Below are 57,671 nucleotides of genomic sequence, written 5' to 3'. Positions count from 1 at the left end.
TGCTTCCCAGCGCCGGTCGCCGAGGCCATGGAAGATCGCTCCGGCCTGTTCGAAGTAGGAGCGGGCGTCATCGAGTCGCCGGCGGCGCAGGCCGATCAGGCCCAGCGTGTTGAGGGAGACTGCTTCGCCGAACCGGTCGCCGAGGCTTTGCCGGATGTCCAACGCGGCGCGGTGGCTGGTCTCGGCGTCGTCGAGGCGGCGGGACTGGAAGTACGCGCGGCCGAGGCTTTCCAGCGCTTCGGCCTGCCCTGTCCGATCGCCGTCGTGGCCGGCGGATTCGACGCCGATCGTGCTGGTGGCGAGCCAGTCGTCGAAGGCGTTCTGGTGGATGTAGATGCCGCGCAGGACAGCGGCGAGCCGCCAGGCAATCGAGTGCAGGCCACCTTCGGCCGCAGCCCGGACCGCGGCGACGAGGTTGCGGCTTTCGGTCTGGTACCAGCGCAGCGCGGTCTCGTGGCTGTCGAAGGCGAGCGGTACCACGTCACCGGTGATCGGCGAGGTGAGCTCATATCGGTCGTAGGCGGTGATGCGGGCAGCGGCGGCGTCGGTGCTGTACAGGTACCAGGTGAGGATGCGCCGGCGAACGTCGTTCTGGGCTTCAGGGGTTTCCAGGTGGTGGGCCTGGTCGACGGCGTACGCGCGGAGCAGGTCGTGGAATTCATACCGGCCGGGCGCCGGCTGCTCCAGCAGGTGCGCGCCGACGAGGACATCGAGTTGCTGTCGTGCGTGCGGGACGCTGAGCCCGGCGAGCGCAGCGGCGGCGGGCAGGCCGAACTCGTTGCCGGGGTGCAGGCCGAGCAGCCGGAACAGCCGGGCCGCGGGCTCCGGCAGGGCCCGGTAGGACCAGGCGAACACCGTCCGGACGGCGTCGGCGTCGTCGTCCTCGGCGGTCAGGGCGTCCCACAGCCCTGACTCGTCGCGCAGGTCGGCGATCAGTTCTTCGAGCCGCATCATCGGTCGGCTGGCGGCCCGCTCGGCGGCGATCCGCAGCGCGAGGGGTAGGCGTGCGCAGAGCCGGGCCAGCTCGACCAGTTCCCGATGTTGATCGTGTCCGCGGTAGCGGGCCGTAACGTTCCCCAGCAGGGCGACGGCGTCGTCTTCCAGCAGGATGTCGAGGCCGAGCCGGTACGCGCCGTCGCGGGCGACCAGCCCGGACAGTCGGCTGCGGCTGGTCACCACGACCAGGCAGTTGGCGGTTCCGGGCAGCAGCGGCCGGATCTGACCGGTGGTAGCGGCGTTGTCCAGGACGACCAGCATGCGCCGGGTGGCCAGCAGCGAGCGGTACAGCGCGGCCCGGTCGTCCAGGCGAACTGGTATTGCCGTGGCCGGGACGCCGAGGTCGCGCAGGAACCGGTCGAGGACTTCGTCGGTGTTGGCGGGTGGACCGGGGTCGTAGCCGCGCAGGTTGACGTAGAGCTGGCCGTCGGGAAAGCGGTCACGGACCTGGTGCGCCCAGTGCAGCGCCAGCGAGGTCTTGCCTACTCCGGCGGTGCCGGTGATGACGGTGACGGCGGCGGCGTGGGGGTCGTCGTGCTGGTCGGCGGCCACGCTGGTGAGGGTGGCGAGTTCGGCGTGGCGGTTGACGAAGCCGCGCACGTCGCCCGGCAGCTGCGACGGCGTCACCGCGAAGGCGGCCTCATCGCGGTGGAAGTGCACTCCGCCGTGGACATCGCGGGCTTGGACGATATTGCCGGTTCCGGTCGCGGTCAGGCGATTGACCTGGCGCGACACGTCGCCGCCGTCTCCGGGGTCGCCGATGGGCATCGCCGTGTCCGGTCGCGTTATGGCTGGCGGGGTGGCGGCAGCATCGCGACGTGGCTCACGAAGAACGGTTCCAGTGGCTGGCCGGCCTCGTACAGGTCTTGGATGAACCGTTGGCAGCGCAAGATGAGGTCACGGTCGGTGAAGCGGAGCGCGGACTCCAGCACCCCGGTGTCGTCGTAGATCGCCTGATACATCACTGCGGTCCCGAGGGTGTAGATCTCCGGCAGCGCCGTGTGGTGTTCAAACTCGGCGACCTGCTGCGGGCCGACGATATGGACGCTGCCGCCGCACTGGTCGCGGATCCGCAGCGCGTGCAACTCCCATTGCAGGTACGCGGTGATCGGCTCCTCGACGACCCGCACCCGCCGCGCGACGAAGCCGTGCTCCTCGACGCGACGGTGGTAGGCGGCCATGTCGGCCCGGCCGGCCTCGAGCAGGCTCAGCGAAGCGTCCCAGTCGCCCTTCGCGAACGCCTCCCAGCTGTCGTACCCGGGCTCTTTGAAGAACTGCTGGCGTTCAAGCTTCCAGAAACCCAGCTCGTTGATCGTCCAGAAGTTCTTCTCGAAGTCGGCGTAGTAAGCGTCCAGTTCCATCCGCTCGCCCTCGGCGCCGTCAAGAAGGTTAGGCATCCGGAATGTCCGCCTTCGCTGCGAGGATGGTCTTCCGTGGAATGATCACCAGCCGCTCGCCGGGATCGACGCTGACGCCCTCGGGTAGCCGGCCTTCGTACGAGGTGGTCAGGTCTGATCCGATGACCGCGACGTCGCCGTTGTCGAGTTCCCAGATGTCCGGGCAACTCGAATTCCCGGACGTCTGCCCGAGTTCGTGAGATGACTTTCCTATACGCCGGGCAAATGACGCGGACGGATCGGCTTCCCACTTTTTCCCCATGAAAGCGCTCCCGAATTCGAGATCAAAATTACCCAAAGTGACATTATCATGACGGAAATGCGACAGGCAACCGCGCTGGCTATAGGCGTGCATCTATCATCTCGGGAGTAGGCCGGCGCGCAACGCCTACGCAACTGGGAGGCACGGTGGCCGATCCGGAACTGTTGACGACGATCGCGGTTACCTTGGCGACCAAGACTGCCGAGGGGATCGCCGAGACCGGCCGCGCCGCGTTCGAGGCCCTCGCGGGGCTGGTCCGGCGCCGATTCGCCAACCGGGCATCCGCGCAAGCCGCGCTCACCGATGCCGATGCCGGGGTCGAGTCGACGAAAGACACGCGGATCGAGATCCTCCGCGAGGCGCTGGCGCAAGCGGTCGCGGAGGATCCGTCGCTCGAGGCGGAACTGAGAGACCGATGGCGGGAGCTGTCACCCCATCTGATGACCACAGGAGAAGCCGGAACGATTAACAGCGTCGCCGGAACCGTAAGCGGCAACATGGTGCAGGCGCGTGACGTCCACGGCGGCATCTCCTTCGGCAGCTCTGCCCGGATCGAACGCTGAGCCGGTCCAGCCGCAGGTCACCATTGTTCACAACACGGCGAGCGAGTTCCGCCGCTCGATCACGGGGTTCGTTCAGGACGGCCGTCGTGTGCGAGCAGGCGGATGACCGCTCCGCGGAGATCTCCGAAAGAGGGCCGGGCGCGTTGACCGCGGACAGAGCAGACCTTTTGGTGTCGCTGGATGTCGCGCCGGTTGCCCAATCGGAGTCTGACGTAGGAACGAAGGAAGGCATCATCTTCCGTACCCGCATCGGGAAGCAACGCGCCGTAGGCGTTCAACACCGATTCGGCCTGCCTGACGCGACCGCAGTGATCAAGGGCAGCGAGCGTCTCGATGAGGTAGGCGTAGGTGACGTCCGGCGCGTCGGCGTGATGCGGTGCCCACTGGCACAGCGCGGCCAGCGCCTCGCTCTCTGCCGGCTCGCAAAGCCCGCACCCGTGAAGAAGAGCCACCATCGCGAACCGGTCGGCGATAGCTCTGCCGGCACGGGTGCCGCCGTCAACGTTACCGACCTTGACCGAGAGGAGATCCGCTGTCGGCGAAGGCATGCCGCGGCGTCGCGCAAGCTCTACGACCAGCCGTCCCTTGTCGTGCGCTCGTATGGCGATCGCACCGCGAAGACAGTGTGCGGCGCGGTATAGGTAGACGGCCCAACCGATCGCGGCGGCCTCGGAAGGGTCATCCATGGTGAGCGCCACGTAGTGCTCGGCGACGGCCTGAGTTGCGGCATCGACACGAGCCGTGTACGGGTTTTGGCTGGCCAAACACCTTCGAAGGACTGCGACGGCCGCGTTCGGCGCGCCGTGGGCGATCAGGTCTTCGACACGTTCCAGATGTGTCCCGGTTCGGCTCGTCCCCGCTCCGCGCCGGGGACGGTCGCGGGGCTGCTCCCGCACGGAGAGCAGGATTCGAGAATCGGAGTCGGAATCAGCACGATGATCACAGTCGTCTTCGCGAGTGGCGCGCCGACGCGGGGCGTTGGGATGTGGCGTCATCGCCTCTTCATCCGTTCGGTGCTGCCAGCCAGCGGAAGTCGCCGCGTCTCGCGCCCACCAGTTCCGGCCGCGTTGACCCGGCCGTCGCCGAGGCAGTCGCGCGGAGGAGCTGAACACTTTGGCCGCAGCTTCGCGTTCGGCGCATGGGCCGGGCACGTTGCACGTCATGCACATCCCGTCGGCACTGGACACCGCGTGCTGGTCCAGCACCGTCTGCGCGTGGTCGATCTGTGTTCCGCCGTGGTAGGTCGTGGCCATCTGACGTCCCCCTGTTCGGAAGTTGGGCGGGCGTGCCACGGGGCCAGTGGGGGCGCCGCTCCTAAAGGAGCGCGGCCGGCGTGGCACGCCCTGCCCGATCCCATCCGCCACGGAGTACAACGGCACGCGGCGAAGGGAGCCATGAAGTTGTCTGGGTACACCGGTCCGGGGCGGGATCGGTGGGCCGCTGGGCCGGTCAAAGCGTTCATTGCCGTGTCTGCGGTCCCCGTCGAATGCGGAGCGCGTTCACCCGGACCACGGCGTGGCGCGGTTGAGCTCCGAGTTGCGTACCGTCTGCGCGCAGGTCGAGCCCGTCGAGATCAACCCAGTCGCCGTCGGCGGTGCACTGTCGGTTCCCGATCGTGGTGACGCGCATGATCAGCCTGCCCATGCCGTACCTGTAGTCACCGTCGTCGACCTCGATCACGTCACCGACGTTGAGCTCGGCCATCACGCGCGCCCGGCAGCTTGGCGGGCCAGGTCGCTCGTCGTGGCGCCACACCGAGGGCACCACCGTGCCTTGACCTTGAAGGAGAGCAGGCCGGCCAAGTAGCCCACGACCAGCGCGGAAGTCACGGCGCCGATCAACATGATGATCACCTCATTCGGTCCGGTTGTCGCTGGCAGGAGGCTCGCGCCTGATGCCGCCCAGCCGTCCGGATCCGTCCGGACGGGCGCCGAGGCCACAAGGGATGGCCGCCTTCCGTGACCCGGTGTCGCGGTCCCGGCACTATGCGGCACAGTGTCGCAGCATCGTACGATGCTGCGCAAGTCACAGAATCATCATTACGCAGAGCTAGGAAGGCAGGCCGTGTATGAGGAAAGATCAGAGGGTGGCCCGGTTTACTCCCCCGACGCCTCGGTCCCGCCGCCTGGGCCGAGAGCTGCGCAGACTGCGCGAGGGGCGCGGCCTCACCCAGGGAGACGCCGCCAAACTGCTGAAATGCTCCCAGCAGCGCATTGCCCGGATCGAGTCCGGCGACATCAAGCCCCGCTCCCGTGACGTCCTGGAGATCCTGGTCGCCTACGAGGTCCCGCACGACGAGGAACAGGGACTGGCGTTGCGAGCCATGGCCGACGAGTTACGCGAGGCCGGCTGGTGGCAGCGTCTCAACACGCTGCCCGCCCGGTACGTCACGTTCATCGCCTACGAGGCGGAGGCGGCCGAACTGCGCGAATTCCAGCCGACCCTGATACCAGGACTCATCCAGACTCGCGCGTACGCCCGGGAAGTGATCCGCATCGGCCGCGAGACCGAAGAGGAGATGATCGACCAGCGGGTGGAGGCGCGTCTGAAGCGCCAACAAGTGCTCACCGTGCGTCAGCCACCGCTCCGGCTGCATGCCATCATCACCGAGCAGGCATTGATGCTGGAAGTCGGCAGCGCCGAACTAATGGCCGAGCAACTGAACCACATCGTGAAGGTCGCGGCGTTGCCCAACGTCACGGTGCAGGTGCTGACCCTCGCGGCAGGCGCCCACCTCGCTGTACACGGCGGCTTCCACGTGCTGACATTCAGCCAAGGCGACCCACCACTCGGCTACATCGAGACGCTGGCCGGCGAGCTGTTCCTGGAGACGCCCGAGGAGATCCGCCGCCTCACCGACGTTCACGCGCACCTGCTGTCCCTGGCGCTGTCACCGAGGGAGTCGATCAAATTGATACAGGAGAAGGCCGATGGAATCCGTCAAATGGTTCAAGTCCACTAGGTCCGGCAACAACGGCGCGTGCGTGGAGGTCGCCCTCCTCGCCGACGACGCGATCGGCGTCAGAGACACCAAGGCCGAAGGGAAGGGGCCGATCCTGACCTTCACCCGCGCCGAGTGGGACGCCTTCATCGGCGGAGCGAAAGACGGAGAGTTCGATCTGACCTGATGACGTCGGGCGCCCTGCGTGTGGCGCCCGACCCAGCAGCGTATCGGGGCGCATCGAACGCCGGTCGAGGTCGCCGCGCAACTGACTGCCCCCGGCAAGCGGACGGACCGCCGGTCTCCTCGTTCATGGCCCTTACACGCTCGCACTACCCGGCTGGGTCGAGCCCGGGCCTGCCTGGACCAGCGGCATGGTCATCGTCCGGTCGCCAGAGGGCACACGATCGCGGGGCATCGTGATCCGCTCTCGACGAACGGGACCTGGCCAAGCGCAGCTGTTTGATGAACGTCGCGATCTCCGACGGCCGCGAGCGCCGGGCTGTAGCTCATGGTGATGGCGTCCGGCGTACGCGGTCACGAGTTCGGCATGAGGCCGCCCGCCGCCCTCCAGCCGCCGGGGCTGATGCATAGGTGCGGCGCGAACCCTTGAATCTCGCATTGTGAGACAGTTGCGAGTTCGTCCGAAGGAATTTTCGGAGCCATTTCCGTCTCGTCTGGAACTGGCGAGTCTCCACGAGTGTCGGCGAGTCCAGATAGCTGATCCCGAGTCCACGCAAGTAATGATCTTGGCGTGAGAACCGGCGTTGACGCCGAATAGTTGATCTTGCTTACTGGGGTGGCAATCCCGTGTGGCTGATCTACCTGTCCGCCATCGGTTCGTACCGCAGGCGGCGCTCCCGATGGGCGCAGGCTCGCGGGTGACGGGCTGCGGACGCAGTGGATCGGTTGACGAGCCGGGCGCCCCGGCCGGCCATTGGGCGGTCCTTCGATGTTGTCGAGGGTACCGACGCCGGCTGGGTCGCGTCCCGGTTTGTCCAGCACACCGCTGCCACGAGAACGCGTCCGGCGAAGGCTCACACGGCCGATCCGCGTTGCCTCGCCGGGCGCGTCCTTCATCGACTCTGGGCGGCTGACGCCCTACCCGCTGTATCAAGCCGTGCGGTCCTGCCGCGCCCAGGTCTGGATCTCGAGCCAGTCCGGTCGCGGCGAGCCGAGGCGCGGCTGCCCCGATCGTTCTCTCCGGTGCGCCGGGTGAGCGTGTCCCTTGACAACACCACAGTGGTCCCATCGCACACGCTTTCGTGTGCCGCCCGGTCGGGCGTAACCCGACAGGCTCCCGCCTGCCCCGCCGAGACCGGCCTCCGCAAGACACGAGCGGCCCACCACCGGATCGCTCGACGCCCCCACCAACCTGATCTCATCAAGGAGTCTCGTGTCCTACCCCTCTACATCGACGCATTCCTTCCACCACCACGGCGGCGTTCCTGATGCTGCCGCTCACCTCGGCGATGGCGGTGACAGATTCCTGCTTGCCGTCCGTTCGCCGGTCCCGCTTGGCGTCCGCGTTCAGAAGGACCCCCGAACGGACCCCGACGTGGGCCTCACAGCCCAGGTCAACCCATCTGTCAGCGTTTCCGGCTCGGATGCGACTGACTGTCGTCAATTCTCTCCCCCAGGCGGATTCATACCGGTCAACCCGCCCACGCTCGCCGTTTTCGGGGGTGCCGGTGGCTAGTTCCCTGCTGCGGGTGCAATCCCAGCTGACCACCCGAGACCTGGTCCTGCTCGGCTGGCTGGCCGACCACCGGCTCCTGACCAGCTTCCAGATCGCGACCGCCCTGTTCCCGTCTCTGGACTACGCGCAGGAACGACTCCGCACCCTGTACCGGCTGGCGGTGATCGACCGGTTCCGGCCGCAACGCCCCGACGGCGGTTCATACCCCTACCACTACGTCCTCGCCCAGCTCGGCGACGACGTGGTCGCCGCGCAACGCGGCGACGACCTACCGCGCCGGGACCGGGCCCGGCGCAGGCGGGAACACCTGACCAGCCGGGCGAACCTGCCGCACCTGCTCGGCGTCAACGCCTTCTTCACCGACCTGGCCGGCTACGCCCGGACCCACCCCGACGCGGGCCTGCTGCGGTGGTGGTCAGCCGCGAGGTGTCAGCAGATGGGGGCGTTCGCCGACGACGGCGACGACGTCCATGTCCGGACCTACACCCCGACCTCACGGCCGGACGGACACGGCATCTACACCGAGCACGGCCACCGCGTGGCGTTCTTCCTGGAGTACGACACCGGCACCGAACGGCCCCTGTCCCGGCTGGTCGACAAACTCGACGGCTACCTTCCCCTGGCCCGCGTCACGGGCCAGGTGTGGCCGGTGTTGTTCTGGTTGCACTCCGCGGAACGCGAAGCCCATCTACACCAAGTCTTAGCCCGCGACGGCGCCCGCTACCCGGTCGCGACGGCCGCCCGCGACCAACCGGGCCACGACAACCCCGCCGGAGCCATCTGGTGGCTCCACGGCCTGCCCGGACGACGGATGCGCCTCGCTGAACTCAGCCCGGACACGCCATGACCAGCCGATCCGGACGAACGGACAGCCATACCCTTCACCGTCGGCCGCGCTGTCACCGGCGCACGCACCGACGCCGCCCCGCACCAAGCCCAGACCGCTGTCCCGCCGAACGGTCTGTCACGAAAGACCTCCGGTCACCGGTAGCCGGTGAAGACCCGCTGACAGAACGCGATATCTGTCAGCGCGCCGGAACCGCCCGCCTTGACAGACCCGGACGCTATCCTGCCCGCCCTCTCGACCACCCACCCACCCGGCTCGTCCCGCAGCCCATGCAGCCGCTACTGGATGTCGCGGCTGCGGTCCGCGTCCCCGTCGACGCGGCCGTTCCCCATTCCCCATCAGCCCGGAGAGGCACAGCACCGCATGACCATCCCTCAGCACCTGCGTCCCGAACATCGCCGGTCCCCGACGACCGGCGGTCCTGCCCGCCACTACCGTCCGCGCCGGTCCCGCCACGTGGCGTCCCGGTCCCGACCGTGGGAGGTGATCCCGTAACAGCCGGACACCCCGAGGACCGCACGGTCCGCGGCAACCGCGCCGAAGGCATCGTCCAAGTCCTCATCATGCTCGCCATCGGCGCCGCCGCCGGCGCGGCCAGCTTCACCCACGTCCACAACGTCGCCGCCAGCCACGGCCAGCCGGGCTGGCTCGCCTGGGCCGACGCGATCATCCTGGAACTCATGTCGATCGCCTCCGGCCTGGAACTACGCCGCCGCCGACGGGCCGCGGCACCAACCACCTTCCCCGCCATCGTCCTCGGCTGCGCCGTCACGCTGTCGCTGACCGCCCAAGTCGTCGAGGCCGAACCCTCACCGATCGGCTGGACCGCCGCAGCCGTACCGGCACTGGGTTTCCTAGTCATGGTCAAGGTGGCCCTCGGCCACACGACCGCCCAACCGTCCGGGACACCCAGCCAGGCGCCGTCCCCGCCGGAAACTCCCGCGGTCCCGGTGGCCTCCCGAGACGGTCCCGCCGCGGTTGCCACGACGGCCCCGGCGAACGCCGGCACGACGGACGGGGGCCGGCACTCCTCGCCGGTCCGGCACCGGTCCGGGGGACGGCCTCGCGGACCGACCGCCGATCCCGACCACGACGACGTGCGGACACTGCTGCCCGCCGCACGGTCCGTCCGCGATCAGCTCGCCGCCGACGGGCAGCCCCTGACCCGAGCCTCGTTGGCCCACCACCTGCGAGGCGCGGGAACCAGCGTCTCCAACTCCAAGATCTCCACGCTCCTGCGGATCCTCAAATCCGAACAGGAACCGCCACCTATGCGGCAACACCAGGACCGTGAGCCGCATCAGGTGGTCTCAGACCCGCGTCGGCCACCTGACCACGCCGACGCGAATCCTCAGGAAAGGAGGTGAAATTATATGGACAAGACAATAACGGCATACACCTCGACCGACCTTGCCGGGGATCCGGAGTCGTACTGGTTCTCCAGTCAATGGCTACGGGGTTCCCGGCACCTCGCCGTGCGCAGCGCTCCAGTGATCGCGGTGGTTCAGGAACTGGCCACCATCCTGCGCGATGAGCAGACCCCGGCGCCGCACGCGCTTCTCGCCCTGCGGCGCGCAGTCCGACTGCTCGCGGTACTCGCCGGCGGTACTCGCGACGAGAACCGACGACGTGAGGACTACCGGCACGACCTCGACATCGACCTCGACGTCGAACGCGGCCGGATCCTCGACCTCGAGGACGCCGCACGGTCGGTGAATTCGACACGGTTCGCAGCGACCTGGCTACGCGGTAGCCCGGCCGAGGCCATCCGTACCGCACCGGTCATCGCCATCGTCGACACCCTGCTCGGCGATCTGACCGGCGTAGCCCCGGCCGCCGAGGTCTACCGCCGCCTGCGGCACGCCGTACAGGTGCTCAGCGTCTTCGCTCGCGAAGACCGGCACGAACCCGACCACCGCCCGGAACGGTAACCCGCCACCCGAACAGAAAAGGGTCCCGAAAAGTCACGTCATCCAGCCGTGTAAACCTCAACACGACAGCGCCGATATGCGCAAGAAAGGAAATCCTATGAACCGAGGACACCGACCCCCGCAACCATTCACGTGTTTCGGAGGAACGTGGCCAAAAAGCCCGACCACGAAAGCGACGTCCGGAGCTATCCTGACGATCCGCGACCCGGTACCACCGGATCAATAACCGATGGTGCGCACCAATCCCGAACCAACACCAAGGCGATACCGAGAATACCGATGCGGATCGCACGCATCGACACGATCACGATGACCGCCGAGGAACGCGAGAACGCCGCCGAAGCCCTCGCCGTGCTCTACCAGCACTACCAACGCGGCATCGCCGCCTGACCAACCGTCCTGGTGGCGGCCCCTGCCGGTGGCAGGGGCCGCCACCAGGACACCCGACCATGAAGGACACGCCATGACAGGCCCCGACGAGCCCGCACCGCCCGTTCGGCCCACCGCACCAAAACGACGCGGACGCCGCGCCCCCACGCCCACCATCCCACCAGCCGGGGCCGGCGGGCCGGTCCGGGTCGCGATCTACGTGCGGCGCTCCACCGACGACGAACACCAGCCGTTCTCCCTCGACGCCCAACGCGCCGCCCTCACCAAATACATCCACGCCCAACCCGGCTGGACCGCCTGATCACCTGCCCCGACTGCGGACAGCGCTACCTCGGCACCTCCGCCAATGGCCGAACCCGCCGCTACCGCTACTACACCTGCTATACCCAAACCCGGTACGGCAAAGGCAGCACCTGTCACGCCCCACGGCTACGCGCCGACGAAATCGACGACCTCGTCCTGCACGCCCTCAACGACTTTTACGCCAACGCCGACGCCGTGCTCACCGACATGATCAACCGTGCCCACGCGAACCACCACGCCTCGACCGGCGACGGCGCAACAGAACTCGCCGCCCTCGCAACCCAAGTCACCAGTTGCCAGGCCGCGATCAACCGATACCACGCCGCGTTCGAGAACGGCACCATGGACGACGCCGTCGCCGGACCCCGCATCCGCGAACTCCGGCACCGGCTCACCCAGCTACAAGCCCGCCACGCCCAACTCACCGACGAACTGAGTTGCCAGCCGGCTCCGCCGCCGCCGAGCACGATCGCCCGTATCCGCCCGTATCCGTGAACATCTGACCGAGATCATGAGCAGCGGAACCACCACCGAACGCAAAGCCGCGATCGAAACCCTCACCCACGAGGTCCGGCTCACCGCCCAAGGAGCCGTGCCCGTCTTCAGGATCCCCACCGAGACGACGATGCCCCCACCCGAACCGGATGAGGGCACACGCAACGAACAGCCGACGGTTCGCACAATGGTGCGGTCGGTGGGGCGGGCGGGACTCGAACCCGCGACCGAGGATGATGAGTTCCTGCGCGCGCTGAACCACAGATCTCCAAGATCACGCCCGCGCAAGTTGAGCGCGGGGCGGCTCCAGGGTGACCGGCAGCGCGTCCAGGCCGAAGACGATCGACGCCCGGCGTGTCGGCAGGCTCGCCGGGTCCACCGCCGGGCGCATCGCCGGGAAGCGCCGCACCAGCGCCGGGTACGCGATGCGCAACTCCATCCGGGCCAGCTCGGCGCCGACGCACCGGTGCAGGCCGTGCCCGAACGCCAAGTGCGACCGGCTGGTGGGCCGGCCGGCGTCGATCCGGTCCATCCCCGGGCCGAGCACGCCGTCCCGGTCGGCCGCGCTCAGCGAGCACATGACGATGTCGCCCGCCTTGATCGGCACGCCGGCCACCTCGAGGTCGCGGACCGCGAACCGGGGAAAGCCGACCTGCACCACGGTCAGGTAGCGCAGCAGCTCCTCGACCAGCGCGTCGGCCGGCTCGCCCGCGCGCAGCGGATCGGCGAGCCCGGGCTGGGTCATCAGCACCAGGGCGCCGAGCGCGAGCATGCTGGCGCTGGTCTCCAGCCCGCCGGTGAGCACGCCGTCGGCCAGCCCGGCCAGCTCCTCGTCGCCGAGCTCGTCGCCGTGGTCGCGGACCAGCGATCCGATCAGGCCGTCGCCCGGGTCGAGGCGCTGGCGGGCGACCAGGTCGCGCAGGTACGCCCGGGACTCGTTGATCGCGTCGAGCGGCGCGTAGGCGCCGCCGCCGAGGTCGAACCGGGCGGCGCTGAACTCCTGGACCGCCGCCCGATCGGCGTACGGGACGCCGAGCAGCTCGCAGATGGTCAGCGCGGGCACCGGCAGCGCGAATTCCTGCAGCAGGTCGACCGGCCCGTCGGCGCGGGCCATCGCGTCGAGCCGGTCGTCGACGATCTTCTCGATCCGGGGCTGCAGCCGGGCCAGGCGGCGCATGGTGAACTCGGGGGTGACCAGCCGCCGCAGCCGGGTGTGCATCGGCGGGTCGGTCATGCCGAGGCCGCCGGGCTGCGCCGCCGCGGTCAGCCCGATCTGCGCGGCGAACCGGCCGAAGTCGTTGCTGAAGCCGTCCGTGCTGCCCAGCACCGCCCGCACCGGCTCGTAGCCGGTGACCAGCCAGACCCGGATGCCCAGCGGCACCGGCAGCCGGCTGACCGGTGACCGCTCGCGCAGCCGGCCCACCTCGGCGACCGGGTCGAGGCCGTCGCGGAACAGCGGAAAGAGCGAGCTGTCCGGCAGCATCGACAATGAGCCGTCGAACGAGACCGGGCCGGCCCGCCCGCCGAATCGGCGGGCGACCCACCCGAGCAGGCGCAGCCGGGTCGATGAATACGTCCGCAAGTCGCCCCCAGACCGCCGTGGTTCTTCCCCGTGAGATACAGCGCATCTGATGGTCGCTCCAAGATCCCGATTTGCGCAGTGAGGTCGGTCACGACCCGGCAACGATGCGGTCAGCGGCGGCGGACCACGATCCGGCCGCCGCGCGCCGGTGCCACGGCTATTCCCCGGCTGTGCGGGCGCTCGTTCCGGTCGGTGGTGGGCTCGATCACGAAGTCCCGCAGGATGGTCCGCAGCACCACCCGCATCTCGAGCGAGGCGAACGCGGCCCCGATGCACCGGCGCACCCCGCCGCCGAAGGGGATCCAGCCGTACTTGTCCGCACGCGCTCCCATGAACCTCTCCGGATCGAAGCGCGCCGGATCGGGGAACAGCGTCTCGTTCTCGTGCAGCAGCGTGATGCAGGCCGTGGCGACGGTGCGGCGGGGAAGCGTCCACCGGCCGATCCGCAGCGCGTCGGCGCGTACCTGTCTCGCGGTGATCTCGACGACCGGCCGGACCCGCTGCACCTCCATGATCGTCGCATCGAGCAGGTCGTCGCCCCCGGCGGCGAGCCGGCCGAGCGCGGCCGGGTGCCGGCTCAGCTGCTCGAACGCCCAGGCCAGCGTCGTCGCCGTGGTCTCGTGCCCGGCGGTGAGCAGGGTCAGCAGCTGGTCGGCGATCTGCCCGCGGCTCATCGGCGAGCCGTCGTCGTAGCGGGCCTGCACGAGCAGGGCGAGCACGTCCTCCCGCTCGTCGAGACGCGGATCGGCGGCGGCCCGGTCGATCAGCCGGCCCACGATCTCGTCGTAGCGCCGCCGGTAACGGTCGAACCGCGCGCCCGGCCCGTACCCGCCGAGGTCGCGGCGCACGACCGGCAGCACGGCCAGGATCGAGCCCAGCTTGACCGCCTTGGGCAGCAGCTCGCGCAACTCGTCCAGTTCGGTCCCCGCGGCGCCGAAGACGGCTCGCAGCACCACGTTCAGCGTGATCCGCATGGTCGACGGCATGACCGGGAACGGCCGGCCTTGCGGCCAGGACTTCGTCTCGCGCGCCGTCTCGCTTTCGATGATCGACTCGTACGCCCGCAGGCGCCGCCCGTGGAACGGCGGGGTGAGCAGTTTGCGCTGCCGGCGGTGCTCGTCGCCGGTGATGGCGAAGAACGAACCCGGGCCGAGGACCGAGCCGAGGTTCTGATCGGGGGTGTCGGCCAGCTCGGGGCTGGTCTGGAACAGCTCGCGCACCTCGGCGGGATCGGCCAGCATCACCATGCGGCCGAGGTTGAGCGTCTGGATGGTGAAGGCCGACCCGTACCGGCGTTGCAGCCGGCGCATCGTGTGGCTGCGGGAGAACGCGAAGGTGAGCGCCTGGATCGCGCGGGGAGTGCGCGGACCGTCGGGCAGGACCGCGTGCGCCGTGGTTGTCGCCGTCATCGCCGGCCTCCCCTTGGTACGTTTGCGTACCGACTCACGGTACGTTCGCGTACCAACGGCGCACAAGGCCGCCGTCAGGTATTAGCGTGTGCATCGTGACGACCACTGAGGTGGGCACCTCACATCGCCGGCGGCTGATGGAGGGCCTGGCGGCCTGCATTCGCACCCGGGGGTATGCGGAGACGACGGTGGCCGACATCGTCCGGGCGGCGCGCACGTCCCGGCGTACGTTCTACGCGCATTTCGCCGACCGCCAGGAGTGCCTGGTCGCCTTGCTGGAGGAGAGCAACCAGCGCACCATCGCCCGGATCGCCGCCGCGGTCGACCCGGTCGCGGCCTGGGAGGTGCAGGCCCGCCAGGCGATCGAGGGCTGGATCGCCGCCGTGCAGGCCGACCCGCCGATCACGCTCAGCTGGATCCGCGACGTGCCGGCGCTGGGGCCGGGCCGGGCCCGGCACTTCCAGCGCTCGGCGATGCGCGCCTACGTCCGGCTGATCCAGGACCTCACCGACACCCCGCATCTGCGCGCCGCCGGCGTGCGGCCGCCGTCCGAGCAGCTCGCCACGATCCTGCTGGGCGGCCTGCGCGAGCTGATCGCCACCGCCGTCGAGGACGGCCACGATGTCGCCACGATCGTCGCCCCGGCCGTGGCGGCGACCCGGCTGCTGCTGGGACCACGCACCTGATCCGCGACCCGAGGGAGCTCACCACGATGGCCGACTACCCCCGCGGCTTGTCCGCATTCTCGCTCGAAGGCAAGAGAGCCCTGGTCACCGGAGGGAACCGCGGGCTCGGGTACGCGTTCGCCCGGGCCCTGGCCGACAGCGGCGCGACCGTCGCGTTCGTGGGGCGCGGCGCCGAGGCCAACGAGGCGGCGGTGCGGCGCCTCAAGGCCGAGGGCATCGACGCGTACGGGATCGGCGCCGACCTGACCGCGGACGACGAGGCCGATCGGGCCGTCGACCAGGCCGCCGAGCGCCTCGGCGGCCTGGACATCGTGGTCAACAACGCCGGGGTCTGCTTCCACAACCCGGCCTGGGACGCCACCGACGACGAGTGGCAGCAGGTCTTCGACCTCAACGTCCGGGCGGTCTGGAAGGTCAGCCTGGCGGCCGGCCGCCACCTGCGCGACAACGGCGGCGGCGCGATCGTCAACATCGGCTCGATCTCGGGCCTGATCGTCAACCGTCCGCAGGCCCAGGCGCCCTACAACGCGTCCAAGGCGGCCGTGCACCAGCTGACCAAGTCGCTGGCCGCCGAGTGGGCCCCGCACCACATCCGGGTCAACGCCGTGGCCCCCGGCTACGTCAAGACCGAGATGGCCCCGGTGGACCGCCCCGAGTACCGGCGGATGTGGATCGAGGACGCCCCGCAGCAGCGCTACGCGACGCCGGAGGAGATCGCCCCGAGCATCGTCTACCTCTGCTCGCCCGCGGCCGCCTTCGTCACCGGTTCCGTCCTGGTCATCGACGGCGGCTACACCGTCTACTGACCGGAGGTATGGCGAACCTCCTCCTTTCGGACATGTCCGGAATTACCCGGGCTTGTTAGCTTTGGTGCCGACGCAGCCAGCGTCGGCACCAGCGGAAGAAGGACGCCACATGACGACCCAGGACCGCCGAAGGACCCTCCGTTCGACGCCCGACCGCCGCCGCAGCGAGCCCGGCGGCCCGCGCCGCGCGCCCCTGGTCAGCGTGGTCGTCCCGACCCTGAACGAGGAGCTCAACCTGCCGCACGTGTTCGGCGCGCTGCCGGCCGGGCTGCACGAGGTGGTCCTGGTCGACGGCGGTTCGGTCGACAACACCGTCGCGGTCGCCCGGCGGCTGCGACCGGACGTGGTGGTGGTGCGGCAGACCCGTACCGGTAAGGGCAACGCGCTGGCCAGCGGATTCGCCGCGTGCACCGGCGACGCCATCGTCATGATCGACGCGGACGGCTCCACCGACCCGGCCGAGATCCACCGCTTCGTCGAGACGCTGATCAACGGCGCCGAGTTCGCCAAGGGCTCCCGGTTCGGCGAGGGCGGCCACAGCCACGACATCACCCCGCTGCGGCGGGCCGGCAACATGGGCCTCAACATGTTCGTCAACCGGCTTTTCGGCACCAAGTTCACCGACCTCTGCTACGGCTACAACGCGTTCTGGCGCCGTGCCGTACCCGTGATGGATCTTCCTTCGACCGACCTGCCGGCGCCGGCCGACGGCCGTAAGCTGTGGGGCGACGGCTTCGAGATCGAGACGCTGATCAACATCCGGGTCGCGGCCAGCGGCCTGCGGGTGCGGGAGGTCGCCAGCGTCGAGCAGGTGCGCATGCACGGCATGAGCAACCTCAACACCTTCCGCGACGGCGCCCGGGTGCTGCGCACCATCGTCAGCGAGTTCCGACGCCGCGGCGCCCAGCGCCGGGCGGAGGCGAAGACCGAGGCGTTCCTCCAGGCCGCCAACTCCGACCGGGTCGTGCCGGTCCTCGCCGTCCCCGGCGGCAAGTGGTACGGCACCGTGGACGCCCTGCTGACCGCCGAGACGCAGCTGCCCCGCGCGTCCTGACCCCGCGCCCTCAATCGGCGGCCGCGCCGATCGGGTACTTCCGATCGGCATCCAGTGGTAGCTTTCGTTACGCGAATCTTGGCTGCTGCTATACGGTCATGCCGCGAGTTGAGGGCCACGGGAAACCGTGGTCCATGTTCGGTTGGTTCTCCTAAGCACTAGCGGTTGGGAGTCGATGGCCTACCTGTGGACGACGACTTTCGCACCTACGCAGCACAGCGCACTCGCTGGTTCGATGTCGGGGTCAGCTCGGATGACGACCCCCACCGTGCCGGGGCGGCGGCGGCCTCCCGCGCGCTCACCGGCCCGGATCCGAGGCTGCTGGTCGTGTTCTGCTCGATCCGGATGGACCCGCACGCGGTGCTCGCCGGCATCAAGGAGGTGGCCGCCGGGGTCCCCCTGATCGGCTGTTCGTCCGGCGCCGAGCTCAGCGTCGAGGGCCCGGGCGCGGGTGGCGTGACCGTTGCCGCGTTCGGCGGTTCGGGCTTCTCCGTGCGCACCAGCGCCGCCACCGGCACCCGGACGGCGCCGCGCGAGGGCGGCCTCGAGGTGGCCCGCTCGGCCTTCGCCGGGATGGACGGAGCCAATCAGCTGATGCTGCTGCTGACCGACGGCCTGGTCGACGACCAGGACAAAATCATCGGCGGCGTCTACGAGATGCTGGGCGCCGGCGTGGCGCTGGCGGGTGGCGCCGCGGGCACGGCGCTGAAGCCCGACGGCTCCAACGCCAACACTTTCCACATGCACGACGGCGAGGTGCTCACCGACGCCGTCGTGGCCGCGGCGATCACCTCCGACGGGCCGTTCGGGGTGGCGATGCGGCACGGTTTCCGCGAGGTCGGCGAGCCCATGATGGTGACCCGCAGCCGCAAGGGGCGCATCTACACCCTGGACAACCGGCCGGCGCTGCACGCGTACCTGGACCGATTGGGCGCGCCGGCCGAGGCTTACCACGACAAGGAGGCGTTCGTCGCGTTCTCTCGGCTGCGGCCGCTGTGCGTGCTGCGGCGCGCGACCGAGGAGGTTCGCTTCGTCACCGAGCACGCCGACCTCGGCGAGGGTTCGCTGATGTGCGTCGGCGACGTCCCGGAGGGCGGCATGGTCTGGCCGCTGGAATCGGACGCGGACAGCACCATCGAAGCCGTCGACCGGGTCTGGCCGGCCGCGGTCGAGGCGCTCGGCGGCCGGCCGGCGCGCGGATTCCTGGTCTTCGACTGCGGCATCCGGCAGGACATCCTGAGTCAGGCCCCGGCCGGCGATCAGGGTGGCGAGGAGGTCGGCCGGATGGTTCGCCAGGCGGGCGGCCTGCCCTTCGTCGGCTTCTACACCTGGGGCGAGATCGCCCGGGTGCGCGGGGTCAACGGGCTGCACCACCAGTCCCTCGTCGTGCTGGCCGTCGGCTGATCGCACATGTACGACATCGCCGCGGCCCTGGTCGTACAGCAACTCGCCGAGTTCCTCGGCGCCCTGTCCGAGGTTTCGGACGTTCCGAACGCCTACCGCATCGCCACCACCAGCGCGGCGCGCGCCCTGGACGCCGAAATGGTCGCCGTGTTGCGTGGCGGCGCCGTGGCGGCCGCCGTCGGGTTCCCGGCGGGTCAAGCGCCGGTGCGGGAGCTGTCCGCGGTCGTCTCCGGCGAGCGAGCCACGGTGGACGTGCCCGGCTGTGGCCCGTGCCAGGCGATCTTCGCGCCCAGCGCCATCGAGCCGCCGGAATACCTGGTGGTGGCCCGGGGCGGCCCGGAGGGCTTCACGGTCGAGGAGGCGAGCCTCGTCCGCGGCATGGCCCGGGTGCTGGAGCTGCATGTCCACATGGTGCAGAGCCTGGCGGCCGAGCGCCGGCAGGCGGCGCTCAACAGCGAGCTCGTCGATTCGCTGAGCGAGCGCCAGCGCCTGCTCGAGCACCTGTCCGGGATCCAGCGCGCCATCGCCCGCCGCGCACCGCTGCCGCGCGTCCTCGACATGATCACCGTCGGTGCCCACGAGATGCTCGGCGGCGACGGCGTGGTGCTCTGGCTGCTCGACAGCGACGAGCCGGGCATGCTGGTGATGACCTCGGAGATGGGACTGCCGAAGCGGGCCGGGCGGCGGTTGTCCCGGCTCACGGTGGCGGAGGCCGGGACGGTGGGCCGGAGCATCGCCGAGGACCGGCTGGTGACGATCGCCGAACCGGGCGAGTCCGGCCTGGCGGTGCCCGTGCACGACAGCGGCACGGTCGTCGGCGCCCTCGCGGCGACGGCGCAGGGCGGCGACCGCAAGTACGAGAAGCGGGACCGGGACATCCTGCACGCCTTCGCCGAGCACGCCAGCCTCGCCGTCACCGACGCGAAGACGTTCCAGGCGCTCAACAAGGCGCACCACGACCAGGTCACCGGGCTGGTGAGCCGCAGCCCGTTCATGGAGCAGCTGCAACGTGGCCTGTCGGTCGCCGGCCGCGCGGGCGATCGGCTCGGCCTGCTCTTCGTCGACCTCGACGGATTCAAGCTGGTCAACGACTCGCTCGGCCACGCCGCCGGCGACACGGTGCTGGCCGAGGTCGGCGCCCGGTTGCGGGCCTGTGTCCGCGGCATGGACACCGTGGCCCGGCTCGGCGGCGACGAGTTCGCGGTCCTGCTGGCCGGCTTCGAGACCGACGACGAGGTCGTCTCCGTCGCCGAACGGGTCCTCGACCAGCTCAAGCGCCCGTTCGATCTGACCGGTCAGGACGTCTTCATCGGGGCGAGCGTGGGCATCTCGCTGAGCGACCCCACCTCGCCGGACGCCGACGCGCTCATCCGGGACGCCGACCTCGCGATGTATCACGCGAAGCGCACCGGCAAAGGGCGGTACGAGGTCTTCCGGCCGGAGATGCAGGAGGCGTTCGAGAAGACCGTCAACCTCGCGACGGACCTTCGCCTGGCCCTCGAGCGTGACGAGTTCGTCGTGTACTACCAGCCGATCTGCACGCTGGCCGACGGTGCGCCGGTCGGGCTGGAGGCGTTGGTGCGCTGGCAGCACCCGGCGCGCGGGATGGTCGCTCCGATGGAGTTCATCCCGACCGCCGAGGAGACCGAGCTCATCGTGCCGATCGGTCATCGGGTGCTGCGCGAGGCCTGCCGTTCCACCGCCGCGTGGAACCGGCGGCGGGCACTCGCCGGACTGCCGGAGCTGACCGTGCACGTCAACCTCTCGACCCGGCAGCTGCGCGGCGACACGCCGCAGATGGTGGCCGAGGTGCTCGGCGAGACCGGCCTGGCGCCGTCCAGCCTGGTCCTGGAGATAACGGAGTCACACCAGGCGTTCGACCTCGCCCAGGTCTGCGACCAGTTGCAGTGCCTCAAGGGCCTGGGCGTGGGGCTCGCCATCGACGACTTCGGCACCGGGTACTCGTCGCTGCTCGCTCTGCGCGAGTTCCCGATCGACACCATCAAGATCGACAAGGCGTTCGTCGACAACCTGGACGGGTGTTCCGATCGCTCGGATCTCACCCGGGCCATCGTTCAGCTCGGGCGGACGGTGCGGCGGGACGTCGTGGCCGAGGGCGTCGAGTCCGAAAGCCAGCGACAGGCGTTGCTGGACTGCGGCTGCCGCCTCGGCCAGGGCTACCTCTTCGCCAAGCCGCTGGACCACGCGGCGGCGACCGCCCTGGTGCTGCCGGCGCCGGCGCAGGTCGATGCGACTCCGGCGCGGGCCGACCGATAACGGATTTTCGCCCGGCAATTTGATTTCGGTGCGAACGGCGGTACGGCCGCGGCTGTCGGTCGACGAACGGTAAGGCGTGCGTTATCGTTCGACGGACGTCAATGTCGTAAAGCGAAGAGGGCTTGCATGAATCCGCGGGGTGCACTGTTCGCGGCGGCGTCGGCCGGCCTCTTGCTGGTGGCGACCGCGACCGTCGCCCGGGCCGCCGACCTGACGCCGGGCGCGCCGCCGGGCGTCTGCCCGGACGGCGCCGCCTATGGTCCGCCGCTGACCTCGGCGACGACCGTGGCGACCCGGCTGGTCGGCGGTCAGGCCTTCCTGGAAGGGCCGGTATGGGTCGCTGACCAGGGATATCTGCTGATGTCGGACATGGCGGCGGCGACCGGGCCGGAGCGGGTGCAGCCGTCGGCGATCCGGCGTTACGTCCCCGGCTCGGCCACGGTCGAGACGGCGATCGCCGACGCCGGCAGCAACGGCCTGGCCCTGTCGCCGGACGGCGGGTCGATCGTCGCGGCCACCCACGACAACCGCGGCATCTCGCGATACCAGCTCGCCGACCTTTCCCGGGATACCGTCGCCACCGATTATCAGGGTGCGGCCTTCAATTCGCCGAACGACGTGGCGATCCGCTCCGACGGCGTCATCTATTTCACCGACCCCGATTTCCAGCGCGGAAATCGGGCGGACGCGATGAACGGCCGGACCGGCGTGTTCCGGATTTCCGGGGGAACGGTGTCGCTGGTCGACGACGGCCTGCGGGAGCCGAACGGCATCGCCCTGTCCCCGGACGGCGGCACGCTCTACGTGGGCGCGTACGGCGAGAACAAGATCTACAGCTATCCCGTGGCGGCCGACGGCAGCACCGGGGACCGGACGCCGTTCGCATCCGTCGGCGGGCCGGACGGGGTGACGATCGACTGCGCCGGCGATGTCTACTGGGCGTCCGGCAGGGACGGCCGGGTGCACGTCTTCACCCCGGACGGCGTGCCGCTCGGAACGATCGTTTCCAGCGCCGGGACGACGAACGTCGCGTTCGGCGGCGCCGACCGGCAGACCCTCTTCGTCACGTCCGGGCGTACCGGCAACTCCGGGCTGTACAGCGTGCATCTGGGCGTGCCCGGTTACCCGTACTGAGATCCGTCATCGGAGGTCCCTCATGCTGCCCCGACGCGCGCTGCTCGCGGTGTTCGCCGTCGGCGTCCTGCTGACCGGCACCACCGCGGCCGGGAGCTCTCCGGCCTCGGCCGTGGCCGACACCCAGCCGCCGACCGCGCCCACCGATCTGACCGCCACCGATCTCAGCTGCTCCTCGGTCACGCTGAGCTGGTCGGCCGCCACCGACGACACCGGCGTGGCGTTCTACGACCTGTACCACGACGGCCAGGCGATCGGCTCCACCACCGGCGACGTCCGCACGGTCACGCTGGGCGTGGTCCCGGGCGCGCGGTGGGGCTTCTACGTCAACGCCCGGGACGCCGCCGGCAACGTCTCGCAGGCCAGCCGGACGGTGTCGGTCTCGGTGCCGTTCTGCTCGCCGGACACCACCGCCCCCAGCGTCCCGGCGGGGCTCACCGGCGAGGCCGTCGGCACCGCGGTGACCCTGCGCTGGGTGCCGTCCACCGACGACGTGGCCGTGACCGGCTACGAGGTGTGGCGCGACGGCACCCGGGCCGGCCTGCTCACCGGCTCGGCCGCCGACCCGCCGGCCACCACCTTCACCGACGCCGGGCTGGCGGCCGAGACCACGTACGCGTACACCCTGGTCGCCCGCGACGCGCAGGGCAACACCTCGCCGCCGAGCGACGCGGTGCAGGTGCGCACCGGCGGGTCGTGCGCGGCCGTCTGCGGCATCACCCAGGTGACCACCGAGCGCGACCTGCCGTGGGGCCTGGTGCAGTTGCCGGACGGGACAGTGCTCTACGCCCAGCGCGACCTGTTCACCATCCAGGCGATGGCGCCGGACGGCAGCGGCAAGCACAGCATCGGCCGGGTGCCGGACGCGGCCGGCACCAACGGCGAAGGCGGGGTGCTGGGCCTGGCGGTCTCGCCCGAGTTCGCCACCGACCACTGGCTGTACGTCTACCACACCACGGCGGCGGACAACCGCATCGTTCGGTTCCAGTACGACGGGACGCTGCGCACGGCGTCCCGGGAGATCCTGGTGACCGGGATCCCGCGCAACAAGTACCACAACGGCGGCCGGCTGCGGTTCGGCCCGGACGGCAAGCTCTACGCGGCGGCCGGCGACGGCCAGGATCCCGACCAGGCGCAGGACCTGAGCAACCTCGGTGGAAAGGTGCTGCGGCTCAACCCGGACGGCACCGTCCCGGACGACAACCCGTTCCCGGGCAGCTTCGTCTGGAGCTACGGGCACCGCAACCCGCAGGGCCTGGCGTTCGACTCGCAGGGCCGGCTGTGGGAGCAGGAGTTCGGCAACAACGTGATGGACGAGACCAACCTGGTGGTCAAGGGCGGCAACTACGGCTGGCCCGCCTGCGAGGGCACGGTCGGCGACGCCTGCGCCACCCCGGGATACGTCGCTCCGGTCCAGACCTATCCGGTCGCGGCGGCGTCGTGCAGCGGCCTCGCGATCGTCCGGGACGTGCTGTACCTCGCCTGCCTGCGCGGCGCCCGGCTCTACCGCGCGGTGATCGACGGTGACCGGCTGACCGGGATCCAGCAGTATTACGTGGGCACCTACGGCCGGCTGCGCACGGTCGAGCCGGCCGTCGACGGCAATCTCTGGCTGACCACCAGCACCGGGGGCGACAAGGACAGCATCCCGCGCAACAGCAACGAGCGGATCTTCAAGATCGCTTTGGGGGACGGCTGAGCCGGCGCGCAGAGGGCAGGTCGCCCGCCCCTTCCCGACTTCCCCGTGCGCCGTGGCGCAGCCGGGCGAGGGGCGACCTGCCTTCCCTGCAACGGGATCAATAGTCGGTGCCGGACCTTGTACGAAGCATGCGAGACTGGGCGCGCTCCTTGCGGATTTCTTGAATCCGCTGTTCGGGGCCGCGTGGGCGAGGGTGTGCGGAGGTCAGTTGGCGGCGCAGTTCGGGGTGCTCGGCGCGGTGGAGGCCCAGATCGCCGGCCGGCCCGTCGCCCTGGGGCACGCCCGGCAGCGCAGCGTCCTCGCCGTGCTCCTCGTCGAGGCCGGGCGGCCGGTCACGGTCGACCAGCTGATCGACCGGGTCTGGGGCGCGGAGGCGCCGCAGCGGGCCGCCGGCGCGCTTTACAGCTACCTGTCGCGGCTGCGTGCGGCCCTCGGCGACGCCGGCATCGGGATCGAGCGCCGGCCCGGCGGGTACGCGCTGACCGCCGACCCGCAGACGGTGGATCTGCACCGGTTCCGCCGGCTCGTCACGCAGGCCCGGGGCGCGGAATCCGACCGCTCCGCCGCCGAGCTGATCGCGCAGGCCCTCGGCCTGTGGCGGGGCGAGCCGTTCGCCGGCCTGGACACCCCGTGGCTGGACGCGATGCGGCAGTCGCTGCTGGGCGAGCGGCTCGCCGCCGAGCTGCACCACAACGACGTGCTCCTGCGGCTCGGCCGGCACGGCGAGCTGCTGCCGTCGCTCGCCGCCGCGGTGGCCCAGCACCCGCTCGACGAACGGCTGGCCGAGCAGATGGTGCTCGCCCTGTACCGGTCGGGCCGCCAGGCCGACGCCGACGAGCAGTACCGGCGGATCCGCCGCTGCCTGGCCGACGAGCTCGGCAGCGACCCCGGGGCCGGCCTGCGCCGGCTGCACGAGCGCATCCTCGCCGCCGACCCCACCCTGATCGCGGCGCCGGCGGTCCGGGCCGCCTCGCCCGCGACGGTGCCCGCGCAACTGCCCGCGGACGTGCGCGCCTTCACCGGGCGCACCGAAGAGCTCGCCGTCCTGGACAAGTCGCTGGCGCCGCCCGAGGGCGACGAGCCGCCGCTGACCGTCGTGCTGCTCTCCGGCACCGCCGGGGTGGGCAAGTCCGCCCTGGCCGTACGGTGGGCGCACCGGGTGCGGGACGCCTTCCCGGACGGCCAGCTGTACGTGAACCTGCGCGGCTACGACGCCGAGCAGCCGGTGGCGGTCGGCGACGCGCTGGCCGGCTTCCTGACCGCGCTCGGCGTGCGCGGAGCGGAGATCCCGCCGGGCGTCGAGGAGCGCGCCGGCCGGTACCGATCCGAGCTGACCGGCCGCACGATGCTCGTGCTGCTCGACAACGCGTCCTCGGTGGAGCAGGTGCGGCCGCTGCTGCCCGGCACCGGGTCGTGCCTGGTGCTGATCACCAGCCGCGACGCGCTGCCGGGCATGGTGGCCCTGTACGGCGCCGAGCGGGTCAACCTGGACCTGCTGCCTCTGCCGGACGCGGTGGTGCTGCTGCGCCGGCTGATCGGCGCCCGGGTGGACCGCGAGCCGGCCGTCGCCGAGCAGCTGGCCGCGGCGTGCGCCCGGCTGCCCCTGGCGCTGCGGATCGCCGCCGAGCTGGCGGCGGCGCGCGCCGATGTCGCGCTGGCCGAGCTGGTCGGCGAGCTGGGCGACCACCGGGTACGGCTCGACCTGCTCGACGCGGGCGATCCGCGCGCCGAGGTCCGCGCCGTGTTCTCGTGGTCGTACCAGAACCTGCCCGCGGACGCGGCCCGCGTGTTCCGGCTGCTCGGGCTGCACCCGGGCGAGTCGGTGCGGGCCGACGACGTGGCGGCGCTCGCGGACGCCGGCGCCGGCGAGGCCCGGCGGCTGCTCGGCGTGCTGGTCCGGGCCAGCCTGGTGCACGCCGGCCGGGGCGGCCGGTACGGCATGCACGACCTGCTGCGGGCGTACGCCGCGGAGCTGGCGGCCGCGCACGACCCCGCGCCGGAGCGCCGGGCCGCGCTGACCCGGCTCTTCGACCACTACCTGGCCGGCGCCGTCGCGGCGACGACCACGCTGTACCCGGACGCGGCCCGGCCCGGCACCGCCGACCTCGCGGCGGCCAGGCCCAGCACCGAGCCCGAGGCGGCCGGGGCCGGTGGCGACGCCGAGGTGGCCTGGCCCGGCGGCGGCCCGGAAGTGGCGGGGGCCGGCGCCGGCCCGGGCGCGGCGGAGGCGGCTCGAAGCTGGCTCGAGGCGGAACGCCCCAACCTCGCCGCCGCCTGCACCTATGCTGCCGCGCACGGCTGGCACCGCTTCGCGATCTCGCTCGCCGCGACGATGTTCCGCTACCTCGACGCCGGCGGCCCGGCCGCCGAGGCGGTCGCGGTCACCGCCTCGGCCGTGTCGGCGGCCCTCGCCCTCGGCGACCGGGAGGCGCGGGCCCGGGCCCTGTCCGACCTCGGCCGGCTGCACCGGCGGCAGGGCCGGCTCGAGGAGGCGGCCGCCACCTACCGGCAGGCCCTGGCCCTCTACGCCGACCTCGGCGAGCGCGCCGCGGAGGCGGTGGCGCTGCGCAACCTCGGCACCGTGCACTGGCGGCTGGGCGACTACCGGCAGGCGGCCGAGCATTACCAGCGGGCCGGGGCGCACTACCGGGAGCTGGGCGACGACGCCGGGCAGGCCGACGCGTCGGTCCGGCTCGCCCTGGTGGAGGCCCGGCTCGGCGACGCGGACCGGGCGGCCGAGCGGCTCCGGCCGGCGCTCGAGCTCTACACCCGGCTCGGCGACCGGTTCAGCGAGGCGTACGTGCTCTCGCTGCTCGCCCGGTTGTCCTGCCGGCCGGACGACCTCGAGCGGGCCGCCGCCCACTTGGAGCAGAGCCTCGCCGCGGTCCGGCAGGCGGGCGACCGCACGGCGGAGGCGTACGCGCTGACCGACCTCGCCGCGGTGCACGCCCGCGGCGGCCGGCTCACCGAGGCGGCGGACCATCTGCGCGGCGCGCTGGTGCTGCATCGCCGGATCGGGGACCGGGCCAGCGAGGCCGAGGCGCTCAACGACCTCGGCCAGGTGCTGCGGGCCGCGGGCGACGCGGCCGGGGCCCGCGCCCAGCACGAGCAGGCGCTGGTCCTGGCCCGGGAGATCGGCGACCGGTACGAGCAGGCCCGCGCCCACGACGGCCTCGCCGCGGCCGCCGGCGACGACGGCGCGACGCACCGGGATCGGGCCCGGCGCCTCTTCGCCGACCTCGCGGTGCCGGGCGCCCCCGGCTGGTAGTCACGCCCGGACGACGCCCTCGACCCACAGGACGGTGACCGGGCAGCCGCGGTCGCGGGCGTACGTGACGATGTCCGCCGTTCCGCCGAGGCCCCGGGACGGGCGGCCGTCCCACACCGCGAACAGGTGGTCGCACCGGTCCACCAGGGCCTGCCCGGCGGCCAGGAACGCCTGATCGCTGGGCTCCGGGAAGGGCATCGTGATCACCCGGGCCGCCGCCCGCCGGAGGTCCTCGAACCGGCTGCGGCTCTCGTCGGCCATCAGCGATCCGGCGTAGCCCTCGCACGGCAGCACTACCTCGAGGGTGCCGCCGGCCGCCAGCACGTGCGCCGCGAACAGCTGGTCGGCGCCGTCGGCGAGATTCGACACCCCGTGCGGATGCGAGCCGGCGGGCAGCACCCGGCCCCAATGGCGTACCGCGCGATCTGCCACGCTGGGCGGAAGGACCCGATGACCGGTGACACCGAACCGCACATCGACCTCCGCATCGGGCCTCGTCACGCTGCTACGCAGCATGACGATACGATCCCTTGCCTTTTCTCGTGGGGCGCTGGCATGCAGAATCTGTCGTCGCAGCACGTGCCGACCGCCAGAGGACCTCGCATGACCTTCGATGGGTTTATCTCGTACAGCCACGCGGCGGACGGGCGCCTCGCGCCCGCCGTCCAGCGCGGGCTGCACCGTCTGGCCAAGCCCTGGCACCGCCGGCGCGCCTTGTGGATCTTCCGGGACCAGACCGGCCTGGCGGTGACTCCCGGCCTGTGGTCGTCCATCCAGACCGCGCTGGACGGCTCGGAGCACTTCGTGCTGCTCGCCTCGCCGGAGGCCGCGCGGTCGCCGTGGGTGAACCGGGAGATCGAGCACTGGATCGCCACGAAGTCGGCGAACCGGATCCTCCCGGTGGTGACCGACGGCGAGTGGGCCTGGGACGAGGACCGCGGCGACTTCAGCGCGGAGTCCACGGCGGTGCCGCCCGCGCTGCGGGGCGTGTTCGCCGAGGAGCCGTTCTTCCTCGACCTGCGGTGGGCGCGGGGAAGCGAGCACCTGAGCCTGCATCACTCCCGGTTCCGCGACGCGATCGCGCAGCTGGCGGCCCCGATGCACGGGGTGAGCAAGGACGAGCTGGAGGGTGAGGACGTCCGGCAGCACCGCCGGGCCAAGCGCCTGCGCTCGGGCGCCCTGGTGACCCTCGTGATCCTGGCGCTGGTGACGTCGCTGACCGGGATGTCGGCGGTGCGCAACGCCGAGCGGGCCAAGGCCGCGGCGGCCGAGGCGCTGCGCCAGCAGCAGGTCGCCGACAGCCAGCGGGACAGCGCCGAGCGGTCCGCCGCGGAGGCGCGCCGGCAGCAGGAGCTGGCGCGCGAGCAGCAGGATCTGGCGCAGCAGCAGCGGACCCGGGCGGCGCAGGCGGCGGCCGTGGCCGAGGAGTCCGAACGGCTGGCCCAGCAGCAGCGGAGAGTGGCCGATCAGGCCGCGGCCGACGCGCGGCGCCAGCGGCGGCTCGCCGACGCGGCGACGGTTCGGACGCGGGAACAGCAGCGGCTGGCGGCGGAGGCGACCGAGCGGGCCCGGAACGCGCGGCGCGAGGCCGACCGGCTGGCCCGCGTCGCGGCCGAGCAGCGCCGGCTGGCCGACCAGGCGGCCGCCGAGGCCGCGCGCCAGCAGGCGAAGGCCGACCAGCAGCAGCGCGTCGCGGTCAGCCGGCGACTGATGAACCAGGCGTCGGCGATGCTCGCCGAGGATCCGCGGACCGCCCTGATGCTGGGCGCGGCGGCCGAGAACATCACCCCCGACACGACGACCCGCCGCCAGCTGAGCGGCGTCGTCACCGCGACGCGCTACGCCGGCACGATCGGCGGCCTGACCGCGGCCACGTACGGGCCGGACGGCGTCCTGACCGCGCTCGGCACCGACGGCCGGGTCTCGATGTGGAACGTGCGGGACCCGCGCAAACCCGCCCGGATCGCCACCCTCCCCGGCGCGGTCCCGGCCGGCGGCCTGCTGGAGCTCAGCTCGGACGGGCGGACGCTGGCCGTCGCGGGCGGGCGCGAGGTCGTCCTGTGGGACGTCGCCGACCGGTCCCGCCCGCTCCGGCTCGGCACCGTGCCGAGCCCGCGCACGGTCTCCGCCGTCGCGTTCCGTGGCGACGCCGCCGTCCTCGTCATGGGCGACATCCGCGGTGGCGCGTCGGTCTGGGACACCAGCGACCGGGCGCATCCGAGCGAGCTGGCCGAGCTGTCCGGGGACGACAGTCACGGGGTGGAGCACCTGGCCTTCAGCCCGGACGGACGCCGGCTCGTCGTGGACAAGGGGCGGTTCATCCCGGTCTTCGACCTGACCGAGCCGTCCCTGCCGATGACACCGGAGGGCGCCGCCTTCCTCGCCTTCGGAACCACCCCAATGGCGTTCACCCCGGACAGCTCGGTGCTGGCGGTCGGCGACACCGACGGAACGGTGGCTCTCTACGACATGCGGGGCGACGGGCCGCCCCCGGTGATCCCGCCGGACGACCCCTTCGAGCCCGCGCTGCCCACGGAGAGCCCCGCGCGCATCGCGGCCGCTCCGGATGACCCGGCCGCTCCGGATGACCCGGATGACCCTGGCGTCGTCGTCGTCCCGCCCCCGCCGCTGCCGGACGACGGTCCCGAGGTCGGCCCGTTCGCCCGGCTGACCGGCCTCGGCGCCGTGGTCACCGCGATGGCGTTCAGCGCGGACGGGAGCCTGCTCGCGGTCGGCGACCAGAACGGCAACACCAATCTCTGGGACCTGAAAAGCGCGGTGAGCTCGGGCGACTTCGCCACCGTCCGGGCCGGCGGCGCGATCCGCACGCTGTCCTTCGACCAGCGGAGCGGAATGCTGACCACCACCGACGCCTCCGCGACGGCGACCCTGTGGACCGTGCCGGCCCCCGGCGCCCCGGTGCCGCTCGGCATGGTCACCGTCCCCGTCGAGTTCCGGACCACCGCCTTCGGCGCGGGCGGGCGTTCGCTGGTCGTCGCCGGCTCGGACGCCAAGGCGCGCACCTGGGACATCGCCGACCCCGGCCATCCCGCGCGCGGCGCCGACGTGGCCCTGCGCGGCGAGGAGGTCGCCGTGGTGACGTACAGCCCGGACCACCGTACGGTGGCGACCATCGCCGACGAGGATCAGACGCTGACCCTGTCCGACGCGACCCGGCCGGCCCGGGCGACGACGCTCGCCGTCGCCGGCGCCCCGGTGGCGGGAACGAACGCGCTGGCCTTCAGCCCCGACGGGCGCACCCTGGCGGTCATCCTCGGCGACGCCACGCTGATGCTGTGGAACGTGGCCGATCTCGCCCGTCCCGTCCTGCTGTCCAGGGTGGGCGGCGACTTCGGCGGGGTGGTGCGGTTCGGCCCGGACGGACGCCTCCTGGCCACCTCGGGCCGGAGCACCCCGGCGATCACGCTGTGGAACGTGGCGGACCGCTCCGCGCCCGGCCGGCTCGCCACGATGCTCGGACACAGCGACTACGTCGTGACGATGGCCATCAGCCCGGACGGCCGCACCCTGGCCAGCGGCGGCCGGGACCACATCACCGTGCTCTGGGACATCACCAACCGCTCCGCCCCGCTCCGGCTCGCCACGCTGACCGGCCACACCAGGTGGGTCAGCACGCTGGCGTTCAGCCCCGACGGGCGCACCCTGGCCACCGGCGGCGGCGACTACGCGGTGATGATGTGGGACACCGCCGTCCCGGCCGCGCCGGTCCTCGTCGGCCGGATGCGAACGCCGACCGGCGGCGAGGCGATCGGGCTGGTCTTCGGGCCGGACGGGCGCACCCTGGCGGTCCCCGCCGAGCCATGGCCGCGCTTCACGATCGTCACGCTGTGGAGCTATCAGAACCTGAACGCCGTGCGCGCCGACCCCGCCGGATACGCCTGCGCGGTCACCGGCCGCGGCCTCACCGCCGCCGAGTGGGCCCGCTATATCCCGGAGATCAAGTACCGGCACACGTGCGCCCGCTGATCGAACTCCTCCGGGCGCGCGCCGACTGATCCGCCGGCGGCGTGCGCCCGCTGATCGGGCTCTACGGCCGCGCCCCGGCCGGCTGCTGCTCCTGGCCGAGGTCGACGAGGTGGATCCGGGGGTCGCCGTCGAGCCGCACCTCGTACGCCGACGGGGGACCGCTGCGCGGCCAGCGCGCGCCCACCACCGTCGCCGTGCGGCCGCCGACGCGCAGCGGGGCGCCGGGCGCGCTGAGCCGGTGCGCCGCGAGCAGCACTGCGTCGAGGGTCTGCCGGGCGCCCGGCAGCGAGCCGCGCAGGCTCACCGACCGCAGCTCGGGAGCCAGCGTCAGCGCCACGTCGCCGCGCGGGTCGCTCGCGTCCAGGGCCGCCTCGACCCTGGTCCACAGCCGCCACTGGTCGTCGTCGAGCAGCAGCCGGGCGGCCCGGTCGAGGGCGGCGCAGGTGATGTCGACCGCCGTCTCCTCGCCCAGCTCGGCCACCCAGGCCAGCTCCTCGGGCGCGGGCATCAGGGCCGGCGAGTCGTGAGCCACCACGGCGTAGAGCATCGCGAGCACGGTCTGCCGGTCGCGGCCGTCGTAGAGCCGGCCGGCGGCGGTATGCAAGCGCGGGAAGCGGGCCACCAGGTGGGCGGCCCGGCCCAGCGGGGGAGCGGCCGCGTCGCGGGTGTCGCGCACCCGGGCGTGGAACGGGCGTTGTTCGCGGTGGGCGAACATCAGCGCGCGGTGCGGGTCGGCGATGAGCCGGGCCGCGACCGAATAGGGCACTCCCATCTGGGCGGCGAGCGCCCGGATGGCGCGCCTGCGGGCGCGGTCGTTGGCCTGGCGACGGCGTTCGGCTCCGGTCATGGCGGCCCTCCCTTGCGGCAATCGTAGGGTCGGCGAGGTACGTTGTGGGGGCAGCCGCGCCTGCACGAGCGTGCGAGCCCCCCACGCGGGCCCGCGTCGACGCCAAGAGGCTCTGACTCAGCGCACACCACCCTTACGCGCCCGCGCGCGCCGACCGGGTGGGGTGCGTGGGGCCTCGCCGCGAGGACGTGAGTCACGTGTTCGAACGATTCACCGATCAGGCCCGCCGGGTGGTCGTGCTGGCTCAGGAAGAGGCCCGGCGCCTCGATCACCACTTCATCGGCACCGAGCACCTGCTGCTCGGCCTGCTGCACCGGCCCGGCGAGGGCGAGGGCGTGGCGGCCCAGGCGCTGGCCGAGCTGGGCGTGACGCTCGAGGCCGCCCGCATCGAGGTCGAGGAGGCGGTCGGCCGCGGCGCCGAGGTGCCCGGGGTGCACGTCCCGTTCACCGCGGCCGCCAAGGGCGTCCTCGAGCTGGCCCTGCGGGAGGCTCTCAAGCTGGGCCACAACCACATCGGCCCCGAGCACATCCTGCTCGGCCTGGTCCGGGAGGGCGCGGACGTCGCGGTCCGGGTCCTGGTCACCCTGGGTGCCGATGCCCGGCGCGTACGGGAAAAAGTGCTCCTGCTGTTGTCCGGCCACCCGGCGCTGGCCGCGCCGCCGCCGGCCACCTCGGCCCTGCTCGACCAGTACGGCGAGAACCTCACCCAGCGTGCCCGCGACGGCGGCCTCGACCCGGTGGTCGGCCGCGACCGCGAGATCGACCGCATCATGGTCGTGCTCTCCTGCCGCACCAAGAACAACCCGGTCCTGGTCGGCGAGCCCGGCGTCGGCAAAACCGCGGTGGTGGAGGGCCTGTGCCGCCGGATCGTGGCCGGCGACGTGCCCGGGACGCTCAAGGACAAGCATGTGCACACGCTCGACCTGGGCTCGCTGGTGGCCGGCTCGCGGTACCGCGGCGACTTCGAGGAGCGCCTCAAGAAGGTGGTCAAGGAGTGCCGCACCCGCGGCGACGTCATCCTGTTCATCGACGAGATTCACATGCTGGTGGGCGCGGGCGCGGCCGAGGGGGCGATCGACGCGGCCAGCATCCTCAAGCCGATGCTGGCCCGGGGCGAGCTGCAGACGATCGGCGCCACCACCACGACGGAATACCGCAAATACTTCGAGAAGGACGCCGCGCTGGCCCGCCGGTTCCAGCCGGTCGCGATCGACGAGCCGACCTCGGCCGAGGCCGTCGAGATCCTCCGGGGCCTGCGCGGGCGGTACGAGAAGCACCACCACGTCTCGTACACCGACGCCGCCCTGGCCGCCGCCGTGTCGCTGGCCGACCGCTACGTCGCCGACCGCTTCCTGCCGGACAAGGCGATCGACCTGATCGACGAGGCCGGCGCCTGGGCGCGCATCCGGCCGCGGGCCGGCGGGCAGGCTGGCGGCGGGCAGGCCGGTGGCGAGCAGATCGGTGGCGAGCAGATCGCCGAAGTGCTGGCCACCTGGACCGGGATCCCGGTGCAGCGGCTGACCTCGTCGGAGACCGCGCGGCTGCTGCACATGGAGGACGAGCTGCACAAGCGGATCATCGGCCAGGAGGAGGCGGTGCGGGCCGTCGCGCGGGCGATCCGGCGTACGCGTGCGGGCCTGAAGGACCCGAAGCGGCCGGCCGGGTCGTTCATCTTCGCCGGGCCGTCCGGGGTCGGCAAGACCGAGCTGTGCAAGGCGCTGGCCGAGTTCCTGTTCGGCTCGGAGGACGCGCTGATCCAGCTGGACATGTCCGAGTTCCACGATCGGCACACGGTGTCGCGGCTGGTCGGCGCGCCGCCCGGGTACGTGGGGCACGACGAGGGCGGCCAGCTCACCACCCGGGTCCGGCGCAAGCCGTTCTCGGTGGTGCTGTTCGACGAGATCGAGAAGGCCCACCCGGACGTCTTCAACACGCTGCTGCAGATCCTGGAGGACGGCCGGCTGACCGACGGCCAGGGCCACGCGGTGGACTTCAAGAACACGGTGATCGTGATGACCACCAACCTCGGCACCCGCGCGGCGTCCAGCCCGGTGTCGCTCGGCTTCCAGCCGGCCGGCGGCGCGGACGACCGGATGGCGGCCAAGGTCCACGACGCGCTGAAGCAGCACTTCCGCCCCGAGTTCCTCAACCGGGTCGACGACACCGTGGTCTTCCCCCGGCTGACCGAGGCCGACGTGCTGGCCATCGTCGACGTCATGCTGGCCCGGGTCGACCTGCGGCTGCGCGACCGGGACATGGGCGTCGAGGTCACCGAGGCGGCCCGCCGGCACCTGGCGGCCCGGGGCTTCGACCCGGCGCTCGGCGCCCGCCCGCTGCGCCGCGCCATCCAGCGCGAGGTCGAGGACGTGCTGGCCGAGCGCATCCTGCACGACCAGCTGCGGCCCGGGCAGGTCGTGGTGGTCGACTGCGATGACTCGCGGCTGGTCTTCCGAGACCTGGCCGGCCTGCGACCGGTGGGCTGAGCCGGGCGCGGCCGGCCACGCGGGGCCTCGTGCGGCCGGTTCCGTCGTCAGCCGGCGGCCGGCCGGCTGAACTCGGCGTGGCCGGCCCGCAGGATCTCGTTCAGCCGGTCCACCTCGTCCTCGGCCGGCTGGTGCTGGAACTCGACGTCGACCATGAAGTTGTTGCCGACGACGCGCACGTCCAGCCGGGCGAGCAGCCCGTCGGGCGCGCGCGACACCACGAAGTCGCGGTAGGCCTCCTCGAGCGCGGCCCGCATCCGGGCGCAGTCGCACTCCTCGCCGTCGAGCAGGGCGACCAGGTGCCCGCGGGCCGCGTGGGCGGCGTCGTCGCGCGGATCCATCACGGCGAGGCTCTCCTCGAGCGCCGCCCGCGCCTCGGCCGGGCGGCCCAGGTGCTGCAAGCAGATGCCGTACGCGGCGCCGACGTGCCCGAGCAGCACCCGGTCGTCGCCGCGCCGGGCGGCCGCCAGCGCCTCGCCGAACCGCTCGGCGGCCGGCTCGGCCCGGCCCGCGTCCTGCAGCGCGAGTCCCCAGTCGAAGAGCGCCTGGCTGATCCGGCCGGGGCGGCCGATCCGCTCGGCGCGGGCCGCCGCGTCCTCGTACGTGTCCAAACTCTTGTCGGTCTCGCCGGCGTCGTTGAGCGCCTGGGCGAGGTCGGTCGCCGCCGAAAGCGCCTCCTCGGCGAGCTCCTGCCGGTCGTAGGCGGCGAGCACCCGGCGCAGCGCCGCCACCCGGCCGACGTGATCGCCGTGCTCGCCGGCCTGCGCCGACAGGGCGCCGAACGCGGCGACCGTGGCCGCGTGGTCGGGCCCGAGCCGCTCGCGCAACGCGTTCGCGAGGTGGGCGACCAGCATGTACGCGGCGGCCGGGTCGATGCCCTGCCGCACCCGGGCGGTGGCGACCGCGGCGACCCGCTCCACCAGCCGGTCGGGCAGCTCCTTCAGCGCCGGGAACAGCGGCCCGCTCCGGCCGGCCGCCTGCAGTATCACCCCGCGCAGCGCGACCGAGCCGGCCACCCGCTCGTGCCCCGCGCGCCGGAAGACCGACACCGCCTCGTCGATCGCCTCGAGCGCGCCGTCGTGGTCGCCGAGGCGCAGCAGCACGTCGGCCAGCGGTTCCAGGCCGGCCGCGTACCCCAGGTGCTCGCGGCCGAAGAGGGCCAGCCGGCCGTCCCGCGACTGCCGCAGCGCCTCGGCGCCCTCCTCGAGCCGCCCGCTCAGCGCCAGCGCGATGCCGAGGTTGAGCTGGTATCCGAGGTGGCGCTGCGGGTCGTCGCCGGGCGGCGCCGACACCGCCGCCCGGAAGCACTCGGCCGCCCACGCCGGCTGCTGGGCGCGCAGCAGCACGTTGCCCATGTCGGACTGCGCGGACGCCCAGGCGGTGCTGTGCTCGCCGTGCTCCTCGGCGGCCCGGCGCACCGCGCGCTTCATCAGCTCCTCGGCGTCCGCCACCCGGCCGGCCCGGAGCAGCGCCAATGCCTCGTCGAGCAGGCTCATGGAAGCTGAGGAAGCGTTCATGGCCGCGGAGTGTAGCGGTCGAGCGGCTCAGGCGATGACGGCCTCCACCCGGACCACCGCGCCGGGCGGGGCGGGCGGGACGACCGTGCCGTCCACCCGCTCGCCGTCCACGATCAGGTGGGCGACGCGGCCGGTCGCGCCGGCCGGCTTGCGTACCGTGATCTCGTAGGTGGCGTCCCGGAACGCGCGGGTGGCCTGGAAGCCGGGCCAGTCGGCCGGCAGCACCGGATCGACCCGCAAGCCGGTCAGCTCGGGCCGGATGCCGAGGATCCACTGCGTGATCGCGACGAAGTTCCACGCCGCGGTGCCGGTGAGCCAGGAGTTCTTGGCCTCGCCGTGGGTGGGCGCGTCCCGGCCCGCGATCATCTGCGCGTAGACGTACGGCTCGCAGCGATGCACCTCGCTCATCGCCTCGCGGGCCGACGGGTTGATCCGCCGGTAGTAGTCGTGCGCGTTGTCGCCGTTGCCCACCATCGCCTCGGCGATCATGATCCACGGGTTGGTGTGGCAGAAGATCCCGGCGTTCTCCTTGTAGCCCGGCGGATACGACGAGATCTCGCCCAGCTCGATCCGGTAGCTGGAGTACGCCGGCTGCTGCAGGACGATGCCGTGCGGGGTGGCCAGCCGCTCGGCCACGCTGGCCAGCGCCTGCGCGGCCAGCCCGTCGTCGAGGCCGACCCCGCCGAGCACGCACATGCCCTGCGGCTCGATGAAGATCTGTCCCTCGTCGTTCTCGCCGGAGCCGATCGGGTGGCCGTAGAAGTCGTACGCCCGGCGGAACCAGGCGCCGTCCCAGCCGTGCTCGAGGATCACCCCGGTCATCTTCTCGGCCGCCGCCCGGTACTCGGCCGCCTCGGCGTCCAGCCCGCGCAGGCCGGCGATCGCGGCCAGCTCCTTGGCGGCCAGCACGAACTGCCCGGCGATGAAGACCGACTCGGCCACGCCGCCGCTGACGTTCTCGGTCGTCTGGAACGGCTCGCCCGGCGTGTCGGAGAAGCAGTTGAGGTTGAGGCAGTCGTTCCAGTCGGCCCGCCCGATCAGCGGCAGGCCGTGCGGGCCGAGCCGCTCCTGGGTGTAGCGCACCGAGCGGCGCAGGTGCTCGTAGAGCGGCTCCTCGCTGCCGGGCTCGTTGTCGAACGGCACCGGCTCGTCCAAAATCGTCGCGTCGCCGGTCTCCTTGAGGTACGCCGAGACGCCGAGCACCAGCCACAGCGGGTCGTCGTTGAAGCCCTGCCCGATGTCGTTGTTGCCGCGCTTGGTCAGCGGCTGGTACTGGTGGTACGCCCCGCCGGTCGCCATCTGGGTGGCCGCGATGTCCAGGATCCGTTCCCGGGCGCGCTCCGGAATCATGTGCACGAACCCGAGCAGGTCCTGATTGGAGTCGCGGAACCCCATGCCCCGGCCGATCCCGGACTCGTAGAACGACGCCGACCGGCTCATGTTGAAGGTCACCATGCACTGGTACGCGTTCCAGATGTTGACCATCCGGTCGGTGTCGGCGTCCGGGGTGGTCACCCGCAGGCCGCCGAGCAGCCGGTCCCAGTAGGCGCCGAGCGCCGCGAAGCCCTCGTCGACGGTCGCCGGCCGCAGCCAGCGCTCGATCACCGGGCGCACGTTGCGCTTGTTGAGCGTCTGCGATCCCGGCGGGTCGAACTTGTCGTCCCGCGGGTTCTCGGCGTAGCCCAGCACGAAGACGACCTCGCGGCTCTCCCCGGGGGCCAGGCCGAGGCGTACGTGATGGCTGCCGATCGGCGCCCAGCCGTGCGCCACCGAGTCGAAGGCCGCGCCGCGCTCGACCGCCGCCGGCTGATCCCAGCCGCGGTACGCCCCGAGGAACGTGTCCCGCTGGGTGTCGAATCCGGCAAGCGGCTCCGAACACGCGAAGTACGCGAAGTGGTCGCGTCGTTCCCGGTATTCGGTCTTGTGATAGATCACCCCGTCGGCCACCTCGACCTGGCCGGTGGAGAAGTTGCGCTGGAAGTTGGTCGCGTCGTCCTGCGCGTCCCACAGGCAGAACTCGACCGACGAGAAGAGCGAGAGCTCGGCCGCCGTGTCCCGCTCGTTGGTCACCCGGACCCGCCAGACCTCGAGGGTCTCGCCGAGGGGCACGAAGTAGAGGGTCTCGGCCCGGATCCCGCCGCGGGCGGAGGAGATCTTCGTGTACGACAGGCCGTGCCGGCACTCGTACTCGTCGAGCGGACTGCGCGTGGGCTGCCACGACGGGGACCAGAAGTCGCCGGTGGTGTCGTCGCGCAGGTAGAGGTAGCGGCCGCCGACGTCGAACGGCGCGTTGTTGTAGCGGTACCGGGTGAGGCGGCGGAGCTTGGCGTCGCGGTAGAACGAATATCCGCCCGCGGTGTTGGAGACGATGCCGAAGTACGCGTCGGTGCCCAGGTAGTTGATCCAGGGCAGAGGGGTGTCGGGCCGATCGATGACGTACTCGCGGCGGTCGTCGTCGAAGTGTCCGTACCGCATGTGGTCCTCCGTTTTGGGAGCGCTCCCGAAATGCTAGCTTGAACATCGGTTCTGGTCGATCACCCACCCGAGTAGCCCGGCGGCGTCCGGGAATCCGGCCGGGTCGCCGCTCGCGGTGCGCCGCTCCGGCGCTCGCCGCCGGCGCACGGCGGTGGCCCCGCTTTGCGGATCTTGGATGGTACGGTCTGCGGCCTCCCGGCAATCCGGCCTCCGGCGGGACCCGACCGACGGACGGACTGCCCATGACCCTGCTGGACCGCGTGCACGGCGGCCCCATCGTCGGCTGGCCGCGCCGGCCGGGGCCGGTCGCGATCGCGGCGGCGCTGGCCGGCGTGCTCGGCCTCGTCTGGGCGCTGTGGCTGGCCCGCGACGCCGGTGACCTCGCGGCCCAGTACGCTTGGACCGCGTTCGTCCGGCGCCACCCGGGCGCGGCCTACAACCTGTCCTGGTACGGCGGGATCCATCCGGCCTCGTACAGCGTCCTGTCGCCGTATCTCATGGCCTGGCTCGGCGTGCGCACGACCGGCGTGCTGGCCTGCACCGGCGCGGCGGCCCTCGGCGCCGCGCTGCTCACCCGCTCCGGCATCCGCCGCCCGCTGCCGGCCGCCCTCTGGCTGGCGGTCGCCGTCTGGGGCAACCTGGCCGCCGGGCGGGTCACGTACCTGCTCGGCATGATGGTCGCGATGGCCGCCGCCATCCTGGCGCTCCACCGTCCCCGGCCGGTGGCCGCGGCCGTGCTCGGCGCCGTCGCGACCCTGTGCAGCCCGGTGGCCGGGCTGTTCGTCGAGGTGCTGGCGGCCGCGCTGGTCCTGACCGGCCGGCGCCGGCCGGCGTACCTGATCGCGGCCGGCCCGCCCGTGGTGATCGGGGTGACGGCGCTGCTGTTCCCGTTCTCCGGCGTGCAGCCCTTCCACTGGTACGCCGCGCTGCCCACGGCCGCCGCCGCGGTGGCCGTCGCCGTGCTGGCCCCGCCGGCGTGGCGGACGGTGCGGGCCGGGGCCTGGGTGTACGCCCTCGGCGTGGCGTTGTGCTGGGCGCTGCCCACCCCGATCGGCAGCAACGTCGAGCGGCTTGCCCTGCTGGCCGGGGCGGCCATCCTGATCTGCGTCGCCGCCGCGCCCGGCCGCCGTGGCTGGCGGGTGCCCGCGACCTACGTGGCCGCCGCCGCGATGGTCGTCTGGACGGTGGTCCAGCCGGCCACCGACGTCGTCCGCACCGCCCCGGCGCCCGCCGCCACCGCCGACGCCCAGCCGCTGATCAGCCAGCTCCACGCCCTGAACGCCCAGCGCGGCCGGGTCGAAGTGGTGCCGCTGCGCTCGCACTGGGAGGCGGCCGGGATAGCGCCGTACGTAAATCTGGCCCGCGGCTGGAACCGGCAGGCCGACGTGGAACGCAACCCGCTGTTCTACGACGGCACCCTGACCGCCGCGACGTATCGCCAATGGCTGCGCACCTGGAGCGTGGGCTACATCGTGCTGCCGGCGTCCGAACCGGACAGCGCCGGCGTCGCCGAGGCGCGCATCGTCACCGCCGGGCCGTCGTGGCTGAGCCTGGTCTGGGCGGACGCCGGCTGGCGCGTCTACCGGGTCAGGGACGCCGACCCGCTCGCCTCGGCCCCCGCCACCGTCACCTACGCCGGGCCGGCCACGCTCACCGTGCGACTGCCCCGGGCCGGCTCGGCGATCCTGCGCATCGCCTGGTCGCCCTGGCTCGCCATCGCCGGGATCGACGACGCGGCGACCCCGCACGCCTGCCTCGCCCCGAACGGCGCGTGGACCGAGCTGGTGGCCCCGGCCGCGGGCACCTTCACCATCGAGGCGCGGTACTCGCTCGACCGGGGCACCCCGTGCCCGGCCGGCCCGGCCGCCGCCGTGATCCCCAAAGCGTATTGATCGGCGTGGTGGCCCCGGAAGCGCGTTCGGCCGGCACCGTGATCCCAAAAGCGTATTGACTTGGACGGGCAGGACACCGAGGCTCAGTCGGGATGGGAACGCTCCCAAACGACCGTCTGATCAGGAGTCCGAAGTGTCCTTATCTCCGCTCTTACGGCTGGCCGCCGCGGCCGCCGGCGCCGTGGTGACCTTGGCCTTCAGCGCCTCGCCCGCGGGCGCCGTCTGCCGGGACGCCACCCGCTTCTACACGCCGCGCCCCGACCCCGGCGCCGTCAAGCAGATCGCCCAGCTCACCGCGGCCGGCCAGCGCGGCCTGGCGCGCAAGCTGCAAACGATGATCAATACCCCGCAGGCCGTCTGGGTCACCGGCGGCTCCGGCCACTCGCTCACGCAGTCGGTCAAGGCCGAGGCCCAGCGGGCGGCGGCCAAGAAGGCGGTGCCCGTCTTCGTCGCGTACAACATCCCGTTCCGGGACTGCTCGCAATACTCCGCGGGCGGCGCCACGTCGGTGGCCGAGTACCAGGCGTGGATCGACGCCTTCGCCGCCGGCATCGGCGCTCGGCCGGCCGCCGTCATGCTCGAGCCGGACGGGCTGGGCATCATCCCCTGGTACACCACGATCAACGGTGACCAGGAGTGGTGTCAGCCGGCCGAGGCGGACCCCGCCACCGCCGCCGCCGACCGGTTCGCGATGCTCAACTACGCGGTGGGCCGGCTGAGCGCCCTGCCGCGCACGAGCGTCTACCTGGACGGCACGCACAGCGCCTGGCTCGGCGTCGGCGACATCGCCGACCGCCTGGTCAAGGCAGGCGTCCGGAAGGCCGACGGGTTCTTCGTCAACGTGTCGAACTACGAGACGACCGAGCGCCAGCTGAAGTACGGCAACTGGATCTCGAAGTGCATCTACTACGGCACCCAGGGCGCGGCCGAGAACCGCGGCCACTTCGAGCGCTGCGGCAGCCAGTACTACCCGGCCAGCCCGGGCGACTTCAGCACCTGGGGGCTCACCGACGAGTGGTACGCGGCCAATGTCGGCAAGGTATCGCCGCACAAGCTGGCCCACTTCGTGGTGGACACCAGCCGCAACGGCCAGGGACCGTGGGCGGCCCCGGCCGGTGTGACCTGGCCGGACCCGCAGGTCTGGTGCAACCCGCCGGACCGCGGGCTGGGGCTGCGCCCGACCACCCGGACCGGCGACCCGCTGGCCGACGCGTTCCTGTGGGTCAAGACGCCCGGTCAGTCCGACGGGCAGTGTGACCGCGGCACCGGCACGGGCGTCGACCCGGCCCGCGGCAACACCGCCGACCCGGCGGCCGGCGCCTGGTTCCCGCAGCAGGCCGTGGAGCTGGTCACGCTGGCGAACCCGCCGCTGCGCTGACCGGCGGCACACCCGGTGCGCCACCCTGCCCGGCGGGGTGGCGCGCCGGCTGGGCGCGTCGGCCGGGGGCGGTCCTCGCGGCCCGTTCGCGGCGGTTGGGCAGAGAGAGCCGGATGACCTTGGCCCAGGCCGAGGCGACCTGCATGGGCAGCGGCCCGGTGGTGTAGGACAGGCCGTACCGCTGGAACAGGTCCCTGATCTTGGGAGCGATCTCCGCGTACCGGTTGCTCGGCATGTCCGGGAACAGGTGATGCTCGATCTGGTGCGACAGGTTGCCGGTCATGATGTGGGTCAGCCGGCTGCCGGAGATGTTGGCCGAGCCGAGCATCTGCCGCAGGTACCACTCGCCCCGGGTCTCGCCCTCGATGGAGGTCTTCTCGAACGTCTCGACCCCGGACGGGAAGTGGCCACACATGATCACCGAGTGGCTCCACAGGTTGCGGATCAGGTTGGCGGTCGCGTTGGCGGCGATGGTGTGCAGGAACGACGGGCCGGACAGGGCCGGGTGCACGACGTAGTCCTTGAGCACCTGCTTGCCGATCTTGCGCCGGACCTGCTTGAGGGCGGCGCGGAACTTCGGGTCGCGGCGGCGTTCCTTGCTGGCGAGGTTGGCGCCGAGCTCGAGGTCGTACGCGGCGATCCCGTACTCGAAGAAGCACGCGTTGATCAGGTTCCACAGCGGCTGCCCGAGGTGGGCCGGATGCCACTGCTGGTCCTCGTCGACCCGCATGATGCCGTACCCGAGGTCGTTGTCCCGCCCGAGAACGTTGGTGTAGGTGTGGTGCAGCTCGTTGTGGGCGTGCTTCCACTGCTCGGCCGGCGCGGCGTGGTCCCAGTCCCACTTGGTCGAGTGGATCTTGGGGTCGCGCATCCAGTCCCACTGGCCGTGCAGGATGTTGTGGCCGATCTCCATGTTGTCCAGGATCTTGGCGATCGACAGCCCGGCCGTGCCGACCAGCCAGGCCGGCGGGAAGAGCGAGAAGAGCAGGACGGCGCGGCTGCCCAGCTCGAGGCCGCGCTGCACGCTGATCATGCGGCGGATGTACGCGGCGTCGCGCGCACCCCGGCTCCCCATGACCTCGTCGCGGATCGCGTCGAGCTCGATCCCGATCTGCTCGATGTCCGCGGCGCTGAGGTGCGCGATCGGATTGGTCTTCTTGTGCTGCAGGGTGGTCATATCGTCGGTGCTCCCGATGCGGTTCAGATGTCCAGCCGGCAGGGGCCGGCAGCGGCGGAGATACAGGTCTGTACGGGGATGCTGTCGCCGGGCTCGGCGATGGTGAGCCGGCCGTCCCGCAGGTCGCGCACCGCGCCCTCGCGCAACGGCAGCACACAGCTGAAGCAGATGCCCATGCGGCAGCCCGACGGCATCAGCACGCCGGCCTCCTCGCCGGTCTCCAGCAGCGGCGCGGTTCCGTCGGTGCCGACCCGGACGCCGGACCGGGCGAAGGTGACCTCGCCGCCGTCGCCGGCGGCGAGCAGCACCGGCCGGAAGCGCTCCAGGTGCAGCCGGTCGGCCGGGCCGGCGTCGGCCCAGTGCGCGGCCAGGTCGTCGAGCATCTCGTTGGGCCCGCAGGCCCAGGTCTGCCGGTCGAACAGGTCGGGCACCAGCTCGGTGAGCTCGGCCGGCTTGACGCGGCCCTCGGCGCGGGTGTGCCGCTCGATCAGCCGGATCCGGCCGGCGGCGAGGGCGCGCAGCTCGGGGCCGAAGACGGCGGCCTCCGGGGTGGGGGCCGAGTGCACCACGACGACGTCGGTCAGGACATCCAGGTGGCTGCGGAGCATGCCCATCACCGGGGTGATGCCGCTTCCGGCCGTGACGAACAGCGCCTTGGCCGGCGCCGGCTCGGGCAGCACGAACTCGCCCGCGGGCGGCTCCAGGTGTACGAGCGTGCCGGGTCGGCAGCGGCGGACCAGGTAGGTGCTGACCGCCCCGCCGGCCACCGCGGTCACCGTGATGGTGACCCGGCCGTCCGGCCGTCCGGGCGCGCTGGTGATCGAGTACGAGCGCCACAGTCGCACGCCGTCGACGTCGACGCCGACGCGCAGGTATTGACCGGGACGGTGTGGCCGCCAGCCCACTCCCGGCCGGAGCACCAGGGTCGCGCTCTCGGCGGTCTCGGGCCGGATGCTTTCCACCCGGCCGCGCAGGACGCCCGGGTTGCGCAGCGGCGCGACGGCGTCGAGGTAGTCGCGGGGCACGACCGGAGTGGTGAGCGCCTCGACGAGACGCCAGGCGCCGTCCCGTAGGGTTTTGGTTACAGCCACATAACAAGCCTGCTGTGTCCGCCGAACAATAGCCTGGCCCAGCGGGGGTAAATCGACGGTAGAACTTTGTTCCGCGCGAACAACCCGATCTTCGAGACCGGGGGAGGACAGGATGAACGACGCGCTGCCCGACGTCCGGGCCTTCCGGCTGTCGCCCGAGGTGGCGAGGCCGCTGCGGCACGGCCTGCCGACCGTCGCCGTGCAGACGATCAATGCGATCACCGCCGAGGTCCCCGCCTACCGCGATGCGTTCGCGGGCGAGTTCGGGGCGAAGCTCGAGCGGGCCGTCCGGGCCGCGCTGGGCACGTTCCTCGAGCTGGTCTCGCGGGCGGAGGAGTCCGAGTCCCGGGCGCCGCTGGCGTCGGCGCTGGAGGCCGCGTACGTCCTCGGTCGCGGCGAGGCACGCAACGGCCGCAGCCTGGCCGCCCTGCTGAGCGCCTACCGGGTCGGCGCGCGGGTCGCCTGGCGTGAGCTGGCGGCGATCAGCGTCGCGACCGAGCAGCCGGCGCCCACCGTCGCGCACTTCGCCGAGCTGGTGTTCGCGTACATCGACGAGCTGTCCGCGGCCAGCGCCGCCGGGCACGCCGACGAGGTGGCGGCGTCCGGGCGGACCCAGCTGCTGCACCGGGAACGGCTGGCGCACGCGTTGATCTCGGGGGAGCCGGAGCACGCGCTCGTCGCCGCGGCGGCCCGGGCGCAGTGGGATCCGCCCCGGACGCTGACCGCGGTCCTGGCCCCGGACCGCGTCGCCCGGACGATCGCCGACCAGTTCGACGCCCGTACCCTGCGGCTCAGCGAAGCGATCCCCGGTGCGCCCGACCGCTCGGTGCTGCTGATCCCGGAGGCGCACGGCAACGCCCGGGCCACCCTGCTGCGGCGGGTCAAGGCGCACGGCGTGGTGGTCGGACCGGCGCGGCCGTGGATCCGGGCCCTCGAGTCCTTCGACCGGGCGGTTCGCGCCCTCGAGGTGCTGCGCCCCGACGTGCGCGGTGGCTGCCTGGACACCGAGGACCACCTCGCCGCGCTGATCGTCACGGCCGACCCGCAGGCGCTGGCGGATCTGCGCGCCCGGGTCTTCGCGCCGCTGTCCGGCATGAGCGAGGCCGCCGTCGCCAAGCTGCTCGAGACCTTGCGCAGCTGGCTGGCGCATCAGGGCCGCCGCGACGAGATCGCCGCCGAGCTGTTCGTGCACCCGCAGACCGTGCGGTACCGGATGACCCGGCTTCGCCAGCTGTACGGCGACCGGTTGCGCGACCCGGACTGGATCCGGTCGCTCACCGTGGCGCTGGTGGCCCCGAACCCGGCCTGAGCGGGCGGCCGGCCGGCATGGCGGCAAGCTCGTGCGTCGTGATGACGACACATCAGCGGTCGGGCCCGGGACAGCGGCGAGGATCGGGACATGACCGTGCACATCCGGGGGAGCTCGGCAGTCGCCGACCGGCCGGCCGACGGTCCGCTGGATCATCTGCGCACGCTGATCCAGGCTCTCCCGGTCCCCACCGCGCCGCTGACGTTTCCCAGCCGCGAGGCGGCGTTCGGGCTGGCCCTGATGGACCTGTCGTTCCGGCTCGACCACGTCCCGCGGTTGTCGGAGCGCCTGACCCTGATGGACCGCGGGCACATGAGCCGCGAGATCAGCGTCGACGTCGACCTCGACCTGATCTCGGGGCGCCTGCGCGACACGCTCATGGTGCCGGGCGACGCGGGGCCGGGCGGCGGGGCGTCGTTGTGGGTGCCGCTGTCCCGGTACAGTCGCCGCGACCTCGCGCCGGTGGCCATCCGGGAGCCGAGCGGCGAGGTCGTGCCCCGGCTCTCGCATCGCGACGCCGACCGGGTCACCGCCGCCGCGTTCGTCCGGCTGCTGTTCATGCTGATCAACGCGCACGACGACGTGGCGACGCCGGGCCGCCCGGTGCACCAGCTGCGGCACACCCACCAGCGGTCGCGCTGGCTGATCGAGGCGGCGATCACCGAGCTGATCATGGTGGGGCCGCCGCCGGGGCAGCGGCTGCACACCCCGCTCGATCACGCCCGGCTGCCCGCTCGCTACGGCAGCTCCGAATCCGTACGCAATCTCGCTCTGCTCGGTCTTGATGCTCTCTTCCCGGCGGAGGGCGGGGACCGTCTGCTGCCGTTCGCGCGGCTCCTGCAACTGGCGAGCCGGCAGCACATCCTGGTGGCGCAACTCGGGCTGGACCGTCCGCGCCGGTTCCTGACCTGGGACGCACCCCTGCTGCCGGCCCAGCACCGCCCGGCCCCGCGGCAGACGCTGGCCAAGAACCTGCTGCCGGTGAACCGGGAGTTCGTCGTGGAGTACGAGACCGAGATCCCGCGATCGGTCAAGGCCTACCACCTGACCCTGGAGGTCCGGCAGGAGATCAGCGTCCGCCGGTTCCTGATGTCCAGCGACGTCGACGAGGAGTTCGTCGAGGTGCTCGCCCAGGACCTGGAGTCGGTGGCCCGGCGCGCCGACCGGCTCGGCACCCACCACAAGCTGCTCGAGCTGGAGATGCAGGGCATCGCGTCGCGGCTGGCCGAGCTCGGCCGGCGACGGCTGGTCGACCTGGCCGGCTACGAGGCCTATCTCGCCCGCCTGCCGATTCCGGTCGGCCCCGGCTCGGCGCCGCCGCGCCGGCTGACCGCCGAGGAGGTCATCGCGGCGCTGTCCGCGGGCGACTGCTCCCTCGACGTGCTGGCGGCGTTCTGCGCGCACTACTCGGCCGACGGCATGCAGCACCTCGCCCGCAGCGGGCTGGCCGGCCCGGCCCTGCGCAACGTCGCCGCCGGCCTGCGCGCCGCGCAGATGGGCCGGGACATCACCACCGACAACGACCCGCGTGAGCACGGCGCCCACGCCCATTGGCGCCGGCCCGCGGTGGAGCTCAGCCCGCAGTCCACCGAGCCGGTCCGGGTCTTCGCGTTCATGGCCCTCGCCGACGAGGCGCCGGCCCTGATCGAGAGCATCACCCGGATGGTGGCCGGCCTGGCGCTCGTGGTCTTCGGGATCGGGACGCTGCTGTCCGGCGGGGTCGCCTGGCTGTATTCGTCCGCGGTGTCCGGCGACTTCGTGCCCGAGCAGGCCGACGCCGTGGTCGCGGTGCTGCTGCTGGTGCCCGGCCTGCTGCTGGCCCGGCTCGACCTGCCCAGCACCAAATCGGTCCTCGGCCAGCTGCACAAGTTCCAGCGGATGCTCGCCGCCGCCTCGGTCGCGGTGACCACGGCGCTGGCGATCGCCGTGGGCACGGTGCAGTCGGACCGCGAGATGATCCGGCTGTTCCAGGTCGCGCTGGGCATCCTGATCTTCATTCTGGTCTGCTGCCTGTGCGAGTTCTACGCCCGGCGGATCCACCGCGGCAGCTCGGTGCCGCGGTCGGCCCGGGTGCCCCGCTGGCTCCGCGACGCCCGGCGCGCCACCCGGCCCGCCGTCGAGCCGGACGACTTCTTCGACGCGCGTGGCGAGGTGTGAGATGAGTATGCCGGCCAACTTCACCAAGTCGTCCGAGCTGGCCCAGATCGCGGCCGAGGCGGCCGGCACCTACTTCTCCTCGGTCGAGTTCACCCTGACCCACGGCTACGGCCCGCTGCCCACCTCGGTCATCGGCGCCGACCCCGACAAGGAGGACCCGACCGCCTGGCCGACCGACTTCTGCCACTTCTCGGCGGCCGGGCTGTCGGTGTCGGCGTCGATCTGGCCGTCGGCGATGTCGGCGTTCCGCGGCCGGGTGCAGATCGGCCAGGTGGAACACGCCGGCGACAAGGACACGTACTCGTACTCCGGCCATGCCGTGCCGAACCCCGGCTTCCTCAACCAGTCCACCCGCAAGGTCGAGGTCCTGATCACCCTGGGCAACACCCACTGGTCGCCGACCTACCGGGAAGCCCTCATGCAGGCGCTGGTGATCGAGAAGCTCACTGGGCTGGCCGGCCAGCGCGGCGCGCCGGTGCTGCATCTGCACACCCCGGTCGCGCCGGTGCCTCAGATCAGCAAGTCCGAGCGGGGCGACGGCTCCAACGAGCGGCTGCGCGACGCGATCGGGCCCTGCCTGCGGTTCTCGATCGGGGTGGATCCCAAGATGGCCGAGGCGCGACTGGATTTCGAGACCGAGCTGGCGGCCCTGGCCGAGGAGTACGGCTTCGGCCTGAAGCTCGACGATCAACGGCTTCATCGGGTACGGGGTGACTGGTTCACGATTCGCGGATTCGATCGGGAGCGCTACCGCCAGGCGCGCGGCCGGCTGTTCCCGGATTCGCCGGTGCTCACCCCGAAACGGGCGGTCATCGCGAGCATCGTCGGGCCGTCGCGGGCCGGCACGACCGCCGCGACGGTGCGGGCACTGCGCGAACGCGGCATCGGGGTGCTGGCCGCCTCGATCTCCAGCATGCGCAAGACGACGTTCATCAACCTCGTGCTGCCGGTCGCCGCCGACGCGCCCGAGGACCTGCCGCAGTGGACCGGCGGCTGGCTCGACGCCCTGCCGCGGCTGAGCGCGTGCGCCAGCCACCGGCCGGGCGCCGCCGGCTCCGCCGCGGAGAGCGTGATCGCGGACTGGAAGGTCGCGCTGAGCCCGGCGATGCGCTGCTCCTACCCGCCGTCGAGCCAGCAGACCGGGGCCACCGCGACCGGCCGGGTGCCGTACCCGATCTGGTTGTGGTGGCAGCTCCCGCACCGCACGGTCGACACGCCCGCGCTGCTGGCCGAGGTGCAGGCGGCGCTGCAGCCGCACACCCGCCGATGCGACATCGCCTACGCCCAGTCGCGGCTGTGCCGGGGCGACGTCGTACGCGGCCGGGCCAAGCTCATCGTGATGCTCTCCCAGGAGCACCGCGACCACGCGGCGGTGCAGCGCCTGCTGACCGACGCCACCGAGGTGGCGCAGCTGCGCATCCGCGAGTGGCTGCCGGCCCTCGGCCGGGTCGATCCCAGCAAGGTGCGGCTCCGGTTGTCGCCCCGCGAGCGCTGGCTCAGCTACGCCGGGATCTCGGCCTGATCCGGATCCGCTCGCATCCATGCCGATCGATCAGCCGGGGGACTGCGCTTAGAGTAGCCATGCGAGAACCGTGTGCTCGCACTACATCGCTCGGGGGACCTGGATGCTCTTGACGAGACATCGCATCAAGGAATCGCACCTCGATCTGCTCTGCCGCGGAGACGGCAGCGCGGACCTGACGGAAACCCTCTGGCAGACCGAGTTCAGCCGGCGCTTCCTGCTCTTCCACTCGGTGGTCGACCTCCTCACCGGGCGGCCGGATCTGCTGGGGCCGCTGCCGCCGCCGGCCGCTTCGCTCGATCTGCTGATGGCGATGGACGCCTCGGACCGGGCGTCGTTCCGGGACCTGCTGATGCACCCGCAGGTCGGCAGCTGGGCCGCGTACCTGCTGCGCCGCGCGCAAGGGCTCGCGGAGTCGCCGGCGCCGATGTGGGTGGATGCCGGAGTGCTGCACGCGCTGGCCTTCGTCGGCGCGGTCCGGCAGGGCCGCGACTGGGCCACGGTTCTTCCCGCCCGCGACGGCAAAGCGATGCTGCCAGGGCTGGGCATGGCGGTGTTCCCCGGCCGCGGGGCGTGGGGCGCGGTCGAGGCCGAGACGAGCGGCCGCCAGGTGACGCTGCGCCGCGGCGCGCGGGAGGTCCGCGTCGCCGCCGACGGCCGGAGCCGGTCGGGTGACGCGCGGTGGTGGCCGCTGCGGCGCCTGCGGGCGGGCTCCGGGCCCGTCCTCGCGGTGACGATCGACGACATCGACCCGTATCGCGATCTCAGCGACCCGGTCCCGCCGCGACGACTGCCGGAGGCCGGCCGCCGGCGGTGGGCGTCGCTGCTGACCGAGGCCTGGGAGATCCTCTGCACCCAGCACCGGGCCGCGGCCGAGGCCATGGCCGGCGGCGTGGTCTCGCTCGTGCCGCTGGCCGACGGCGGCGGTGCGGCGCGGAGCGCGTCGACCGGCGAGGCGTTCGGCAGCGTCCTCGTCTCCGAGCCCGGCGACGCCGTGTCCCTGGCGGTGGCGCTGGTTCACGAGTTCGCCCACATCCGGCTGGGCGGCCTGCTGCACCTGCTGCCGGTGACCTCGGGCGGCGAGCAGGAGACCCGCTACGCCCCGTGGCGCGACGACCCGAGGCCGCTGCCCGGCCTGATCCAGGGAATCTTCGCGTTCACCAACATCGCGGCGTTCTGGCGGGTCCAGGCCGGCGTGAGCCGGTCGCCCGCCGACGAGTTCGAGTTCGCCCTCGCCCGCCGGCAGGTCGAGCAGGTGCTGCGGGAGGTCGCCGGCTCCGATGCGCTGACCGAGGTCGGCGAGCGCCTGATCGACGGCCTGACCGGCCGGGTCGCCGCGTGGCGGTCCACCTCGGTCGCCGAGATCCCCGCCCGCGCCGCCGAGCTGGTGGCCGCCGCCCACCGGACGGGTTGGCGCCTGCGGCACCTGAGCCCGGCGAAGGAGACCGTGGACCGGCTGGTGGTCGCCTGGTCGCGCGGCGAGGACGCGCCGGCCCTGGATCCCGCGTACGTCGTCGCGGCGGGAGAGAAAGAATGGTCCCAGGCGCGGCTCGCGCTGGCCCGTCGCTGGGTGGCCCGCGGGGACGAGCCGCTGACCGATCGCCTCCGGGCGCTGGGCGCGGACGACGCCGACGCCGCCCTGCTGCGCGGCGAGCGCGCCGCGGCCGCCGCGGCCTTCACCCGCCGCCTGCACGCCGACCCGGACGACCTGGACGCGTGGAGCGGCCTCGCCCTGGCCGCCGGCGAGCCCGCCGCGGTCGTCCTCCGCGAGCATCCCGCTCTGGTCCGGGCCGTGCATCGCGGCGTGCCCCCGCCGGGCCCCGAACCGGCCGTTCTGGCGGACTGGCTGGCCCGGGCGCGGATGGCCGGATGACAGCGGCTCCGCCCGTCGAGATCAGGCCGTGGGGAGCCACTGTCAATGGTGCCGGTGCGGCCGGGCCGGTATGAGAGACTGACGGAGACGAATGCGAAAGGTCCCGCGCGCCGCCCAGTTCGGTGACCGCACGCTCAGTCTGGCAGGCCCGGCTTTGAGAAGGGAATCTGCGCTGTGGATCTCGATCCCCCAGAGATCGAAACTGATTTGATCGATTTAACCGCTACTTCTCTTCACGATCTCTGCGAAACCGACCGCCAATTGCTGGAGCCGTCGAAGGCCGCGCTGCACGGCCAGCTGGAGCACGCCCGGTACAACCTGGGCACCGGGCCGCCCGGGCGCATCGACTGAGGTCACGGACGGCGCCCGCCTCAGGTTACGGACGGCGGCGGCGCGGTGCCGCCACCATCCGTGATCCGGTCCGGCTACAGCGGCATCGGGTCGACGTCGCAGTCGGCCCGCAGGTTCTGCAACGCGTTCAGCGTGGCCGGGTGCCGCTCGCCGAGGGCCCGGCGCAAGCTGGCCAGGGTGTCCGAGAGAATCCGGTCGGCCTCGGCCACCCGCGCCAGCGCCCGCAGGTCGAGCGCCAGGTTGACACTGCAGGCGAGCGTCGTGGGGTGGTGGGCGCCGAGGGCGCGCTCCGACCTCGCCAGCGTGTCGACGTCCTGCTCGTAGGCGTCGGCCACATCCCCGACCGCGAACAGATCGCTGCCGTAGTTGGTCGCGCAGATGAGCGTGACCGGATGGTCGGGGCCCAGCGTCTCCCGCAGGATGCTCAGCGACTCCTTGTCGTGCGCGAGCGCCGTGTCGAGCTCGCCGTCGAGCCGGAGGACGACGGCGAGGTTCGTCCGCGCCGAAAGCGTGTACGGGTGACGCGCGCCGAACAGCCGCAGATACCTTTCCAACGTGTCCTCGCCGAGCTTGCGAGCGCCCTGCAGATCGCCGTCGTGGCGCCGGTCGACCGCGAGGTTCTGAGCGGTCGCAATGGTGTCGGGATAGTCGTCGCCGTACCGGCGCTGGTATTTGTCGAATGTCTCGGTGGACATCTTCAGCGCGCCCGGGTGATCGCCCGCTTTGCGGCGCGCCACCGAAAGCGCCCGCGCCGAGCGCAACGTGGCCGGTGCGTCCTTGCCGAAGATCTCGATGCTCCGGGAATAGGCGGCCTCGTGCTCTTTGCGGGCCGCCACGTAATCGCCGGATTCACGCTTGTCGATAAGCAGGTTGTAGAGCGACAGGGTGGCGGCGTCGCTGTCGGAGCCGAGCACATTGACCAGACGGCGATAGTTGTCCCGGTCGAGTTTCTCGGCTTCCCGGAACCGGCCCAGGAACCGCAGATTGACGCCGAGGCTGTTGGTTCCTTGCAGCGTGATGGGATCGTCCGCGCCGAAGGCCCGCCGGGCGGTGTCCACGGCCCGCTGATCGAGTTCCAGGGCGGCGTCGAAGTCGCCGATCACCCGCAGGTCCATGGCCACGACCTTCATCGCGTCCAGCGTGCCCTCGTCCTCGTCGCCGAAGGACTCCAGGTAGAGGTCGAGGGTCCGCTTGTCGAGTTCCCGGGCCGCTTCGTACTTGCCGTTGACGAAGTACATCCAGCCCAGCCATTTCGCCAGCCGCAGGGTGTGCGCGTCGGCGGGGCCCCGGTCGGCCTGGCGGTGTGCGAACGACTGCTCGGCCAGCGCCTCGCTGCCTTTGTGGTCGCCGAAGTAGTAGAGGTATTGCACGACGCTGAACACGAGGTCGTGCACGCGCGGCTCGTCCGAGGCGACCGCGTCGGAGGCCTCGATGTGGGCCCGGAGCGCGCCGTAGCGGTCCCATTGGCTGCGCCGGCTCGGCTCGTTGGGGTCGGCGTTCGCCAGCAGCGTGTTCGCGCCCCGGCGCATCCGCTTCTGCTGTTCCGCGTCCATGCTGTCGGCGAGCACCAGCCGGATCAGCCGGTGGATCTGCAGCGTGTTGTTGCGGTGGTCGTATTTGGCCAGGGCGAGCTTGAGGATGTCGCGGATCGCGCGGCCGATGCTGTACGTGTCGCGCAGCATGGCGTCCAGCTCGGGCGTGATGTCGGCCGCGCTCGAGCCGGTGAAGAGATTGCGGGAGATCGGCTCCGGCGCGAAGAACGAGCAGACCTGCAAGAGCTGCAGAGCGGCCAGGTTCTGCTCGGCCAGCTTCTCCAGCGACATGCTCCACGCGGCCCGCACGGTCAGCCGGTAGTCCGGCGGCGGGTCGACGTCGAACAGCTCCAGGCGTTTCTCGCTGAGCAGGCGCAGGTATTCGTCGGTCGCCATCCCGGTGGTGGCCCGCCAGGCGGAGGCGGCCTCGATCGCGAGGGGCAGGTCGCCGAGCGCCTCGGCGAGCCGGTTCGCGTCCTCGTCGCTGAGATCGCTGTTGCGGTTCTGCAGGAACGTCTTGCTTTCGTCGCGGGTGAAGACATCGACCTCGAGGGCGCGGGTGCCGCGTTCCCAGTCCGGGTTGCGCGAGGTGACCAGGATCCGGCCGGCGCCACCGGTCGGGAAGTATTTCCGGGCCTCGGTGGGATCCTCGGCGTTGTCGAAGACCAGCAGCCAGTCGCGGTAGCCGGTCGCGCCGGTGCTCAATGCCTCCTGCACGGCCGGGACGGCCGCATTGGCCTCGAGGCTGACATCCAATTTCAGGCGCTGCGCGAGTTTCGTCAGCGAGGTCAGGATCTGACCGGTCTCCTCGGCCGGGATCCACCACACCAAATCGAATTCCTGGCTGTGCCGATGGACGTATTCGATGGCGATCTGCGATTTTCCGACGCCGCCCATGCCGTGGATCGCCTGCGGCAGGACGGCGGTCTGGCGTCTTTCACTCAATTCGCGATGAAGTGTTTCCAGAAATTCCTCGCGGCCGGTGAAATCCGGATTTCGCTGTGGCACATCTCCCCAGACCTGGGGCAGCTTTTCGTGGATGAGCTTCCGATCGGCGACGGGAGCCATATCATCCCCAATCTCTTCGCTCGTGTCGCCTTGGGTCGCCGGCACGGCCTCATCATCGGCCCCCGAGGTGGGCTCAATATCATCAGCGGACTTGAATTTTATTCGCGTGTCGTGCAGGTTGTCCATATCACCATTTTCGTCACCAAAGCCATCAAGCTGACCCTCGGGGCCTTCGAGCAGCGAATCCCCCGATGTCGGACCTGGTGGCAAGGGGTCGGCGAGCGCCGCGGGAGTGTCACTGCCGGCAGCGGCGTCCGCGCCCGGTCCCGAGCCCAGCTCGTCGAGCAGCTCGAGCCGCTCGGCGACCTGCAGGACCCAGTCGCGCAGCTCGACCCCCAGCGTGCCGTCGAGCTCGGCCGCGACCCGGCGCACCAGGGCCAGTGCGGTGGCGATCGCCTGATCGCCGGTGTTGCGGCCGGCCGCGAGCTCGAAGGCCTGCACGAGGTCGGCCGGGGGCTCGGCGAGGCCGGCGATCGTCGACCGGGCGATCTCGCGCCAGGTCTCCTCGTCCGCTTCGGCCATGGCGTGGCGGAGCAGCTGATGCGCCCGCTGGCTCTCGCCCTGCAGCAGCAGGCTGGACAGGCTGGCGTTGTCGACCAGGGAGCAGGCCAGCCGGGTGCCGGGCGCGTCCGGCGCCATCACGCTGAGGGCCTCTTTCAACGCCCGGAGCCCGCCCCTGGTGCTGATGCAGGCGAGGACGATCTCGATGACGTGGGTCCGGGCCTGATCGCGTTCCGGGACGTCGGGGAACGTGCGGACGTCACGCCGGACCAGATTTATCAGCAATCTGCGGTCGGTCAGGCTATGCGTGACGGGCACGTCGACCAGCGCGGCCACCAGCGCCTTCCGGAGCTCGGCCGCGGGATCCCGCTTGGTGACATGGGCCAACGTTAGAGCCCCCAATGCTGCGATGACGTGGGACGACGCGCTTCAATGAAAGATCGGGCCTAACGAATAGGTTGGCAGCCTACTGGGTCCGGCTCCAAGGCCCCAAGCCAAGGCTTACAGCTGAAGAGATTCTGAGTCGGCATCCGGACGCCATTAATGCAACTTGCACGGAAAGGCGGGCCATGCCCGAGTATGTGCAGTGTGCCGGCGGAGTCGCAAGTGGATCTGGCTTTCCCGCCCGGCCGGGCAGAAAGTTCGTCAGAAAATGCGACCGCAAGTGGTCGCAATGGGCAGCGCCCATGGCCGGGACGGGCCGGGCCGCCCAGGTCCCGCGCATGGTCTCGCCGGGCCGGGCCGCTGCGGCCCGGCCCGGTCCCGGCTATCGGCTACACGCCGGCGGCCGCGGCAACGGCCCGGCCGGTGAGGACCCGGACGAGATGACGCCGGTACTCCGCCGAGGCGGTCACGTCGTCGCGGGGTGAGGTGCCCTCCGCCGCGGCCATGCAGGCCTCGGCGATGGCGGCCGGTTCCGCGGCGCAGCCGGCCAGCGCCTGCTCGACCGCGGTCGCCCGCAGCGCCGTCGGGCCCATGTTGGTCAGCGTGACGCGGGCCGACTCGATGCCGCCGTCCGAGCGCCGCACCATCGCCGCCACCCCGACGATCGCCCACGCCTGCACGACCCGGTGGAACTTCTCGTAGTGCGAGCCCCAGCCCTCCACCTTGGGCACCTGCACCTCGACGAGCACCTCGTCGTCGGCGAGCGCCGTGGTGAACAGGCCGACCGCGAAGTCGGCCGCGGTGACCACCCGCCGGCCGGACGGCCCGGCCAGCACGTACCGGGCCTGGAGGGTGGCCGCCGCCGCGGGCAGGTCCGCGGCCGGGTCGGCGTGCGCCAGCGAGCCGCCCAGCGTGCCGCGATGACGGACCTGCCGGTCGCCGATGGTGGCCGCCATGGTGGCCAGCAGCGGCGCGAACCGGCGTACGAGCGGCGACGACGCCACCTCGTCGTGCGTGGTCATCGCGCCGATGGCCAGGAAGTCGCCCTCCTCGCGCACGCCGCGCAGCTCGGCCACGCCGCCCAGGTCGACCAGCACGCTCGGCGCCGAGAGCCGCAGCCGCAGCACCGGGAGCAGGCTCTGGCCGCCGGCCAGGATCTTGGCTTCGTCCCCGGCCTCGGCGAGCGCGGCGACCGCCTCGTCCACACCGGTGGGACGCAGATAGTCGAACGCGACCGGGATCATGACCGTCCACCCTCCGTTCCGGCTGTTCTGATCGCCCGCCAGACCCGCTCCGGCGTGCAGGGCATCGGTACGTCGGTCACCCCGAGCGGGCGGAGCGCGTCGACGATCGCGTTGACCACCGCGGGCGTGGCCGCGATCGCGCCGGCCTCGCCGACGCCCTTGACGCCGAGCGGGTGCGTGGTCGCCGGCGTCTCGGTGCGGTCGCTGACGATCTCCGGCAGGTCGGCCGCCGTGGGCGGCGTGTAGTCGACGAAGGAGCCGGTCAGCAGCGTGCCCGACTCGTCGTAGACGGCCTCCTCGTGCAGCGCCTGCGCGATGCCCTGCGCGACCCCGCCGTGCACCTGCCCCTCGACGATGGTCGGGTTGATCACCTTGCCGACGTCGTCGACCGCGATGTACTTGCGGATGGCCACGTGCCCGGTCTGCGTGTCGACCTCGACCGCGCACAGGTGCGTGCCGTGCGGGAAGGAGAACGTCTGCGGGTCGAAGGTCGCGTCCGCGTCGAGCGTCGGCTCCACCCCGTCGGGCAGGTCGTGCGCGGCGAACACGGCGAAGGCGCAGTCGGCCATGGTCTTCGCCGCGTCCGGCGTGCCCCGCACCCGGAACGCGCCGCCGGTGAACTCCAGGTCGTCGGGGCTGCACTCGAGCATGTGCGCGGCGACGGTACGGGCCTTGTCGCGAACCTTGCGGCACGCCTCCACCAGGGCGATCCCGCCGACCGCGAGCGAGCGGGACCCGTACGTGTCAAGGCCTTTGTATGAAGAGCGAGTGTCGCCGTGCAGGACCTCGACGTCGTCGAACGCCACCCCGAGCTCGTCCGCGACGATCTGGCTCCACGCGGTCTCGTGCCCCTGCCCGTGCGGGCTGGTGCCGGTGACCACCTCGACCTTGCCGGTCGGCAGCACCCGCACCGCCGCCGTCTCCCAGCCGCCGGCCGCGTACCGCAGCGCGCCGAGGATGCGCGACGGCGCCAGCCCGCACATCTCGGTGTAGGTCGACGTGCCGATGCCCAGTTGCACCGGGTCGCCGGACGCGCGCCGGTCCGCCTGCTCGGCGCGCAGCTTGTCGTAGCCGAGCAGGGCCAGCGCCTTGTCGGTCGCGGCGGCATAGTCGCCGGAGTCGTAGACCAGGCCCGCCACCGTGGTGAACGGGAACTCCTCCTTCTTGATCCAGTTGCGCCGGCGGATCTCGATCGGGTCGACGCCGAGCTCGACGGCGAGATCGTCCATCGCCCGCTCGATCGCGTACGTCGCCTCGGGCCGGCCGGCGCCGCGGTAGGCGTCGGTGATGGTCGTGTTGGTGAACACGCCGTCGCACTCGAAGCGGTAGGCGGGGAACTTGTAGATCGCGTTGTACATGAACGCGCCGAGGATCGGCACGCCCGGCCCGACCAGCCCGAGGTAGGCGCCCATGTTGGCGGTGAGCTTCACCGAGATGCCGGTCACCGTGCCGTCCCGGCGCGCGGTGAGCCGCACGTCCTGGATCATGTCGCGGCCGTGGTGCGCCGACAGCATGGTGTCGCTGCGCGTCTCGGTGTACTTCACCGGGCGGCCGACCCGCCGCGCCGCCATGAAGGTGATCAGCTCCTCCGGGGTCACCTGGAGCTTGCCGCCGAAGCCGCCGCCGACGTCGGGGGCGATCACCCGCACCTTGTGCTCGGGCGTGCCGGTGAGCAACGCGTAGAACACCCGCAGGATGTGCGGGATCTGGGTGGCCGACCAGATCGTGTACTCGCCCGCG

42 protein-coding genes and 1 pseudogene (2 of these 43 running past the window's edge) are annotated in these 57,671 nt (G+C 72.0%); 26 read left to right on the top strand and 17 right to left on the bottom strand.

The features are described from left to right. The 3 genes in view from ACFQS1_RS18795 to ACFQS1_RS18785 are tightly spaced (at most 17 nt apart) and all read right to left on the bottom strand, a layout consistent with a single transcriptional unit that may run on beyond the window. Nucleotides 1-1,764 carry the 5' portion of an ATP-binding protein gene (locus ACFQS1_RS18795; protein WP_378969882.1) on the bottom strand. 618 nt of this gene lie to the left of the window's left edge, so only the first 1,764 of its 2,382 coding nucleotides appear in the window; the start codon lies at nucleotides 1,762-1,764; its stop codon lies beyond the left edge, outside the window. Nucleotides 1,765-1,781: 17 nt separating this feature from the next. Then, nucleotides 1,782-2,393, bottom strand: a complete 612-nt coding sequence (locus ACFQS1_RS18790) for a DUF6879 family protein (RefSeq protein ID WP_378969880.1) — start codon at nucleotides 2,391-2,393, stop codon at nucleotides 1,782-1,784. After that, nucleotides 2,386-2,748 (bottom strand): hypothetical protein, encoded by a 363-nt coding sequence (locus tag ACFQS1_RS18785; RefSeq protein ID WP_378969878.1) that lies wholly within the window; start codon nucleotides 2,746-2,748, stop codon nucleotides 2,386-2,388. Before ACFQS1_RS18785 ends, ACFQS1_RS18790 begins: the two co-directional genes overlap by 8 nt. A gap of 53 nt (nucleotides 2,749-2,801) precedes the next feature. Here ACFQS1_RS18785 and ACFQS1_RS18780 point away from each other — a divergent pair, with 53 nt between their 5' ends. Beyond that, the gene (locus ACFQS1_RS18780; protein WP_378969875.1) at nucleotides 2,802-3,218 is read left to right on the top strand and encodes a hypothetical protein; all 417 of its coding nucleotides are present in this window, start codon (nucleotides 2,802-2,804) and stop codon (nucleotides 3,216-3,218) included. 59 nt (nucleotides 3,219-3,277) lie between these two features. On the opposite strand, the gene ACFQS1_RS18775 is transcribed toward ACFQS1_RS18780, so the two are convergent. The 3 genes from ACFQS1_RS18775 to ACFQS1_RS18765 all read right to left on the bottom strand — a co-directional run bounded on the left by ACFQS1_RS18775 (nucleotide 3,278) and on the right by ACFQS1_RS18765 (nucleotide 5,062). Then, a complete protein-coding gene (locus ACFQS1_RS18775) occupies nucleotides 3,278-4,471 on the bottom strand; it encodes a hypothetical protein (RefSeq protein WP_378969873.1) in 1,194 nt (397 codons plus the stop codon). 205 nt (nucleotides 4,472-4,676) lie between these two features. After that, on the bottom strand, nucleotides 4,677-4,925 hold the full coding sequence (locus ACFQS1_RS18770) for a hypothetical protein (protein WP_378969870.1): 249 nt from the start codon (nucleotides 4,923-4,925) through the stop codon (nucleotides 4,677-4,679). Then, nucleotides 4,922-5,062 carry a hypothetical protein gene (locus ACFQS1_RS18765; protein WP_378969868.1) on the bottom strand — a complete coding sequence of 47 codons (141 nt, stop codon included), beginning with the start codon at nucleotides 5,060-5,062 and terminating at the stop codon, nucleotides 4,922-4,924. Before ACFQS1_RS18765 ends, ACFQS1_RS18770 begins: the two co-directional genes overlap by 4 nt. 242 nt (nucleotides 5,063-5,304) lie before the next feature. Here ACFQS1_RS18765 and ACFQS1_RS18760 point away from each other — a divergent pair, with 242 nt between their 5' ends. The 8 genes and pseudogenes from ACFQS1_RS18760 to ACFQS1_RS18725 all read left to right on the top strand — a co-directional run bounded on the left by ACFQS1_RS18760 (nucleotide 5,305) and on the right by ACFQS1_RS18725 (nucleotide 11,824). Continuing rightward, on the top strand, nucleotides 5,305-6,180 hold the full coding sequence (locus ACFQS1_RS18760; protein ID WP_378969866.1) for a helix-turn-helix domain-containing protein: 876 nt from the start codon (nucleotides 5,305-5,307) through the stop codon (nucleotides 6,178-6,180). 22 nt (nucleotides 6,181-6,202) lie between these two features. After that, a complete protein-coding gene (locus ACFQS1_RS18755) occupies nucleotides 6,203-6,346 on the top strand; it encodes a DUF397 domain-containing protein (protein ID WP_378969864.1) in 144 nt (47 codons plus the stop codon). A gap of 1,504 nt (nucleotides 6,347-7,850) precedes the next feature. Then, nucleotides 7,851-8,705 carry a replication-relaxation family protein gene (locus ACFQS1_RS18750; RefSeq protein ID WP_378969862.1) on the top strand — a complete coding sequence of 285 codons (855 nt, stop codon included), beginning with the start codon at nucleotides 7,851-7,853 and terminating at the stop codon, nucleotides 8,703-8,705. A gap of 563 nt (nucleotides 8,706-9,268) precedes the next feature. Next, the gene (locus ACFQS1_RS18745; protein ID WP_378969914.1) at nucleotides 9,269-10,072 is read left to right on the top strand and encodes a DUF2637 domain-containing protein; all 804 of its coding nucleotides are present in this window, start codon (nucleotides 9,269-9,271) and stop codon (nucleotides 10,070-10,072) included. Between the two features lie 6 nt (nucleotides 10,073-10,078). Continuing rightward, on the top strand, nucleotides 10,079-10,636 hold the full coding sequence (locus tag ACFQS1_RS18740) for a hypothetical protein (protein WP_378969859.1): 558 nt from the start codon (nucleotides 10,079-10,081) through the stop codon (nucleotides 10,634-10,636). Between the two features lie 463 nt (nucleotides 10,637-11,099). Then, complete coding sequence (locus ACFQS1_RS18735) at nucleotides 11,100-11,327, top strand: hypothetical protein (RefSeq protein ID WP_378969857.1); 228 nt, start codon at nucleotides 11,100-11,102, stop codon at nucleotides 11,325-11,327. Then, nucleotides 11,294-11,440: pseudogene (locus ACFQS1_RS18730) on the top strand (recombinase zinc ribbon domain-containing protein); the annotation flags it as partial. The gene ACFQS1_RS18735 and the pseudogene ACFQS1_RS18730, both read left to right, overlap by 34 nt. Nucleotides 11,441-11,524: 84 nt before the next feature. After that, a complete protein-coding gene (locus ACFQS1_RS18725; RefSeq protein WP_378969855.1) occupies nucleotides 11,525-11,824 on the top strand; it encodes a hypothetical protein in 300 nt (99 codons plus the stop codon). Nucleotides 11,825-12,098: 274 nt separating this feature from the next. On the opposite strand, the gene ACFQS1_RS18720 is transcribed toward ACFQS1_RS18725, so the two are convergent. After that, nucleotides 12,099-13,406: a cytochrome P450 gene (locus ACFQS1_RS18720; protein WP_378969853.1), complete on the bottom strand. Its 1,308-nt coding sequence runs from the start codon at nucleotides 13,404-13,406 to the stop codon at nucleotides 12,099-12,101. Between the two features lie 110 nt (nucleotides 13,407-13,516). Next, nucleotides 13,517-14,815 carry a cytochrome P450 gene (locus tag ACFQS1_RS18715; RefSeq protein WP_378969850.1) on the bottom strand — a complete coding sequence of 433 codons (1,299 nt, stop codon included), beginning with the start codon at nucleotides 14,813-14,815 and terminating at the stop codon, nucleotides 13,517-13,519. Between the two features lie 95 nt (nucleotides 14,816-14,910). On the opposite strand from ACFQS1_RS18715, the gene ACFQS1_RS18710 reads away from it, so the two are divergent. From ACFQS1_RS18710 to ACFQS1_RS18675, 8 genes are all read left to right on the top strand, one after another. Further along, a complete protein-coding gene (locus ACFQS1_RS18710) occupies nucleotides 14,911-15,501 on the top strand; it encodes a TetR/AcrR family transcriptional regulator (protein WP_378969848.1) in 591 nt (196 codons plus the stop codon). Nucleotides 15,502-15,527: 26 nt separating this feature from the next. Beyond that, a complete protein-coding gene (locus ACFQS1_RS18705; RefSeq protein ID WP_378969846.1) occupies nucleotides 15,528-16,307 on the top strand; it encodes an SDR family NAD(P)-dependent oxidoreductase in 780 nt (259 codons plus the stop codon). A 109-nt stretch (nucleotides 16,308-16,416) separates the two neighbouring features. Continuing rightward, entirely contained in the window at nucleotides 16,417-17,361 is a 945-nt protein-coding gene (locus ACFQS1_RS18700) for a glycosyltransferase family 2 protein (RefSeq protein ID WP_378969843.1), read from the top strand. A gap of 186 nt (nucleotides 17,362-17,547) precedes the next feature. Further along, nucleotides 17,548-18,765 carry an FIST signal transduction protein gene (locus tag ACFQS1_RS18695; protein WP_378969841.1) on the top strand — a complete coding sequence of 406 codons (1,218 nt, stop codon included), beginning with the start codon at nucleotides 17,548-17,550 and terminating at the stop codon, nucleotides 18,763-18,765. A 6-nt stretch (nucleotides 18,766-18,771) separates the two neighbouring features. Next, nucleotides 18,772-21,042: a putative bifunctional diguanylate cyclase/phosphodiesterase gene (locus ACFQS1_RS18690; protein WP_378969838.1), complete on the top strand. Its 2,271-nt coding sequence runs from the start codon at nucleotides 18,772-18,774 to the stop codon at nucleotides 21,040-21,042. A 126-nt stretch (nucleotides 21,043-21,168) separates the two neighbouring features. Further along, nucleotides 21,169-22,176: an SMP-30/gluconolactonase/LRE family protein gene (locus tag ACFQS1_RS18685; protein ID WP_378969836.1), complete on the top strand. Its 1,008-nt coding sequence runs from the start codon at nucleotides 21,169-21,171 to the stop codon at nucleotides 22,174-22,176. Between the two features lie 22 nt (nucleotides 22,177-22,198). After that, the gene (locus tag ACFQS1_RS18680) at nucleotides 22,199-23,875 is read left to right on the top strand and encodes a PQQ-dependent sugar dehydrogenase (RefSeq protein ID WP_378969833.1); all 1,677 of its coding nucleotides are present in this window, start codon (nucleotides 22,199-22,201) and stop codon (nucleotides 23,873-23,875) included. A gap of 208 nt (nucleotides 23,876-24,083) precedes the next feature. Next, nucleotides 24,084-27,143, top strand: a complete 3,060-nt coding sequence (locus ACFQS1_RS18675) for an AfsR/SARP family transcriptional regulator (protein ID WP_378969831.1) — start codon at nucleotides 24,084-24,086, stop codon at nucleotides 27,141-27,143. Here ACFQS1_RS18675 and ACFQS1_RS18670 read toward each other — a convergent pair whose 3' ends face one another. Then, entirely contained in the window at nucleotides 27,144-27,659 is a 516-nt protein-coding gene (locus ACFQS1_RS18670; RefSeq protein WP_378969828.1) for a hypothetical protein, read from the bottom strand. It lies immediately after the preceding gene. Nucleotides 27,660-27,746: 87 nt separating this feature from the next. Here ACFQS1_RS18670 and ACFQS1_RS18665 point away from each other — a divergent pair, with 87 nt between their 5' ends. Continuing rightward, on the top strand, nucleotides 27,747-31,130 hold the full coding sequence (locus tag ACFQS1_RS18665; protein WP_378969826.1) for a TIR domain-containing protein: 3,384 nt from the start codon (nucleotides 27,747-27,749) through the stop codon (nucleotides 31,128-31,130). 61 nt (nucleotides 31,131-31,191) lie between these two features. Here ACFQS1_RS18665 and ACFQS1_RS18660 read toward each other — a convergent pair whose 3' ends face one another. Continuing rightward, nucleotides 31,192-31,977 (bottom strand): hypothetical protein, encoded by a 786-nt coding sequence (locus ACFQS1_RS18660; RefSeq protein WP_378969824.1) that lies wholly within the window; start codon nucleotides 31,975-31,977, stop codon nucleotides 31,192-31,194. 197 nt (nucleotides 31,978-32,174) lie between these two features. Here ACFQS1_RS18660 and ACFQS1_RS18655 point away from each other — a divergent pair, with 197 nt between their 5' ends. Beyond that, nucleotides 32,175-34,460, top strand: coding sequence for an ATP-dependent Clp protease ATP-binding subunit (locus ACFQS1_RS18655; protein WP_378969821.1), 2,286 nt, complete (start codon nucleotides 32,175-32,177; stop codon nucleotides 34,458-34,460). Between the two features lie 47 nt (nucleotides 34,461-34,507). Here the strand turns inward: ACFQS1_RS18655 and ACFQS1_RS18650 are convergent, their stop codons facing one another. Together ACFQS1_RS18650 and ACFQS1_RS18645 are read right to left on the bottom strand one after the other, a co-directional pair. Beyond that, on the bottom strand, nucleotides 34,508-35,977 hold the full coding sequence (locus tag ACFQS1_RS18650) for a tetratricopeptide repeat protein (RefSeq protein ID WP_378969819.1): 1,470 nt from the start codon (nucleotides 35,975-35,977) through the stop codon (nucleotides 34,508-34,510). A 27-nt stretch (nucleotides 35,978-36,004) separates the two neighbouring features. Beyond that, complete coding sequence (locus tag ACFQS1_RS18645) at nucleotides 36,005-38,452, bottom strand: glycoside hydrolase family 94 protein (RefSeq protein WP_378969816.1); 2,448 nt, start codon at nucleotides 38,450-38,452, stop codon at nucleotides 36,005-36,007. A gap of 242 nt (nucleotides 38,453-38,694) precedes the next feature. On the opposite strand from ACFQS1_RS18645, the gene ACFQS1_RS18640 reads away from it, so the two are divergent. Both ACFQS1_RS18640 and ACFQS1_RS18635 read left to right on the top strand, forming a co-directional pair. Then, nucleotides 38,695-40,344 (top strand): MFS transporter, encoded by a 1,650-nt coding sequence (locus tag ACFQS1_RS18640; RefSeq protein WP_378969814.1) that lies wholly within the window; start codon nucleotides 38,695-38,697, stop codon nucleotides 40,342-40,344. A 133-nt stretch (nucleotides 40,345-40,477) separates the two neighbouring features. Beyond that, the gene (locus tag ACFQS1_RS18635) at nucleotides 40,478-41,722 is read left to right on the top strand and encodes a glycoside hydrolase family 6 protein (RefSeq protein WP_378969812.1); all 1,245 of its coding nucleotides are present in this window, start codon (nucleotides 40,478-40,480) and stop codon (nucleotides 41,720-41,722) included. Here the strand turns inward: ACFQS1_RS18635 and ACFQS1_RS18630 are convergent. Next, a complete protein-coding gene (locus ACFQS1_RS18630; protein WP_378969810.1) occupies nucleotides 41,694-42,899 on the bottom strand; it encodes a fatty acid desaturase family protein in 1,206 nt (401 codons plus the stop codon). The genes ACFQS1_RS18635 and ACFQS1_RS18630 overlap by 29 nt on opposite strands. A 23-nt stretch (nucleotides 42,900-42,922) precedes the next feature. Further along, nucleotides 42,923-43,990: a ferredoxin reductase gene (locus ACFQS1_RS18625; protein WP_378969807.1), complete on the bottom strand. Its 1,068-nt coding sequence runs from the start codon at nucleotides 43,988-43,990 to the stop codon at nucleotides 42,923-42,925. 112 nt (nucleotides 43,991-44,102) lie between these two features. Between ACFQS1_RS18625 and ACFQS1_RS18620 the strand changes: the two genes are divergently transcribed. The 5 genes from ACFQS1_RS18620 (at nucleotide 44,103) to ACFQS1_RS18600 (ending at nucleotide 51,202) form a co-directional block, all read left to right on the top strand. Beyond that, nucleotides 44,103-45,299, top strand: coding sequence for a PucR family transcriptional regulator (locus ACFQS1_RS18620; protein WP_378969805.1), 1,197 nt, complete (start codon nucleotides 44,103-44,105; stop codon nucleotides 45,297-45,299). 90 nt (nucleotides 45,300-45,389) lie between these two features. After that, complete coding sequence (locus ACFQS1_RS18615) at nucleotides 45,390-47,456, top strand: hypothetical protein (RefSeq protein WP_378969803.1); 2,067 nt, start codon at nucleotides 45,390-45,392, stop codon at nucleotides 47,454-47,456. 1 nt (nucleotide 47,457) lies between these two features. After that, nucleotides 47,458-48,978 (top strand): hypothetical protein, encoded by a 1,521-nt coding sequence (locus ACFQS1_RS18610; RefSeq protein WP_378969800.1) that lies wholly within the window; start codon nucleotides 47,458-47,460, stop codon nucleotides 48,976-48,978. Nucleotides 48,979-49,081: 103 nt separating this feature from the next. Then, on the top strand, nucleotides 49,082-50,851 hold the full coding sequence (locus ACFQS1_RS18605; protein WP_378969798.1) for an HEXXH motif domain-containing protein: 1,770 nt from the start codon (nucleotides 49,082-49,084) through the stop codon (nucleotides 50,849-50,851). Nucleotides 50,852-51,025: 174 nt separating this feature from the next. Then, nucleotides 51,026-51,202 (top strand): hypothetical protein, encoded by a 177-nt coding sequence (locus ACFQS1_RS18600; RefSeq protein ID WP_378969795.1) that lies wholly within the window; start codon nucleotides 51,026-51,028, stop codon nucleotides 51,200-51,202. Between the two features lie 74 nt (nucleotides 51,203-51,276). Here ACFQS1_RS18600 and fxsT read toward each other — a convergent pair whose 3' ends face one another. The 3 genes from fxsT to ACFQS1_RS18585 all read right to left on the bottom strand — a co-directional run. Then, complete coding sequence (fxsT, locus tag ACFQS1_RS18595) at nucleotides 51,277-54,690, bottom strand: FxSxx-COOH system tetratricopeptide repeat protein (protein WP_378969793.1); 3,414 nt, start codon at nucleotides 54,688-54,690, stop codon at nucleotides 51,277-51,279. A 386-nt stretch (nucleotides 54,691-55,076) separates the two neighbouring features. Next, the gene (locus ACFQS1_RS18590) at nucleotides 55,077-55,931 is read right to left on the bottom strand and encodes an FAD binding domain-containing protein (RefSeq protein ID WP_378969791.1); all 855 of its coding nucleotides are present in this window, start codon (nucleotides 55,929-55,931) and stop codon (nucleotides 55,077-55,079) included. Then, on the bottom strand, nucleotides 55,928-57,671 hold the 3' portion of the coding sequence (locus tag ACFQS1_RS18585; protein ID WP_378969789.1) for a xanthine dehydrogenase family protein molybdopterin-binding subunit. The gene runs 635 nt beyond the window's last position; the window shows 1,744 of its 2,379 coding nt (coding positions 636-2,379); its start codon lies beyond the right edge, outside the window; it ends in the stop codon at nucleotides 55,928-55,930. Before ACFQS1_RS18585 ends, ACFQS1_RS18590 begins: the two co-directional genes overlap by 4 nt.

This window comes from Paractinoplanes rhizophilus (assembly GCF_042664765.1).
GTDB classification, from domain to species: Bacteria; Actinomycetota; Actinomycetes; order Mycobacteriales; family Micromonosporaceae; genus Actinoplanes; species Actinoplanes rhizophilus.
Note: the sequence above shows the minus strand (reverse complement) of the source record. Positions and strands in the feature narration are given on the sequence as shown.

Bases quoted from the DNA above. Each gene is read 5' to 3' on its own strand.
- ACFQS1_RS18665 (WP_378969826.1), top strand. From the start codon at position 27,747: ATGACCTTCGATGGGTTTATCTCGTACAGCCACGCGGCGGACGGGCGC.
- ACFQS1_RS18660 (WP_378969824.1), bottom strand. From the start codon at position 31,977: ATGACCGGAGCCGAACGCCGTCGCCAGGCCAACGACCGCGCCCGCAGG.
- ACFQS1_RS18620 (WP_378969805.1), top strand. From the start codon at position 44,103: ATGAACGACGCGCTGCCCGACGTCCGGGCCTTCCGGCTGTCGCCCGAG.
- ACFQS1_RS18610 (WP_378969800.1), top strand. From the start codon at position 47,458: ATGAGTATGCCGGCCAACTTCACCAAGTCGTCCGAGCTGGCCCAGATC.
- ACFQS1_RS18640 (WP_378969814.1), top strand. From the start codon at position 38,695: ATGACCCTGCTGGACCGCGTGCACGGCGGCCCCATCGTCGGCTGGCCG.
- ACFQS1_RS18765 (WP_378969868.1), bottom strand. From the start codon at position 5,062: ATGTTGATCGGCGCCGTGACTTCCGCGCTGGTCGTGGGCTACTTGGCC.
- ACFQS1_RS18790 (WP_378969880.1), bottom strand. From the start codon at position 2,393: ATGCCTAACCTTCTTGACGGCGCCGAGGGCGAGCGGATGGAACTGGAC.
- ACFQS1_RS18605 (WP_378969798.1), top strand. From the start codon at position 49,082: ATGCTCTTGACGAGACATCGCATCAAGGAATCGCACCTCGATCTGCTC.
- ACFQS1_RS18680 (WP_378969833.1), top strand. From the start codon at position 22,199: ATGCTGCCCCGACGCGCGCTGCTCGCGGTGTTCGCCGTCGGCGTCCTG.
- ACFQS1_RS18785 (WP_378969878.1), bottom strand. From the start codon at position 2,748: ATGCACGCCTATAGCCAGCGCGGTTGCCTGTCGCATTTCCGTCATGAT.
- ACFQS1_RS18705 (WP_378969846.1), top strand. From the start codon at position 15,528: ATGGCCGACTACCCCCGCGGCTTGTCCGCATTCTCGCTCGAAGGCAAG.
- ACFQS1_RS18740 (WP_378969859.1), top strand. From the start codon at position 10,079: ATGGACAAGACAATAACGGCATACACCTCGACCGACCTTGCCGGGGAT.
- ACFQS1_RS18745 (WP_378969914.1), top strand. From the start codon at position 9,269: ATGCTCGCCATCGGCGCCGCCGCCGGCGCGGCCAGCTTCACCCACGTC.
- ACFQS1_RS18645 (WP_378969816.1), bottom strand. From the start codon at position 38,452: ATGCGGTACGGACACTTCGACGACGACCGCCGCGAGTACGTCATCGAT.
- ACFQS1_RS18775 (WP_378969873.1), bottom strand. From the start codon at position 4,471: ATGGCCACGACCTACCACGGCGGAACACAGATCGACCACGCGCAGACG.
- ACFQS1_RS18590 (WP_378969791.1), bottom strand. From the start codon at position 55,931: ATGATCCCGGTCGCGTTCGACTATCTGCGTCCCACCGGTGTGGACGAG.
- ACFQS1_RS18615 (WP_378969803.1), top strand. From the start codon at position 45,390: ATGACCGTGCACATCCGGGGGAGCTCGGCAGTCGCCGACCGGCCGGCC.
- ACFQS1_RS18630 (WP_378969810.1), bottom strand. From the start codon at position 42,899: ATGACCACCCTGCAGCACAAGAAGACCAATCCGATCGCGCACCTCAGC.
- ACFQS1_RS18715 (WP_378969850.1), bottom strand. From the start codon at position 14,815: ATGACGGCGACAACCACGGCGCACGCGGTCCTGCCCGACGGTCCGCGC.
- ACFQS1_RS18685 (WP_378969836.1), top strand. From the start codon at position 21,169: ATGAATCCGCGGGGTGCACTGTTCGCGGCGGCGTCGGCCGGCCTCTTG.
- ACFQS1_RS18690 (WP_378969838.1), top strand. From the start codon at position 18,772: ATGTACGACATCGCCGCGGCCCTGGTCGTACAGCAACTCGCCGAGTTC.
- ACFQS1_RS18735 (WP_378969857.1), top strand. From the start codon at position 11,100: ATGACAGGCCCCGACGAGCCCGCACCGCCCGTTCGGCCCACCGCACCA.
- ACFQS1_RS18670 (WP_378969828.1), bottom strand. From the start codon at position 27,659: ATGCTGCGTAGCAGCGTGACGAGGCCCGATGCGGAGGTCGATGTGCGG.
- ACFQS1_RS18700 (WP_378969843.1), top strand. From the start codon at position 16,417: ATGACGACCCAGGACCGCCGAAGGACCCTCCGTTCGACGCCCGACCGC.
- ACFQS1_RS18650 (WP_378969819.1), bottom strand. From the start codon at position 35,977: ATGAACGCTTCCTCAGCTTCCATGAGCCTGCTCGACGAGGCATTGGCG.